Consider the following 57,671-nt stretch of genomic DNA (forward strand, 5'->3'; position numbering starts at 1 on the left):
GGTCATCGGCTGCCGCAAAGCGGCAATACAGCAGGTAATGAGCACCGGCGGCACGGGCTTCGGTCATGGCCTGTTCAAGACCTTCCGGCTGGCGGGCGCGACGCACCATGGGGAAATATTCGACGAAGCCATTGAAGGCTTCCTCGGCCACCACATTGGGCCGCGGGTAGGCGCTGCCCGGCGGCACGAAGGCGCCTTGGGCGATAAACACAAAGGAGTCCGGCTGTATGCGCACCGAGGCAGTACGGCGCGTATCGCTGTGATCGAGCAGTCCGGCATCGCTCATCTGATAGCGGGTGCCTTCGGCCATATCACTGACGGTCATGCAACCACCCAGGGCCAATGACGCCAGCAGCAAAACCAGACTACGCATCCTAATCCTCCAGAGGCCGGTGACAGGAAACCGGCGAATGGGGCGTGGGATGCAGAATCCGCGCCAGTCAGCTGCGCTACAAATCAAATGTGTGAACCCGCAATATCTACCTTAGCCACCAATGATCTTCATGATCGTGGCACCGCCGGAGAACGCCACTTCCTGCTTGTCGGCCAAGGCTTTCATCAACAAGCCCTGCAACGCTGGCAACGCTTGATGGCGCGGCTGATCGAGCAAGTCACCGACATAATGGCGATTGCTGGACGACAGGCAGCCATGCAGCCAACCAGTAGAGGACAACCGCAATCGCGAACAGGTGCGGCAGAACGGTACGCTCTCGTTGGCGATCACACCGAAGAAGCCCTTGCCCGGCACTTCGTAGCGTACCGCCGTCGCATCGACGGGTGCGTTGGCTTGCAGGTATTCGTGTTGCTCGCCGATCAAGCTGAGCAGCTGTTGCAAGCTGACAAACTGTTGCAGGAACGCGTTGGAGTCTTTGGCCAGGTGCCCCATGCGCATCAGTTCGATAAAGCGCAGCTCGTAGCCTCGCGCCAGGCAGTAATCGAGCAGCGGCATCACCTGGTCAAGGTTCTGGCCGCGCAACGGCACCATATTGACCTTGATCTTGATCCCGGCAGCACTGGCCTGGTCCATGCCATCGAGCACGGTGGCCAGGTCGCCGCCACGGGCGATGCTGCGGAAAGCGTCGGCATCCAGCGTGTCGAGGGAGACATTGATGCGTCGGATACCAGCGGCCACCAGCAACGGCAGTTTACGCGCCAGCAGTTGGCCATTGGTGGTCAGACTGATGTCGCTCAGGCCCATCTGCCCTACCGCCCCCATGAAGGCTTCCAACTTGGGGCTGACCAACGGCTCACCGCCGGTAATGCGCAAGCGCTCGATACCCGCCGCTTCTATCAGGTAAGCCACGCCTCGGGCCATGGCCTCGGCCGACAGTTCATCCTGGGCAGCCACCAGCCGCTTGCCGTCAGGCACGCAATAGGTACACGCATAATTGCAGGCTGAAGTCAGGCTGATCCGCAAATTGCGAAAACGCCTGCCTTGACGATCAACGATCATGGATCACTCCGGCAGAGGATAATTCGGGCGCGCTAAAAGCTGACTCATAAATCAGCTTTTAGCAAGGTCCTTGCCTGAGTATATTCCTGGGTTACTGCGCCTGGCAGTAAATCATTGCGCCATCACTGTGGCGAATGACTTAGGTGGCAGGGGTTTCGCCGCTCTTTTCGGCGCCCGGCAGTTCAGGGCTGTGCTTGCGCTTGTTGCCCATGCGCACGCCGATGTCCATCAGGAACTGGAAGAAACCTTCCTGGTCTTCCAGCACATTGCTCCAGAACGGCGAGTGGTACAGCGCCACAGCGCCATGCACCAAGGCCCAGGCGGCGCAGTAGTGGAAATACGGTGGCACGTCTTCAAGCTTGCCTTCGCTGATACGCCCCTTGATCAGCAGGGTCAGGCGTTCGAAGTTCGAGGCGCGGATCTTGTGCAGCTCCTCGACCATCTCCGGCACCTGGTGACCTTTGACCACCTTCTCTTCCAGGCGATCGAACAGGCGGTAACGCTGCGGGTCACGCATGCGGAACTCGAAGTAAGCGCGGGACAGGGCTTCCTTGTCTTTGTCGACATCCGCCGAGTGCAGCAACTCGTTCAAATCACGCTCGTAGTCGAGCATCAGGCGCAGGTAGATTTCGGCCTTGGATTTGAAGTGTTTGTAGATCGTGCCTTTGCCGATACCCACGGCATCCGCAATCATCTCGACGGTGACGCTGTCTTCACCTTGTTCGAGGAACAGCTTGAGCGCGGTGTCGAGAATTTCCTGCTCACGGCGGCGAAATTCACGGACCTTACGGGGTTCTTTGTGCATGAGGAAGAGTCTGCAAAGGTCGGAAATAGGGAGGGTTGCGCAGGGCCATGGATACGTGGCGATACGATTTACCCGGTGCGAGGGATTATCCCGACTGAACGGTCGTTGGGCAATGTCTATGTGAACCCGTCAGGCACATAACTTTCAATGCGCCAACGATTTCGCCGTTATCAGTCAGAAATAATACGCAACACCTGAACCTGCCCATCAGCGCAATGAGAACTCAAGCGAAGGCCGCGTATTCCAAATCTGTTTAAAAAACGATCAGTCACGACTGGACTGAATAGGATAGTGGTCAATACTTCAACTGTCGGCGCGACATCTCCCCCAAGTGACGCGTCGACCTGGGTACCGACGGACTGCGTGCCCTTGTTTTACTCCTAATGGTCTTAGCCCGGATTCACCCCCCAGAACCCGGGTTTTTTTTGCCTGGAATTCGGCCGCTCTAACCGGCTAGGTGGGCCAGCGGGAACAGGCGCTTGAAGTTCTCGGTAGTCTGCTCGGCAAAGCGTTCGTACGACTCGCCGCGCAGCATCGCCAGGTAATCAGCCACATCACGTACATATTCGGGCAAGTTCGGTTTGCCGCGATGGGGGATGGGCGCCAGGTACGGCGAGTCGGTTTCCACCAGCAGGCGGTCGGCAGGCACCTGGCGGGCCACATCGCGCAGCGCGTCGGCATTGCGGAAGGTGACGATACCCGACAGGGAAATATAGAACCCCAGGTCCAGGGCCGCCTTTGCCATGTCCCAGTCTTCGGTAAAGCAATGCAACACGCCAGCCTGCGGCAACGCGGCTTCACGTAGCAAGGCCAGGGTATCGGCACGGGCACCTCGGGTGTGGACGATCACCGGCTTGCCCGTCTGCTGGGCGGCTTGCAGGTGCAAGCGGAACGAGGCCTGCTGCAACTCGGCAGCTTCAGGCTCGTAGTGATAGTCCAGGCCGGTTTCGCCAATGGCCACCACCCGCGGGTGGTTGAGTTCGCCCAGTAGCCAGTCCAGAGCCGGCGCTTCGCCAGGCTTGAGGTCCAACGGGTGAATACCCACCGAGCAGTCTACGTCGGCATAGCGATCAGCCAGGGCTTTGACGTCGGCGGCGTTGTCGGCGCTGACGCCAATGCACAGGAAGTGCCCTACCCCACGATGGCGGGCAGCTTCAAGGGCGGCGTCGAGGGAGCCACCGTGCTGGGCAAGGTCGAGGCGATCAAGGTGGCAATGAGAATCTACGAGCATAGGAATCAGGGCTTAAGTCACAAAAGAGGTAGAGCCAACGATACACCCGTCAGCCACGGAATTTAACGGCGCCCGAGCAGGCCGACCCACTGCACCAACAATGCCTCGAGCAACAGCACGCGGTTGAGGTTGGCCTTGCCGAGGACTTTCTGGCGCTGGGCGAGGATCCAGTCCTGGATGTTCAGCACTTTGTCCTGGGCACTTTTTTGCGCCAGGTATTGCACGACCTTGCGCATATCCGCCAGGCCCAGGCCTTGCTCATCCTGGGTAAGCTGGTAGCGCAGGATCAGGCTGGACCAGTCGCAAAACCAGTCGAACAGCAGCAATAGCGGAATGTCCTTCCAGGCGCTTTCGGCCAGTTGCGTGGCCGACAGTTCCTGCTTGAGCAGCTTCTTCACACCATCCACGACCAGTGCACGCTGTTCGCGCACGCCCTGGGCCTGCAGCTTCACTGCCGCCAAAGGCGAACCGGCCGCCAAGGTCAGCAACTCGCCTCGTTCTTCTGCGCTGCATTCCGGCAACGCCTGCGCCAGCCATTGCAGGCTCATGTCCTCGCTGGGCAACGGGCAAGCCTGCTGCACGCAACGGCTGCGAATGGTCGGCAACAAGCGGCTGGACTGGTGGCTCACCAGCAACAGCACGGTATCGCCGGACGGCTCTTCAAGGCTTTTGAGCAAGGCGTTGGCCGCGTTGATGTTCATCGCCTCGACCGGCTCGATCAGCACCACTTTGCGCCCGCCCATTTGCGCAGTCTGCACCACGAAACTCACCAGGTCGCGCACCTGGTCGACCTTGATGGCCTTGTCCGCTTCCTCGGGTTCCAGCACATAATTGTCCGGGTGACTGCCAGCCTTGAGCAACAGGCAGGACTTGCACTCGCCACACGCCTCCAAGTTGACTGGGCGTTGGCACAACAGGCTGCCCATCAGGCGTTCGGCGAGGTGGCGTTTACCGATGCCCACCGGCCCATGCAGCAGATAGGCGTGGGCGTGCTGGGCGCGCCCTGCCAGTTGCTGCCAGAGGCCGTCCTGCCACGGGTAGGACTCAGCCACGGCTACGCTCCAACAGAGTGGGCAGCAGCGCGTCGATAGCCTGTTGCACCTGACTCAGCGGCTGGGCGGCGTCCAATAGGTAATAACGTGTGGGCTCAGCCTTGGCGCGCTGCAGGAAAGCACTGCGCACCGCATCAAAGAAGGCTTGGCCTTCCAACTCGAAGCGATCCAGGCGACCTCGCGCACTGGCGCGGGCCATGCCCACTTCCACCGGCAGGTCGAACAACAGGGTCAGGTCGGGGCGCAGATCGCCTTGCACGAAGGTTTCCAGGGTGGCGATGCGCTCCAGGGACAAACCCCGCCCCCCACCCTGGTAGGCGTAGGTGGAATCGGTAAACCGGTCGCAGATCACCACCGCACCCCGCGCCAGGGCCGGGCGAATCACTTCGGCCAGGTGCTGGGCACGGGCAGCAAACACCAGGAGCAACTCGGTGTCCGGGTTCATCGGCTCGTCACCCGGGGCCAGCAGGACTTCACGGATGCGCTCAGCCAAAGGCGTACCGCCCGGCTCACGGGTCAGCACCACCTCGATGCCCTGCGCACGCAGGCGCTCGGCCAAGTAGTCACGGTTAGTGCTTTTGCCGGCACCTTCCGGGCCTTCCAGGGTAATAAACAAGCCAGTCACAGGCAGTCCTTAGTCAGAGTCATTGCGGGCTTTGCGGCGCGGTAGTGTCCGGCGCGGGCTCGATCGGTGCGTCGGGGGTGGGTGCATCACTGGCAGGTGCCGAATCTTCCAGCGGTTTCACCACAGGCGTCGGACTGGAACGGTAATCGGCACGGCGCTTGAGCTGGAACTCACGCACGGCGGCATTATGCGCATCCAGGTCATCCGAGAATATATGGCTGCCATCACCACGGGCGACGAAATACAGGCTGCTGCCCGGTACCGGGTTCAGCGCTGCATGGATTGCCTCGCGCCCGACCATTGCGATGGGCGTGGGCGGCAGGCCGGCGACCATATAGGTGTTGTAGGGGTTGGCTTCCTTGAGATGGGCACGGGTCAATTTACCGTTGTAGCGCTCACCCAGGCCGTAGATCACGGTGGGGTCGGTCTGCAGCAGCATACCGATCTTCAGGCGACGCACAAACACACCGGCAATCTGCCCGCGCTCCTGAGGCACACCGGTCTCCTTTTCTACCAGCGACGCCATGATCAGCGCTTGGTAAGGGTCGGTATAGGGCGCGTCGGCAGCCCGCTTGCTCCACTCCTGGGCGAGTACATCGTCCAGGCGGTTGTAGGCTTTTTTCAGGAATTCGACATCGGTCATGCCGCGGACAAAACGGTAGGTGTCGGGGAAGAACCGCCCTTCAGGAAACACACCTGGGTGGCCGAGCTTATCCATCACTTCGCTGTCAGTCAGGCCCGCGAGGGTCTGCACGATCTTTTCATGCTTGGCCAGGGCGGTGCGCACCTGACGGAAATTCCAGCCCTCCACCAAGGTCAGGCTGTACTGCACCACTTCGCCGCGCTGCCACAGGCCGATCAAACCCTCGGCGGTAAGGCCCGGGCTCATGCGGTACTCGCCGCTGTGCAATGGCTGGCCTTCGAGGTTGAAGCGCCAGTACAGACGCAACCAGAATGCATCGTCGAGCACGCCGTCGGCTTCCAGACGGTTGAAGGTGCCCGTCGGCGTAGCGCCAGCAGGTACGTCGAGCAACTGCTCCTGAGGCAGCTTCAGGGGCTGCTTGAGGGCAGAGTCGAGTTTCCAGGCCGAAAAGCCCACGAGCAAAGCCGCCGAGACCAGGCTGATCTGCAGCAGTAACACCAGTTTTCGTATCAACTCAAATATCCAATAGCGCGCGAACAATGCCTTGCAGTTTACGGGTGAGCGGCCCAACCGGCCAGCTCATCGCAGCGCAACCACGCACCGGCCAAATGCCATATACGCTGTTGCAGACGAAGACTTCATCGGCCTGTTGCAACTGCTCAACACTGATGTCGGCCACGGCCACCGGGACGCCCAGCGCTTGTGCCTGGGCCAGCACTTCGGCGCGCATTACGCCGGCAACGCCACAACGGCTCAGATCAGCGGTTAGTAACAAGCCGTTGCGTACCAGGAAAAGGTTGCTGAATATGCCTTCGATCACCCGACCAGACATGTCCAGCATCAGGCCTTCGGCATGTTCGGTATCTTGCCATTCGGCACGCGCGATCACCTGCTCCAGCCGATTGAGGTGCTTGATACCGGCCAGCAGCGGCTGCTGCGCCAAGCGCGTGGCACACGCAAACAGGCGGACGCCGTCGACTTCGTGGGCAAGGGGGTAAGCAGCGGGCGCACTGCCCTGCAAAATACGGCGCACCGGGGCGCCAGGGTTGATGCCATAACCGCGCAAGCTGTCGCCACGGGTGAGGATCAATTTGAGAATACCGTCGCCAAGGGCGGCGGCGAAGCTCAGCACTTCGTGGCGAATCAACCCGTGATCCACCACCAATGCCAAACGCCTGCAACCCTCTTCCAGGCGTTGCAGGTGACGGTCGAGCAGCAACGGCTGCCCGGCCTTGACGGCGATGGTCTCGAACACCCCATCGCCATAGGCCAGGCCGCGATCTTTCAGGGGCACGCTGTCCGCTGGCTGACCGTCGACCCAGCTGTGCATCACTCGGCGAACCGGCGGAACACCAGGGAGCCGTTGGTACCACCAAACCCGAACGAGTTGGAGATCACCACGTCGATTGGCATCGGTTGCGCTTCGTGCGGCACGAAGTTCAAGTCGCAGCCTTCGTCCGGCTCATCAAGGTTGATAGTTGGCGGAGCAACCTGGTCCTTGATGGCCATCACACTGAAGATCGCCTCGACCGCGCCCGCCGCACCCAGCAGGTGGCCGGTCATGGACTTGGTGGAGCTGACCGCCAGCTTGTAGGCATGCTCACCGAACACCGACTTGATGGCCTCGGCTTCCGCCAAGTCGCCAGTCGGGGTCGAAGTGCCATGGGCGTTGATGTACTGCACCTGGTCGGGGTTGACCTTCGCATCGCGCAGGGCATTGGTGATGCAACGCGCAGCACCCGCTCCGTCGGACGGCGGTGAAGTCATGTGGTACGCGTCACCGCTCATGCCGAACCCGATCAGCTCGGCGTAGATGGTGGCGCCACGCGCCTTGGCGTGCTCCAACTCTTCAAGCACCAGCGCACCGGCACCGTCGGACAGCACGAAGCCGTCACGGCCTTTGTCCCACGGACGGCTGGCACGGGTCGGCTCGTCATTGCGGGTCGACAGCGCACGGGACGCGCCGAAGCCGCCCATGCCCAGGCCGCACGCGGCCATTTCGGCGCCGCCGGCGATCATCACATCGGCTTCGTCGTAGGCAATGTTGCGCGCCGCCATACCGATGCAGTGGGTGCCTGTGGTGCACGCCGTTGAAATCGCGTAGTTAGGCCCCTGTGCCCCCAGATGGATGGACAGGAAGCCGGAAATCATATTGATGATCGAGCCCGGTACGAAGAACGGTGAAATTCGACGTGGGCCAGTCTCATGCAGCGTGCGGCTGGTTTCTTCGATATTGGTCAGACCGCCAATACCCGAACCCATGGCCACACCGATGCGGTCACGGTTGGCGTCGGTGACTTCCAGGCCGGCGTTACGCACTGCCTGAAAACCGGCAGCCAGGCCGTACTGAATGAACAGGTCGAGCTTGCGGGACTCTTTGATCGAGAGATATTCCTCGACATTGAAGCCCTTTACCGAGCCGCCAAAACGGGTGGAATAGGCAGAAAGGTCCGTATGTTCGATCAGACCAATACCACTGCGGCCAGCCAGAATGCCCTGCCAACTGCTTGGCACATCCGTGCCCAGTGGCGACAACATACCCATACCGGTGACTACGACGCGTCTACGCGACACAGCACTCTCCTTTTTCTAATGACGACACTTTTCATCGCCGCTAAAGAAAAAACCGCACGCCGTTACAGCAGTGCGGTTTTTCCCTGACAGCAAGCGACGACTACAAACTATTACGCCTGGTGGCTAGTAACGTAGTCGATGGCAGCTTGAACAGTAGTGATTTTTTCAGCTTCTTCGTCCGGGATTTCGGTCTCGAATTCCTCTTCCAGAGCCATCACCAGCTCAACGGTGTCAAGGGAATCGGCACCCAGGTCTTCTACGAAGGAAGCAGTGTTGACCACTTCTTCTTCCTTAACGCCCAGTTGCTCGGCGACGATTTTCTTGACGCGCTCTTCGATGGTGCTCATACCTTGTTTAACTCCTAATGGACAAATTCAGGCAGCTGGCCAGTGGGTAAGTGTATAGAAAGCCATTTCAGCTTTTCAACTGAAAGCTTCACCCTGTACCCGGTCGGCCACCTGCCTATAAATTAAGTTGCAGCTTTATAACGGATTTTAGACAGCTCGTATGACATTTTTTTGAAGCGATCCGTCACAATTTAACTCATGTACATCCCGCCGTTAACCGGGATTGTAGCCCCAGTCACGTATGCCGCACCGTCGGATGCCAGGAAAGTGACCACATTCGCAATCTCTTGAGCCTGGCCCAGACGGCCCAGCGGAATCTGCGTCAGCAACGCTTCACGCTGTGCTTCCGGCAGTTCACGGGTCATATCGGTGTCGATGAACCCTGGGGCCACCGAGTTGACCGTAATCGACCGCGAACCGACTTCACGTGCCAGTGCACGGCTGAAACCTTCCAGACCGGCCTTGGCGGAAGCGTAGTTTACTTGGCCTGCGTTGCCCATGGCACCCACTACGGAGCCAATATTGATAATTCGCCCCCAACGCGCCTTGGTCATGCCGCGCAAAACGCCCTTGGACAGGCGAAACAGACTGTTCAGGTTGGTATCGACCACGTCGTACCACTCGTCGTCTTTCATGCGCATCATCAGGTTGTCACGCGTGATCCCGGCGTTGTTCACCAGAATTGCCGGCGCGCCGAACTGTGCAGTGATCTCGGCCAATACGGCAGCTACGGACTCATCGCTGGTTACATTCAGTTCCAGGCCGGTGCCCTGCACGCCGTTTTCCTTCAAGGTCGCGGCGATACGCTCGGCGCCCGAGGCAGAGGTGGCGGTGCCAATCACAACGGCGCCCTGACGGCCCAGCTCCAGGGCGATCGCTTGGCCAATGCCACGGCTTGCGCCGGTAACCAGTGCAACTTTACCTTGCAGACTCATGCAGGCTTCTCCTAAGTACGGGATTCAGGCCAGTGCCGCGCGAGCGGCAGCGAAGGCTTCTGGGGTATTGAGGTTGGCGGTCGACACACCGTCGGCGCAGCGCTTGTTCAAGCCGGCCAGGACTTTGCCCGGGCCGCACTCGACCAGCTCGGTGGCACCGTTGGCGGCCAGGGTCTGGACCGATTCAACCCAGCGCACTGGCTTGTACAGTTGCTCCAGCAGGTCGCGCTTGAGGGTGTCGAGGTCGGCGGCCACGGCCGCACTGACGTTCTGCACCAGCGGGATCTGCGGCGCTTGCCAGTTGATGGCAGCGATAGACTCGGCAAACCGCTCTGCCGCCGGGCGCATCAGCTCACAATGGGACGGTACGCTCACCGGCAATGGCAGGGCACGCTTGGCGCCACGGGCCTTGCAACCCTCGATGGCACGCTCGACAGCTGCCTTGGCGCCGGCGATCACCACCTGGCCTGGGGAGTTGAAGTTCACCGCACTGACCACTTCGCCTTGCGCCGCTTCGGCGCAGGCCTCGATCACCACCACGTCGTCCAGGCCCAGGATAGCGGCCATGCCGCCCTGCCCGGCCGGAACGGCTTCTTGCATCAGTTGACCACGACGCTCGACCAGCTTGACCGCTTCAGCCAAGGTCAGGCTGCCCGCGGCCACCAGGGCGCTGTATTCGCCCAGGCTGTGACCCGCGACGAATGCAGGGCGCGCGCCGCCTTCTGCCAACCACAAGCGCCACAGGGCGATCGAGGCGGTCAGGATGGCCGGCTGGGTTTTATCGGTTTGGTTGAGCAGCGCTTCCGGCCCTTGCTGGGTCAGTGCCCACAGGTCGTAACCCAGGGCGTCAGAAGCTTCCTTGAAGGTGTCCAGGATCAGCGGGTATTGCGCGCCCAGCTCGGCCAACATGCCGAGGGACTGCGAACCCTGCCCTGGAAAGACGAATGCGAGGGATGTAGACATGTAACAAGCCCCTAATGATCTGGTCGTCAAAAATGCTCGCGCCTACGGTGGGAGCGAACGAAACTGACAGATTGGATGGTCAATTGAACTGGCCGGTCACATTTAAGCACTCCCGGGCCAATTCGCCTAAGGCAACAGATCCTCGAGACGGCCGTGCAAGCGTTGCGGCAGGTTCTCTTGAATCTCGATCAAGGCCCGTGCAATTGCACTTTGAAAGCCCAGCACCCCGGCCGAACCGTGGCTTTTCACCACAATACCCTGCAAGCCAAGAAAGCTTGCACCGTTGTGCCGTGCGGGCGCCAGGTCGGCCTGCAAGCGTCGCATCAGGGGCAGCGCCAAGGCCCCCACTATACGTGACGCCAGGTTGCGCTTGAACAAAGCTTCGATACGCGTGGCGATCATGGTCGCCAGGCCTTCGCTGGACTTGAGCAGAATATTGCCGACAAAGCCGTCGCACACCACCACGTCAGCTTCGCCACGGTACAAACCATCACCTTCAACAAAGCCGATGTAGTTCAAACCCCGCGCGCTTTGTAGCAAGGTAGCGGCAAGCTTGACTTGCTGGTTGCCCTTGATGTCCTCAGTGCCGATATTCAGCAGGGCAACCCGGGGTCGGGGCACGCCCAGCGCCTCGGCGGCCACCGAGCCCATTACGGCAAATTGCAACAGGTGCTCGGCACTGCAATCGACATTGGCGCCCAGGTCCAGCAACTGGCAATAGCCCTTCTGCGTCGGGATCGCCGCCACCATCGCCGGCCGATCAATACCTGGCAAGGTTTTGAGCACATGCCGTGACAAGGCCATCAACGCGCCCGTGTTGCCGGCGCTGACACAGGCTTGCACCTTGCCATCACGCAACAACTCAAGGGCCACCCGCATAGAAGAATCGGGTTTGCCACGCAGGGCAACCGCCGGCTTTTCGTCCATGCTGATGGTTTCGCTGGCTGGCGTAATCGTCAGGCGCGCGCGATCCACCGCCGGATGGCTGGCAATCAGTTCTTCAAGTAGGGAGGGTTGACCGACGAGGGTCAGGTGCAGCGAGGGCGTTGCAGACAGGCTGGCAATGCAAGCCTGAACAATGCTGCGGGGACCGAAGTCCCCGCCCATTGCGTCAATCGCGATGACTTGAGCAGACAAGTGATTACTCGTCAGCGCCCTTGTCGATCACTTTACGGCCACGGTATACGCCTTCTGGCGATACGTGGTGACGCAGGTGAACTTCACCAGTGGTCTTTTCCACGGACAGGGTGCTAGCCTCGAGAGCGTCGTGCGAACGGCGCATGTCACGGGCGGAGCGGGATTTTTTGTTCTGCTGAACAGCCATAATTGATTAACTCCTAAACGTTTGGGTCACGCTTTAACTGCGCCAATACACTGAACGGGTTGGACCGCGTTACCTCGTCCTCGCTCGGCTCGGCCTCGTCATCGAGACCCTCCGGCTGCTGGCATTCTTCCGGATGATGAGCAGGCACAATGGGCAAGGCGAGCAAAAGCTCCTCCTCGATCAGTGCATGCAGATCCAATGGATCTTCGCCCAGTTCCAGCACGTCATAACCTTTCGGCAACGACTGGGTATTCGCACCCTCTTTCACCACAGCATAACTGCATTCGCTGTGGATCGGCAGGGTGACCAGCTCAAGACAACGCTGGCAAACCATTTTGACTTCGGTGTCGATAACGCTGTGGATTACCACAGATTTACGTTCATCTCGTTCAAAAACGAATTTCGCCTGCACCGTACCGACAGTGTCGGAAAGCGGGTCGCAGAGTCTCTCCAAATCGGCCAGCAGCACTTCACCTTGAAGGGTGGTGCCACGATCAGCCAATTTGCGCGGGTCAACGTGAGGTGGAATCGGGTCATTCAACATAGGCGCAGCATTATAGGGATGCACCCGGCCATGTCAAAGGAAATTCAGCCCTGTGCGTCAGCCGGTCACGTCGATAGAATCGGCGACTGCCTTGAGGAGACGTATATGCTGCCTTTATTACTCGCGTCCAGCTCGGTTTATCGCCGGGAATTACTGAGTCGCCTGCACCTGCCGTTCACCTGCAGCTCGCCGGATATCGACGAAAGCCACCGCCCGGATGAACCCGCCATCGAACTGGTCAAGCGCCTGGCCGAACAAAAGGCCCGCGCCCTCGCCGCCAGCCATCCTGGCCATTTAATCATTGGCTCGGATCAGGTCGCCGTACTGGAAGGCCGGATCATCGGCAAGCCGCACACCTTCGAAAATGCTCGCGAGCAACTGCTGGCTGCCAGCGGCAAGCGTGTGAGCTTCCTCACGGGCCTGGCACTGCTCAACAGCGAAACCGGGCACTACCAGGTCGACTGCGTGACGTTTACCGTACACATGCGCGAACTGGATGCAGAACGTATCGAGCGCTATCTGCGGATCGAGCAGCCTTATGACTGTGCGGGCAGCTTCAAAGCAGAAGGGCTCGGTGTGAGCTTGTTCCGGAGCACCGAGGGACCGGATGCGACCAGCCTGGTTGGGCTGCCACTGATTCGACTGGTGGACATGCTGCTGACCGAAGGCGTACAGATCCCTTGAAACCTTCGTAAAGCAATGTGGGAGCTGGCTTGCCTGCGATAGCGATGTACCAGGCGACACTAATATCGACTGATCCATCGCTATCGCGGGCAAGCCCGCTCCCACAGTTGATCTACACCTAGCTTGGAATTTCAGCGCAGGGACGGCCCCTGGAAGCCCATGTACAGCGCCAATTTCTCCGCCACACTGGCACCGAGTTTCTTGGAGAAGCGATCAAACGGCGATTCCTCGACCGTAAAATCCACCAACTCCTTCTCGCCAATCACATCCCGCGCCACCGAGCTGGCACTGCCCAAGCCGTCAATCAGGCCCAGCGGCAATGCCTGCTCGCCCGACCAGACCAGGCCGGAGAACAGTTCCGGATGCTCTTTATCTTTCAAACGATCCCCACGCCCCTGCTTGACGCTGGCAATGAACTGACGATGGGTAGTGTCGAGCACGCCTTGCCAGAACGCGGTTTCATCCGCCTTCTGCGGCTGGAAAGGATCGAGGAACGACTTATGCTCGCCCGAGGTGTAGGTGCGACGCTCCACCCCCAGCTTCTCCATGGCACCCACAAAACCGTAACCGGCCGCTGTGACACCAATAGAGCCCACCAGGCTGGCCTTGTCGGCATAGATCTGGTCTGCGGCGCTGGCAATGTAATAGGCGCCCGAGGCACCCAGGTCGGAGATCACGGCATAGAGCTTGGTATCCGGATGCAAGGTGCGCAGACGACGAATTTCGTCATACACATAACCCGACTGCACCGGGCTACCGCCTGGGCTATTGATGCGCAGGACCACGCCTTTGACCTTGGGGTCCTCAAACGCCGCGCGCAGGCTGGTGACGATATTGTCGGCACTGGCGGGCTCCTTGTCGGCAATCACGCCGCGCACCTCGATCAAGGCAGTGTAATGACTGCCACGGGCGGCGCTCTTTTCCATGTCCATCAGCGGACTGAACAGCGCCAGCATCCCAAGCAGGTATACAAAGGTCAACAGCTTGAAGAAAATCCCCCAGCGCCGCGAACGTCGCTGCTCCTGGACGCTGGCCAGGAGGGTCTTCTCCAAAAGCTTCCAGCTTTTATCATCACTGCTCTGTGCCTTTTCAGGCGCCTTCCACTCGTCACTCATGCCATTAACCCCAGCAAAGACTTACAGCGCCCGGCTGAGCCAGGCCTGCAGTTCAGAAAAATGATCAATCGTCAGCCTCGGCTCGTATTGCTGCAACGCCTCGGCAGACTGGGCGCCATAGCTGACAGCGACGCTGTCCATGCCCGCGTTGCGTGCCATCATCAGGTCGAAAGACGCATCACCCACCATCAATGCCTCGCGTGGCGTTACGCCACAGTGCGCAAGGATCTGCTCCAGCATCAAGGGATGAGGCTTGCTGGCGGTTTCATCCGCAGCGCGGGTGATATCAAAGTAATCCTCCCAGCCATGGGCCTTGAGTACACGGTCCAGGCCGCGACGAGCCTTGCCGGTGGCGACCGCCAGGTGATAACCCTGGGCACGAAACGCTTCCAGCGATTGCACCACGCCTTCAAACAGCGGCGAAGGCGTAGCTTCCAGCGCAATGTAGTGGTCGGCATAGTGCTCGCGAAACGCCACCAGCTCGGCGTCGCTGATGTCGGGGTACAGGGTGCGAATGGCTTCAGGCAAACCCAGGCCGATAATGCCCTTCACCGCCAGGTCCGTGCACAATTCAAAGCCCGAGCGGGTCGACGCCATGTGCATGGACTCGACGATGCGGCCAATGGAATTGGCCAGCGTCCCGTCCCAATCGAAGATCAGCAGCTTGTAGTCAAGGTGCGACACTCAAACGCTCCACGGTCTTGGCCCACATCTCATCGACCGGCGCCTGCAACTTCAGCTCGCCACCATCGGGCAGCGGCACGGTGAGCATGTAGGCGTGCAGGAACAGGCGCTTGCCGCCCAGATCGCGAATTTCCTTGGAGAAATCCTCGTCGCCGTACTTGGTGTCACCCGCAATGCAGTGGCCCGCATGCAGGGTGTGCACACGAATCTGGTGAGTGCGACCAGTGACCGGCTTGGCCTCGACCATGGTGGCGAAGTCACCGAAGCGACGCAGCACCTTGAACAGGGTCAGGGCCTCTTTGCCCTCCTCGTCCACTTCGACCATGCGCTCGCCGGAGCGCAGGTTGCTCTTCTGCAACGGCGCACGCACGCTTTTGATCGAGCTGGCCCAGTTGCCGCGCACCAGCGCCATGTAGCGCTTATCCACGCCATCGCCACGCAGGGCGGTGTGCAAGTGGCGCAACATGCTGCGTTTCTTGGCGATCATCAACAGGCCAGACGTGTCGCGGTCCAGGCGATGAACCAACTCCAGCTCCTTGCAATCGGGGCGCAACTGACGAAAGGCTTCGATCACGCCGAAGTTCAAGCCACTGCCGCCGTGAACCGCAATGCCACAGGGCTTGTTGATCACGATCAGCTTGTTGTCTTCGAACACGATCGACGCTTCCAGGCGCTGCAACAAGCCTTGGGCCAGCGGCACCGGCTCGTCGCGCTCAGGCACGCGCACCGGCGGCACACGGACGATATCGCCCGCCTGCAGCTTGTACTCAGGCTTGATGCGCCCCTTGTTCACGCGCACTTCGCCTTTACGCAAAATGCGGTAAATCAAGGTCTTGGGCACGCCTTTGAGCCTGGCCAGGAGAAAATTGTCGATGCGTTGGCCGGCATATTCCGGCGAGACCTCAAGCAGCTGGACGCTGGGGGTCGGGGGGGTGGTAGTCGTCATGGCGGCGATGATAACAATTTTTTATGGAATTGAAGCACTTAATCATTACTGCTATAGTCGCGAACGCCGCCAAAAGCGGCCTGGACAGAGGACATGCGGCAAACTGCCGGCCCTGACCATCGCAATTCATCAGGACGCGAGGCCGTCCTACGGGGCTTTCGCCACCCAGGAAGGCTCAAGATTGTAACAAGCGCAGGTGACATGAGGCCTGAAGCGAGTGCAGAAAGCAGAGTGAATACTCGCATTTTGCGCCGATATTTACGGCCAGTTCACAAAGTGCAGTCAGTTTTGAGCCAGACCATGGCGAATGCTTCGGAAACAACGCCTGTTAAGAGCTGAGTGAGAGCGCAACCGCCCACACCTAGTCTTGTTTAGCCATGAGCGTGTTCTCCCCATTGGAGAACACGGTAAATGCCAACCCGCTGCGGATTCTGCGCGCGGCAGCACCCGAATTATCAGGGATACGTGTAGGGTGGAGATGCACAACCGTCGGACTGTGTAGCACTAGGCTTGTTTTAGACGCTTCATCTCGTCCACAGTCGCCGGTTGATTCCTCCTCCTGACCTTAGCTTTTGTTGAAGTGGTGCCTTTGTCACCACCGCTAACGAGCAGGACGCGTCCGTCGCGATACCGGCCCAATTGGCCGATTTTGCTGGACACTGGAGTGGCCAACCACTCTTGACGCACCTGACACCGACCGTGAGAAGTCGTGTGTGCCGAACGCCGTTTCCGGCAGCCCGGAAACCGACGGTACAACATGAAAAGAATGCTGATTAACGCAACTCAACCCGAAGAGTTGCGTGTTGCACTGGTAGATGGCCAACGCCTCTATGACCTGGACATCGAATCCGGTGCACGCGAGCAGAAAAAGGCCAACATCTATAAAGGCCGTATCACTCGCATCGAACCAAGCCTTGAGGCTGCCTTTGTCGATTTCGGCTCCGAGCGCCACGGCTTCCTGCCCCTCAAAGAAATCTCCCGCGAATACTTCAAGAAAGCCCCTGAAGGCCGCGTGAACATCAAGGACGTCCTGAGCGAAGGCCAGGAAGTCATCGTCCAGGTCGAAAAAGAAGAACGTGGCAACAAGGGCGCAGCCCTGACCACCTTCATCAGCCTCGCCGGTCGTTACCTGGTGCTGATGCCGAACAACCCACGTGCCGGCGGTATTTCCCGTCGCATCGAAGGCGAAGAGCGTAACGAACTGCGTGAAGCGCTGAACGGCCTGATCGCACCGGCCGACATGGGCCTGATCGTGCGCACTGCCGGCCTTGGCCGCAGCAGCGAAGAAATGCAGTGGGACCTCGACTACCTGCTGCAACTGTGGACCGCTATCAAAGAAGCGTCCCTGGATCGTTCCGCGCCGTTCCTGATCTACCAGGAAAGCAACGTGATCATCCGCGCCATCCGCGACTACCTACGCCAGGACATCGGCGAAGTGCTGATCGACAGCGTTGAAGCCCAGGACGAAGCCCTGACCTTCATCCGCCAGGTGATGCCGCAGTACGCCAGCAAGATCAAGCTGTACGAAGACAGCGTGCCGCTGTTCAACCGTTTCCAGATCGAAAGCCAGATCGAGACCGCCTTCCAGCGCGTGGTCGAACTGCCTTCCGGCGGCTCCATCGTGATCGACCCGACCGAAGCCCTGGTGTCCATCGACATCAACTCGGCACGTGCGACCAAAGGCAGCGACATCGAAGAAACCGCCCTGCAGACCAACCTGGAAGCGGCTGAAGAAATCGCCCGCCAGCTGCGCCTGCGTGACATCGGCGGCCTGATCGTGATCGACTTCATCGACATGACCCCTGCCAAGAACCAGCGCGCCGTGGAAGAGAAAGTCCGCGAGTGCCTGGAAGCTGACCGCGCTCGCGTGCAAGTCGGCCGCATCTCGCGCTTTGGCCTGCTGGAAATGTCCCGTCAGCGCCTGCGTCCATCCCTGGGCGAGAGCAGCGGCATCGTCTGCCCGCGTTGCAACGGCACCGGCATCATCCGTGACGTTGAATCGCTGTCCCTGGCGATCCTGCGCCTGATCGAAGAAGAAGCCCTGAAAGACCGTACCGCCGAAGTTCGCGCCCAAGTGCCGATTCCGGTTGCCGCCTTCCTGCTCAATGAAAAACGCAACTCGATCACCAAGATCGAACTGCGCACCCGTGCCCGTATCGTCATCCTGCCGAACGATCACCTCGAAACGCCGCACTTCGAAGTACAGCGCCTGCGTGACGACAGCCCGGAAGCCCATAGCGGGCAGTCCAGCTATGAAATCGCCGCGGCTGCCGCCGAAGTCGAAGAAGTCCAGCCAGCCGCTGCGACCCGCACCCTGGTTCGCCAGGAAGCCGCGGTGAAGACTGCACCGGCCCGTGCCAACGCACCGGTACCGACCGAAGCTGCCGCCCCGGTTGCCGCGCCGGTCGCCCTGCCTGAGCCAAGCCTGTTCAAGGGCCTGGTGAAGTCGCTGGTCAGCCTGTTCGCCACCAAGGAAGAGCCTGCTGCCCCGGTTGTGGTTGAAAAACCTGCCACCGAGCGCCCGGCGCGCAACGAAGAACGTCGCAACGGTCGCCAGCAGAGCCGTAACCGCAACGGCCGCCGTGACGAAGAGCGCAAGCCTCGCGAAGAACGTGCCCCGCGTGAAGAACGCGCACCACGTGAAGAGCGTGCGCCTCGCGAAGCCCGTGAAGACACCCCGACCGTCGCCCGTGAAGAACGTGCACCGCGTGAAGAGCGCGCCCCACGTACCCCACGCGCTCCACGTGAAGACCGCAAGCCACGTGGCGAGCGTGAAGAACGCGTGCGTGAACTGCGCGAGCCTCTGGACGCGGCACCTGCCGTTGCCGCTGCCGCAGCCGTTAGCACCGAAGATCGCCCGGCCCGCCAGCCGCGTGAAGAACGCGCACCACGCGAAGAGCGCCAACCGCGCCCGCCACGTGAAGAGCGTCAACCACGCGCCGAGCAAGCCGCTGCTGCCACCGAAGAAGAAGTACTGACCGGCGAAGAGCAGTTGCAGGAAGACGGCCAGGACAACGCCGAAGGCGATCGTCCACGCCGCCGCTCCCGCGGCCAGCGTCGTCGCAGCAACCGTCGTGAGCGTCAGCGTGATGCCAACGGCAACGTAATCGAAGGTTCGGAAGAAACCGGCGAGAACGCAGAAGCTGCCAACAACGAGCCAACAGGCGCCGAACTGGCTGCCGGCTTGGCCGTTACCGCTGCCGTTGCCAGTTCGGTCATCAGCGCCCCTGCTGAAGCCCAGGCTCACGAGCAAGCCGAACGTGCTACCGCTGCCGTCGAAGACACTGTTGCCGTAGAAGCGCCAGCCGCCGAAACCCCAGCGGTTGAAGCGCCGGTTGTTGAAGCGCCAGTCGTTGAAGCCACAACCCCTGTCGAAGCCCCAGTGGTTCCGGAAGTGGAAGTTGCCCCGGTTCGCGACGCACAGCCAGAAACTGAAGCGGTTGCCGTTGAACCGGCTCCAGTGGTTGAGCCTCAGCCAGTAGTCGAAGCGGCTGTAGAAGCTCCGGCGGTCGAAGAAGCTGCCCCGGCTGTGCGTGAAGTTCGCGAAGAACAGACCGCCTTCCAGTGGACTGCCGAACCGGCTGCACCGGTTGAAGCGCCAACGCCTGCCCCAGTGGTAGAAGAAGCACCGGCACCGGTTGCTGAAGTCGTCGCCGAGCCAGCCCCAGTGGTTGAGCCGACGCCGGTTGTGGAGCCTGCGGCCGTGGTTGAAGTTGAAGCCCCGGTGGTTGCCGAAGTGGCCGCCCCTGTGGTTGAAGCTGCGCCTGCAAGCGCCCTCACCGAAAACGGCCGTGCGCCGAATGACCCACGTGAAGTGCGTCGCCGCCGCAAGGAAGCCGAAGCTGCTGCTGCCGCTGCCCAGGCGGTAGAGCACAAGGCCCAGGAAGCAGAGCACGAGCCTAAACCCCTCGTCTGATTCCATAAGCCACTAAAAAGCCCCGCCTGAGTGATCAGGCGGGGCTTTTTTATGACGATCAACTTGAGCCTTGTGGCGCCCCAAATGTGGGAGCGGGCTTGCTCGCGAATACGGAGTGTCAGTCAGTGAATAGGGCGACTGATGTATTGCATTCGCGAGCAAGCCCGCTCCCACATTCAGCCTGCGTTGAAACTTAATAGCCGGGGTGTATCTACATCCCACAAGACTCCAGGATCAAGTACAGGCACCTCCCTCAAGGCGGCATCCGCAAACAACGATCTGGCCCCACGGTCGCCGACCAAAGCCAGCAAACCTGGGCCAAACGCACGGTCAAACGCCACAGGATGTCCATATTCCCCCGCCTGTACGGGGACGCTGATGGCCCCCTCCTCCAGCGCATCAATCACCCGTTCGATACTCGATGACTGAATAAACGGCATATCCCCCAACACCACCAGCCACCCATCCGCTGCACCGCTGGCCTTGACCGCCGCCGCAATGCTGTCGCCCATACAGCTCGAATCCAGCAGTACCACCTGACAGCCATAAGCCTCTGCCAGGCGGATAACCTCCCCGCGCTCCGGCGACGTCACTAGCCAGCGCGTTACAACACGCTCAGGCAAGTTGAGCAACACCTGCTCGATGACCGGCCGGCTAACACCATCCAGCCCCACACACGCGGCGAGCAATTTGTCGTGATCAGCTCCAGCTTCAGCACGAAAACGACTGCCCTGCCCCGCCGCCAGCACAATCGCCGTCACCGTCACTCGGCCACCACTGCCATCGGTTTTTTCTGCATCGGTGCCACACCGTTCTTGATCGCAACAATTTCCGCCATCAGCGATAGCGCAATTTCCGCCGGCGTATGGCTGCCGATGTGCAGGCCGATCGGCCCGTGCAAGCGCGCAATGGCCTCCGCCGACAGGCCTAGCGCGGCCAGGTTCTCCCGACGCTTCTGGGTATTGACCCGCGAACCCAGGGCGCCAATATAGAACGCCGTGGAGTTCAGCGCCGTCAGCAACGCCATGTCATCCAGACGTGGATCGTGGGTCAGGCACACAATAGCCGTGCGTTCATCGGTATGAATATTCAACACCGCCTCGTCGGGCATGCCCGGCACAAAGCGGCCATGCTGGTCTTCCCAGCCGTAGACGAACTCTTCGCGGGGGTCGCAGATCAGCACTTCGAAATCCAGCAGGCGTGCCATTTCCGCTACGTAGCGCGACAGCTGCCCGGCGCCGATCAACAGCAGGCGCCAGCGCGGGCCATAGATGGCGCGCAAGCGTTCGCCGTCGAAGCTCACCACGTCGGTCTTGCTGGCGGCGCTCAAGATCACTTCGCCGGTGGCCAGGTTCAGCTCGCGAGCGACAATCTGGTGATCTTCACAACGCGCCAGCAGCGCTTGGACCCAACCCCACTCCTCCACGCGCTCCTCGGTGAGCCTCAGGGTGCCGCCGCAGGGCAGGCCAAAACGCGCCGCCTCGTCGCGAGTGACGCCGTAGGTCACCAACTGCACGGGCGGGCCGTCAGCAGGCAAGCGGCCGTCTTGCAGGCGCGCGATCAAGTCATCCTCGATGCAACCGCCCGACACCGAGCCAATCACCACACCATCACCGCGCAGGGCCAGCATTGCGCCTGGCGGGCGCGGCGCGCTGCCCCAGGTTTGCACCACGCTGTACAACATCACGCGCTGCCCGGCGCGGCGCCATTGCAGCACGCTGCGCAGGACGTTCAGATCCACACTGTCCATCAGGCCTCCGGTAAGTACTGTCGCGCTCACTGTAAACCAAAAATATCCGTTGCATCCCGCCAGAAATGCAAACGCCCCGAACCAGTCGGGGCGTTTGCGGATAGCGTTGGCGTCAGTTCACGCCAGCAGCCACTTACTTGACGACAGGCGCCGGGCCTTCTGCCACGCCCAGGTCATCGAGCTCGCGGGTTTCGGAAATACCGGTACCGCCAGACGCCAGTTCGCTTTGCAGCTTGTCGGTGTCCAGTTCCTTGACCCACTTGGCCACAACGATGGTGGCAACTGCGTTACCCACCAGGTTGGTCAGGGCACGGGCTTCGGACATGAAGCGGTCGATACCCAGGATCAGCGCCAGGCCGGCAACCGGCAAGTGGCCGACAGCCGACAGGGTGGCGGCCAGTACGATGAAGCCCGAACCGGTCACGCCAGCCGCGCCTTTGGACGACAGCAGCAACACCAGCAGCAGAGTGATCTGGTGGGTGATGTCCATGTGGGTGTCGGTCGCCTGGGCGATGAACACGGCCGCCATGGTCAGGTAGATCGAAGTACCGTCGAGGTTGAAGGAGTAACCGGTTGGAATCACCAGGCCGACCACGGACTTCTTCGCGCCCAGGCGTTCCATCTTGATCAGCATACGCGGCAGTGCGGATTCCGACGACGAGGTGCCCAGTACGATCAGCAGTTCTTCACGGATGTAGCGGATCAGCTTCAACACGCTGAAACCGTGAGCGCGGCAGATAGCGCCCAGCACCAGCACCACGAACAGGATGCAGGTGATGTAGAAGCAGATCATCAACTGGCCCAACTGCACCAGGGAACCGACACCGTAGGCGCCAATGGTGAATGCCATCGCACCCAGGGCACCGATTGGCGCGAGCTTCATGATCATGTTGATGATGTTGAACATCACATGGGCGAAGCGATCGATGAAGTCCAGCACGGGCTTGCCGTAGGCACCCAGGCGATGCAGGGCGAAACCGAAAATCACCGAGAACATCAGCACTTGCAGGATGTCGCCGTTGGCGAAGGCGCCGACGATGGTGTTCGGGATGACGTTGAGGATAAAGCCGACGATGCTCTGGTCTTTACCAGCGGTGACGTAGGCCGCCACTTTGGAAGCATCCAGGGTCGCGACGTCGATGTGCATGCCGGCGCCCGGCTGCACCACGTTGACCACGACCAGGCCAATCAGCAGGGCGATGGTGGAAACAATTTCGAAGTACAGCAGCGCGTAGCCGCCGGTCTTGCCCACCGACTTCATGCTTTGCATGCCGGCGATGCCGCTGACCACGGTACAGAAAATGATCGGGGCGATGACCATTTTGATCAGCTTGATAAAGCCGTCACCCAGTGGCTTGAGGGCCACGCCGGTCTGTGGGTAGAAGTGGCCGAGCAAGATACCGATAACGATTGCAACGATCACCTGGAAATACAGGGATTTGTAGATTGGCTGACGAGTCGTCATTGCAAAGTTCCTCAATCGTCCCGTGTGGCAAATATCCGCCATTGCCCACGGCACTTGAATTGCGAACCCTCCTGCACTGGAGGGATTTGTTGTTTGCGAAGCCTGTAGGAGCAAGCCTGCGCTGTAATCCTTATCGCAAACAGCGTGCCACTTTGCTTAAACGCGCTGAAGGCCTTTAGACATCAGGGCTTGGGGTTCACGGGCGACTCCGGAGAATGCAACAGGGTGGCGGATTTCCGCCCACTCATCCTGTCTCGTCCTACAATTTGGCGGATATCCGCCTTGTCGCCCCGCCGGGTGATGGCTACCATCCGCCCCTCCATGGATGAGGCCCTTGCATGCGTGAACGTACCATCGCCAGCCATTACGCCCGAGCGGCCCTCGGCGGTGCGCGCCGGGCCGGTTTTGACTACTCGGGGGTGTTGCAGCAGGTGGGCATCACCCCGGAACTGCTGACCGAACCCCGCGCACGCATCGCTCCAGAGCAATTTACCCGCTTGCTGCAAATGCTCTGGCTGGGGTTGGATGACGAATACCTGGGGTTTGCAGAAGGGCCGAGCAAACGTGGCACTTTCGCCATGATGTGCCATGCGCTGATTCATTGCCGCACGCTGGAGAAGGCGCTGGAGCGCGGCTTATTGTTTTATAGCCTGTTCCCCCAAGGCCCACGCTGGCAACTGACCAAAGAAGGCGACATGGCGCGTCTGAGCCTGGACGACTCACAGCTATGGGACCCGGACCACTTCCTCAGTGAATGCCTGCTGGTGATCTGGCATCGCCTGGGCAGTTGGTTGATCGGCCAGCGTATCCGGCTGCAGCAGGCCACCTTCAGTTACCCGATGCCGGCCCATGCCGGTGAATACGACCTGCTGTTCCCCTGCCCCCAGGTGTTCGGCGCGCCGACCAGCAGCCTGGTGTTTCCCAGCCGCTACCTGAGCCTGCCGCTGTTGCAGGACGAACGCACCCTCAAGCACTTCTTGCAGCGCTCCCCTGCCGACTTGCTGTCGCGGCCGGATGAAGGCGACAGCCTGAGCAGCCAGTTGCGTCGCTTGCTGAGCCGCGACCGCACGCCCTGGCCAGACCTGGAAGCCGTTGCCCAGCACCTGCACATCAGCCCACAGACCCTGCGCCGCCACCTGCGCGAAGAAGGCACGAGTTTTCAGGCATTGAAGGATGAGCTACGCCGGGATATCGCCATTTACCACCTGGGGCGGGCGGATTTGTCTTTGCAGGAGATCGCCGAGCAGTTGGGGTTTTCCGAACCGTCGGCGTTTCATCGGGCGTTCAAGAAGTGGACGGGGCTGACGCCGGGGGCCTACAGAGCGCAGGAGAGTTAGAGGTGTATTGGCTGGGAGGGCCTCATCGCAGGCAAGCCAGCTCCCACACTTGAATGTATTCACACATCAAAATTTGTAAACCCGATCAACTGTGGGAGCTGGCTTGCCTGCGATGAGGCCAGTGCAGATCACAAGGCAGGAAAGTGAATCCTGAACGCCGCCCCACCCAGCGCTGAATCCCCCAACGTCAACCGCGCGTGATAGCTTTCGATGATGTCCTTGACCACCGCCAGCCCGATCCCCTGCCCCGGGTGCTGACGGTCGAGCCGTTCGCCGCGCTGCAGGATCCGTGCACGCTGGTCCGGTGGTACGCCGGGGCCGTCGTCTTCGATACACAGCTCAATGCCATCGAGGTTTTCCACCAGGCTGATACGCACTTGCTTGAGGCACAGGCGGTAGGCGTTTTCCAGCAGGTTGCCGAGCATTTCGAGCAACGCGCCCTTTTCGATGGGTACCTCGCAGGCCTGCGGCAAATCAAAGGTCACGGTGACCCGCTTGTCGCGATAAACCTTTTCCAATGTATCGCACAGGCTTTGCACCACCGGTTCCAGGCGGACCTGGTGGCGCACCAGGCCACTTTTACGCAGGCTGGCACGCTGCAACTGGTATCCGATCTGCTGGCTCATGCGTTCGATCTGCGATTGCAGCACCCACGCCTGGCTACGTTCTTCGGGGCGCTGGGCCATGTCTTCGCTCACGCCCTGCAACACCGCCAGTGGCGTTTTCAGGCTGTGAGCCAAGTCATCGAGGGAGTCGCGGTAGCGCGCACGCTGTTCGCGCTCGCTGTGCAGCAAGCGGTTCAGGGAGCCGGTCAGGCGCAGCAGTTCGCGGGGGTGTTCTTCGCTGAGGCTTTCGCGGGTGCCGCCTTCGATCTGGTCGAGTTCATGGCTCAGGCGTCGCAGGGCTTGCAGGCCCCAGGTCAGGCCCAGCCACAACAGCGTCAACAACACCAGCAAGGCCGCGCCGAACCCGAGGTAGAGGTTCTCGCGCAGGCCTTCGAGGGTCAGTTGGTATTCGCGTACCGGCTGCAGGGCGACAATGCTGAACGCCGCGCTCTTGCCTCCCAGCAGCCGGACCTCGACGTCATACACGAAGAATTCCTGGCCATTGGCCTCGCGAATGCGCGCAAACTCGTTGCCGCGCCCGTCGTAGCGCGGTTTGTAGTTGATGTTTTCTTCCTGGGTCGCCCGCGAGCGCCATACCAGATGGCCTTCACGGTCGTAGATATAGCCCAACAGCCGACTGTCGGTGAGGTTGAAACGCTCATCGGGCAACTGCGCCGGCATCAGCAGGCGGTTATTGTCGACCCGCGCCGCGGAAATCAGGGTGGTCACATCCGACGCCAGGCGCTGTTCGATGGAATCCTGCAGCGCCAGGCTGAACGCGCCTTGCATGGCCGGCAACAAGCCGAGCATAAACAGCACGGCCAGGGTGGCGGCCGCCAGCATCAGGCGCACACGTAGCGAACGAATCAACGGCAGCGCTCATTGAACAGGTAGCCCAGGCCACGCACGGTATCGATTGGCTTGAACCCGGCCGGGCCTTCCAGCTTGCGGCGCAGGCGGCCGACCAGCACTTCGATCACGTTTGGATCGCGCTCGTCGTCATCCGGGTACAGTTGCTCCATCAAACGGTCTTTGGCGACCACTTGCTGATGATGACGCATCAAGTATTCGAGGATCCGATACTCGTAGGCGGTCAGCGCCAGGGGTTGCTCGTCCAGGGAGGCTTGCTTGCGGTTGAGGTCTAGCAGCAGCGGCCCGGCAACGATAGTCGACTGGGTAAAACCGCTGGAGCGACGCAGCAAGGCGTTCATGCGCGCCTCCAGCTCTTCGAACTGGAACGGCTTGACCACGTAGTCGTCGGCCCCGGCCGCCAAGCCTTCAACCTTGTCCTGCCAGTTGCCGCGGGCGGTGAGGATCAGGATCGGGAAGGTCTTGGTCTGGGTGCGCAACTGGCGAATCAGGTCCAGGCCGCCCATGCCGGGCAGGCCAAGGTCGATGATCGCCAGGTCATGGTTGAATTGGCCGGTCTGGTACAGGGCTTCTTCGGCATTGGCCACGGCTTCGACCACATGCCCGCTGTCGGTCAGGCGGGTAAACAGGTGATGACGCAGCAGCGCCTCATCTTCCACCACCAGCAATTTCATAAGGTTCTCCACTGCAATTCAACTAGCCGACAGGGGGATATCATAGCGGCCCTGCAGCTCTTGGGGGCGCAGTTTTATGCCATTGTAGTGGCCGGTCAGGTGCGCGTAGCCGCTGCGATAGTCGGGTTGCGCAGGGGTAGCGCCCAGGGCCTGGCCCCACGGCGCAGCCTGAGTGCCAGCGTCTTCGAAGCTGACACGATGGATCAGGTTGCTGGATTTCTTGGTTTTCTCGCTGCCAAAGGCCGCAAAGGTGCCATCGGACGCCTGCACGCCGGCAGTGGCGCCAAGCATGGTCAAGGCCAACATCAGCTTTTTGATCGCAGTCATGGTGGTTACCTCATACGCGTTTGGGCTGTGGGGTCCAGACTACGCAGGCGCCCCTGAACTCCCCCTGAACAGGCTCTGAACCGCAGCTGAACCGCACCGGGCTATCCACTGGCCCGCCAACTCGGCAAAATACCGCGCATGACGCCCCTACCCGCTTGCTGCACCCCACTTGATGATCATTGGCCGTTGCCGGTTTCTTTGCCGGGCACGGTGTTTTTGAGCACGCGATTCGACCCGGCTTTATTGAGCCCGGGCGATTTCCAGCGCTGCGATGTGCCACCGCCGGCTAGCATCCAGCGCTCGGTCGCCAAGCGCCAGGCGGAATTTCTCGCCGGCCGCCTGTGCGCGCGCGAAGCGCTGCAACGACTCGATCATCTGCGCTGCGTCCCGGCCATCGGCGAAGACCGCGCCCCGGTCTGGCCAGGGCATATCAGTGGCTCCATCACCCACAGCACCGGGCACGCTGCGGCGATTGTCGGGCACAAGGCGCAATGGCGCGGGCTGGGCATGGACCTGGAGCATCTGCTGTCACTGGAGCGGGCCGAACGCCTGGCCGGGGAAATCCTGACGGCCGATGAATTACAGCGCATGGCCACCCTGCCCCGTGAGCAACTCGCCTTGCTGGTGACGCTGACGTTTTCGGTCAAGGAAAGCCTGTTCAAGGCGCTCTATCCGATCGTGCACAAGCGCTTTTATTTCGAGCATGCCGAGGTGCTGGAGTGGTCAGCGGCTGGGAGGGTGCGGTTGCGGTTGCTGACCGATCTTTCGCAAGAGTGGGGCCATGGCAAAGAGCTGGAAGGGCAGTTTGTGGTGCAAGGGGAGCAGTTGTTGAGCCTGGTGGCTATCAGCGCCTGGTAGACCACCATCGCGGGCACGCCCGGCTCCCACATTGGGAATGCATTCGCCTGTGGGAACTGGCTTGCCTGCGACAGCGGTGTCAGGGCTTATCCTGATCCCTGGGCCAGCTCAGGCTGAAGCACGCCCCGCCCAGGTTGTTGCTCTTGCTGATCAACGCCCGCCCGCCGTGCCAATAGATAATCCGCCGCACGATCGACAAACCCAGGCCATGCCCGCCAGAGGCGCGGGTACGGCTGTCATCCAGGCGCAGGAACGGCGTGAAGATCCGCTCCCAGGCGCTTTCCGGCACGCCGGGGCCGTCGTCTTCCACATCGATGCGGCAGCGTACCTGCCCCACCTGATAACTGATCAACACTTGGCCTTTGGCGTGGCGCATGGCATTGCTCACCAGGTTTTGCAGGGCGCGGTGCAGGTAGCGCGGTTCAGCGTCGACCCAGGCGTCATCCCAATGCGCCGATGACAGGCAAATACCCCGGGTGACGGTGACCTGGGGGCGCAATGGCGATAATTCGCCAATCACCTGGTCGAGCAACGCATCAAGGTCCACGCGCTGGAAATTCAGTTCCGGCGCACCCTGTTCCAAGCGGGCATAAGTGAGCATCTCATCCACCAGGCCATCAAGGTCCTGGATATCGCCATCCATACCCTCCAGGTACTTGCGCCGCGCTTCGGGCGTGGCGGCGTCACCGATCATCTCCAGGCCAAAACGCAGGCGCGCGACGGGTGTGCGCAGCTCGTGGGAGACCGCGCGCACCAGTTCGCGCTGAATCGCCAGCAATTGCTGCAAGTGCTCGGCCATACCATTGAAGGCTGCCGCCAGGCGCCCGACCGAGTCCGCGCCGCGAGCGGGTACGCGCACTTCCAGGTTGCCCTTGGCGATACGCGTGGCCGCCGCCTCCAGGCCTTTGAGCCGACGCTCAAGTTGTCGCACCAGCAGATAGACGATCAAGCCGATCAGGGTCAGGCCAATCAAGGTGATCAGGATCAGCCATTGCGCCGGGTATGGGTTCATCTGGTACAGCGGGCCGATCTCCAGTACCCACGGGGTGCCGACCATGCCGGCAAACACGCGAATCGAATCGCCGCCCTTGCCCAGCGCCATCACCGTATCGCCCTCCGCCACGCGACGACGCTGGTCCTCGTCCATGTCGGCCTGGTCAAGGGCCGTCAAGTGCATTTCAAAACCAAAACCCTTGGCGTGTTTGATGTCGGCCAGGCGCTGGGGCTGTTCGGCCACCGGGAAGCGCACCAGTTCGTCGGCCAGCAGGTAAATGGTTGCGCGGGCCAATTGCTCGCTGATCTGCTGCACTTCGCCGGTAAGCACCAATTGCTCTTGCTCGCTGACCAACCGCAGCACCCGCGCCGCATGAGGCCCGGTCTGTTCCACCAGGACCTGGCCGCGTTGCAGGCGGTTGCGCTGGCCAAGGTCCAATTGCGCATCGGTGAACGTGCGCAGTTCCAGCGGAATACCGAGCAAACGCTCCCACACCGCCAAGGCGCGCTGTCGTTCAATGGCGCTCATGGGCTGCAGGTTATCGCCCATCAACGCAAAAGTGCCGTGGGCCAGGCGCTCACGGTACTGGCCGCTGCGCACGTCATTAAGCAGGTGCAGTGCCAGGGCGCCGAGCAACGCCACCAGGATCAGCGCCGCGCACATGCCGCCGTAGATGCGCAGGAAGATCGAGTTCACAGCGGCATATCGGCAGCAGCTTCGGGGACGAACAGGTAGCCTTTGCTGCGAATGGTCTTGATCAGGCGTGGGTGGATCGGATCGTCGCCGATCTTTGGCCGAATGCGCGAGATACGCACATCAATGGAGCGATCCTGGCCGTCATAACCAATACCGCGCAGAGCTATGAAGATTTCTTCGCGGGACAGAATGCGTCCGGCGTTTGCAACCAGCAGCCACAACAGGTCGAATTCAGCGCTGGTCAGTTCGATGCTGCCCTCATGCAACCAGGCTTCGCGCAAGGCATTGTCCACCACCAACGGACCAAACTGGAGGCGGCGCTGGTTTTCCACTGCAACGGGCAACACCGGTTCGCTGCGGCGCAGCAGCGCCTGGATACGTGCCAGCAACAAACGCGGGCGCACGGGCTTGCACACATAGTCGTCGGCGCCCATGTCCAAGCCCTGCACCTGGTCCATGTCGTCGGTGCGCGCGGTGAGCATCAGGATCACGCCGTCATAACGCTCGCGCACCTTGCGGCAGATGGTCAGGCCGTCTTCGCCGGGCAGCATCAGGTCGAGGATCACCAGGTCGGGCTGTTCGGCGATGATGCGCGCCGTGGCCTTGGCACCATCGCTTTCCACCGACACACGCAGGCCGTTGCTTTCCAGGTACTCACGGGTCAACTCGGCGAGTCGCTCGTCGTCCTCGACGATCAGTATCTGCCAGGCTTCTTGCTCCATGCATTGTCCTCGTTTTTATAAGAAGTTCTTCTGGCCGACACAATCGAATGTGAAATACGGTCGGTGTGGAGCTGGCTTGCCTGCGATGAGGGTGGGTCAGCGCGCCTGTTGGTGGCCGATACACCGCCATCGCAGGCAAGCCAGCTCCCACCTATTGATCTTCCGCAGGCATAGCCTGTTTGTCATGTTTTGAAGGCATAACAAAGGCCGATTGTAGCCATGCAACGGCCCTTGAACACAAGCCGCGAAATCCATTCGGTCATGGCGATTTTTTGTGGTAGGGTTCGCGCCCTCAAAATTCCCGCCGGCAGTTTCTAGCCGGGAATATTCGGTGACAAACGGTGTAATCCAGTAGTAATGCGGCCTACACGGGTGTTCCATGATTCATACACATTTTACCCACAGCGTTATCCACAGGTAGTGCGTTGCTAAGCCCCCGAAAACGCATTATCTTGTACCTCGGCGCTAAAAAAACCCTACATGTAGGGTTTTCAGCGAAAAGACCAAACACAGATCAGACAAGAAACTCAAGCGCTTTCTTGCTCGTGCTTGGTTGAACCAAAGCATTTTTTGAAAGCCCAAACCGCGCACGCGGATGGCAACCGTTTTCCAGCCCGATTGGCAGAAAACGGTACGGGTGTTGCAGGGCTTGAATGGGGCCACTGTCACCCACCAGGAATACGGCTAAGGGCTCCCCGGCCCCGAACCAAAGACTTCGGCATGGAAGCGGCGCGATGAGCTCCCTTCCTCCTGTCCCGAAGTTGTTATGCCAGGCCCAGGCCTGCTGTAAGTGCTTCAGGACGGAACGGTGGGCACCGTGATGGTGCCCAAATAAATATAGAATGTGGAGACACCCCCTCATGCAAACCGACACAACTCGCGAGAACCCGCAGGGCTCCGTGCCGCAGGCCGCTGATTCGAATCTGGATCTGTCCGCCACTGCACCTGGCCAACTGCGTGTGATCAAGCGTAACGGCACTGTCGTTCCTTATACCGATGACAAAATCACCGTCGCCATCACCAAAGCGTTTCTTGCAGTTGAAGGCGGCACCGCTGCCGCTTCGTCGCGCATCCACGACACCGTTGCCCGTCTGACCGAACAGGTCACCGCGACTTTCAAGCGTCGCATGCCATCGGGCGGCACTATCCACATCGAAGAAATCCAGGACCAGGTCGAACTGGCCCTGATGCGTGCCGGCGAGCAGAAAGTGGCCCGCGACTACGTGATCTACCGTGATTCGCGCGCCAAGGAACGTGCCGTACGTTCCCCGGCCGAAGAAGCCGCCGTACAAGCGCACCCGTCGATCCGCATCACCCTGGCTGACGGCAGCTTTGCCCCGTTGGACCTGGGCCGCCTGAACACCATCATCACCGAGGCCTGCGAAGGCCTGGAAGAAGTCGACGGTGACCTGATCCAGCGCGAAACCCTGAAGAACCTGTACGACGGCGTCGCCCTGACCGACGTCAACACCGCCCTGGTGATGACCGCCCGTACCCTGGTCGAGCGTGAGCCGAACTACTCGTTCGTGACCGCCCGCCTGTTGATGGACACCCTGCGTGCCGAAGGCCTGGGCTTCCTGAAAGTCGCCGACAGCGCCACTCACCACGAGATGGCCGACCTGTACGCCAAGGCCCTGCCGGCCTATATCGCCAAAGGTATCGAATTCGAATTGCTGAACCCGATACTGGCCACCTTCGACCTGGAAAAACTCGGCAAGGCAATCAACCACGAGCGTGACCAGCAGTTCACCTACCTGGGCCTGCAAACCCTGTACGACCGTTACTTCATCCACAAGGACGGCATCCGCTTCGAACTGCCGCAAGTGTTCTTCATGCGCGTGGCCATGGGCCTGGCGATCGAAGAGAAGAACAAGGAAGACCGCGCGATCGAGTTCTACAACCTGCTGTCGTCCTTCGACTACATGTCGTCGACTCCGACCCTGTTCAACGCCGGTACCCTGCGTCCTCAGCTGTCGAGCTGCTACCTGACCACCGTGCCGGATGACCTGTCGGGCATCTACCACGCGATCCACGACAACGCCATGTTGTCCAAATTCGCCGGCGGCCTGGGCAACGACTGGACACCGGTGCGCGCACTGGGTTCGTACATCAAGGGCACCAACGGCAAGTCCCAGGGCGTCGTACCGTTCCTGAAAGTGGTGAACGACACCGCCGTCGCCGTGAACCAGGGTGGCAAGCGCAAAGGCGCTGTATGTGCCTACCTGGAAACCTGGCACATGGACATTGAAGAGTTCATCGAGCTGCGCAAGAACACCGGTGATGACCGTCGTCGTACCCACGACATGAACACCGCCAACTGGATCCCTGACCTGTTCATGAAGCGCGTCTTCGATGACGGCAAGTGGACACTGTTCTCGCCATCCGAAGTGCCGGACCTGCACGACCTGACCGGCAAAGCCTTCGAAGAGCGCTACGAGTACTACGAAGCCCTCACCGAGTACCCAGGCAAGGTCAAGCTGTTCAAGACCATCCAGGCCAAAGACCTGTGGCGCAAAATGCTGTCCATGCTGTTCGAAACCGGCCACCCATGGTTGACCTTCAAGGACCCATGCAACCTGCGCAGCCCGCAGCAGCACGTGGGCGTGGTCCACAGCTCGAACCTGTGCACCGAGATCACCTTGAACACCAACAAGGACGAGATCGCCGTTTGCAACCTGGGCTCGATCAACCTGCCGAACCACATCGTCAACGGCAAGCTGGACACCGTAAAGCTTGCACGCACCGTCAACACCGCCGTACGCATGCTCGATAACGTGATCGACATCAACTACTACTCGGTGCCACAGGCGCAGAACTCCAACTTCAAGCACCGTCCGGTTGGCCTGGGGATCATGGGCTTCCAGGACGCGCTGTACCTGCAGCACATCCCTTACGGTTCCGATGCAGCAGTCGAGTTCGCCGACAAGTCCATGGAAGCGGTCAGCTACTACGCGATCCAGGCTTCCTGCGACCTGGCCGACGAGCGTGGCGCCTACGAGACGTTCCAGGGTTCGCTGTGGTCCAAGGGCATCCTGCCGCTGGATTCGCAACAGATCCTGATCGAAGCCCGTGGCCAGAAGTACATCGACGTTGACCTGAACGAAACCCTGGACTGGGCGCCGGTACGTGCCCGTGTGCAGAAAGGTATTCGTAACTCCAACATCATGGCCATCGCACCGACCGCCACCATCGCCAACATCACTGGCGTGTCGCAGTCGATCGAACCGACCTACCAGAACCTGTATGTGAAATCGAACCTGTCGGGCGAATTCACCGTGATCAACCCGTACCTGGTTCGCGACCTGAAGGCCCGTGGCCTGTGGGACTCGGTCATGATCAACGACCTGAAGTACTACGACGGTTCCGTGCAGCAGATCGAACGCATCCCGCAAGAACTCAAAGAGCTCTACGCGACCGCTTTCGAAGTGGACACCAAGTGGATCGTTGACGCCGCCAGCCGTCGTCAGAAGTGGATCGACCAGGCCCAGTCCCTGAACCTGTACATCGCCGGCGCCTCGGGCAAGAAGCTGGACGTGACCTACCGCATGGCGTGGTACCGTGGCCTGAAAACCACTTACTATCTCCGTGCCCTGGCTGCGACCAGCACCGAGAAGTCGACCATCAACACCGGCAAGCTGAACGCAGTGTCCAGCGGCAACCACGGTGATGACTCGGTACTCGCAGCACCCGCCGGCCCAGCACCGGTGCCAAAAGCCTGCGCGATTGACGAGCCGGATTGCGAAGCTTGCCAATAAGCTGAGCCAGTCCAGGGATATTGTCCCCCTGGATTGAAAAAGCCCGATAGACCCCGACTGCATAGGGTTTATCGGGCTTTTTGCTGACTGCCTTAGAGAAACGCGTACGCAATACCCTGCTTTGGCGCGCCACCTCGGCGCCCCCACAACTCCACGCGCCCGTCGATGACCACCATCGAATGGCGATCGTAGGCCACGACGCCGAGCTTGCCGCTCGCCAGCTCACTGCTTGAGGACTGCCTGTAAAGCCCTTTCAAACCCAGACGACCCAATGCTTCGCGGGGCATTTCGCCGTTGTTCAAACTTTGCATCGCATGGGCGAAGCTTCTTTTTGATTGGCTAGGGTTGTCGTCCAAGCCATTCCCTTCCATCTGTGCCCGCTTGGCGCTCGCTGCAAACATGAAGTTGGCATCGGTCAGCATGCCCGGATTGTCACCCTTGAACTGCGCATACCTGGCCGCCTGCTTTAATTCATCCTTGGATAGATTAAGTTCGAAGCCGTCGCGCATCTTCACGTGATAACCGTCTGCCGTCTCTTTTACCTCCTTGAACACGTCAGTGGGTTTCTGACCAAACTTCATCATTGCGCCCTTTATCGCTGAAACCGTGACGCAATTGCCATCGGGGCCCTGGCTGAATCCACTCCAGATGTTGTCCGGTTTTTTTCCTGGGTTACTTTGATCAGGCTTGTAGTTGAAGTGCTTGGAGCCTTCCGTAATCGGCAGATTACTCATGGGCTCGCTGGGCCCAAAATTACCGGGGCTTGGCCTGCCACCACCGCCCCCACCGCCACCACCTGGCGACGGGCCAGGAGAAGGCGGCGAAGGTGTGGGTGATGTATCGTCCGTTTCCGGAAACCAGTCTTTCATCAGGCGCCGCAGCATCTCCAGCCAGGAGACGTCTGCCTTCTCCATCAACTCCTGCATGATCTCCTTGAACTTTTCATCACCCAGTTCTTCGCGCTTCTCGTTCAACTTGTCACGAAGGTCCTGGACGGTTTGGCTCTTGGATGTTTTCTCGGCATCTCTCAACTCATTGAGCAGTTGCCTCACTGATTCAGCATCAGAGGACTTGCCTCCCCCGGGTTCATCCGACTGACTTTTGCGTCTGTATAGACCGGCGCTGTAGTTATTCAGAACAAACCAATGGCTGCCTGCTGGCATCCCTTCCCACTGCTTGTAGATCGCCATGCCGCTCTCCCGATGGTCCATGGGCGACATGCGCCCGTGTCCCGTGCGTGGCGCAAGGGGCGTTGGGCGTTCCAGCAGCAAGGCGAGATGAAACAGGCGGTAAACTAGCAACGCGCGCGCACAAAAAAGCCCCTCGATTGAGGGGCCTTTTTGTGTGCAGGTATTTTTTGAGCAGGGGTATCAGGTCATCTGAATGATGGTCTGCATGATGGTGCTTTGGGTGGAGATGGTCTTGGCGTTCGCCTGGTAGTTGCTCTGGGCCTTGATCAGGTCCACCAGTTCGTTGGTCAGGTTGACGTTGGAGTTCTCCAGGGAGTTGGCCACGATCGAACCCAGGGTTCCGGCTTGCGGGTTGTCATAACCCGGCTGGCCCGAGGCGAAGGTCTCTTTCCAGGTGGTCGCACCGGCTGGCTGCAGGCCCTGCTCGTTGTTGAAGCTGGCCAGGGAGATCTGGCCGATGGCCTTGCTCTGCTGGTTGCTGAAGGTGGCGAACAGGACGCCGCTGCCGTCGATTTTCAGGCCGGTGATCTGGCCGGTGGCATAGCCGTCGGTGACCGGAGGGTTACGGTAGGTAGCCGAGTTGTACTGGGTAATGTTGGCCATGTTGATGGCGATGCCGCCCGGGTTGGCATCCGCACCGTTAGCCTTCCACACGCCGTCAGTCACCTTGCCTGGAACCCACCCGGCAACGGTCAGGGTCTTGTCGGACACACCATTGGTGACGACAGTAGTCAGATTGCCAGCGCCATCGAAGGTCAATGTCGACGGCACGGGTGGCGTCGAAGGGGTGCCAGTCGGGGCCGAACCATCAGGGTTGCGACCGTCAATCAGGGTATAGGCATTCCACTTGTTGCCGTCGGTTTTCACCAGGTACTGCACCATCGGGTGCGCGTTCCCCTGAGAGTCGTACAAGGTGGTGCTGTATTGGGTGGTGAAGGTCTCGGTCTTGGTCGGGTCAAACGGCTTGGCCGCCTGGTCAATCACCGGCTCCGAGGAATTCAGGTTACTGGTGGAGTCGACCTTGGTGGATGCCTTGGGCGGCAGATTCGCCAGGTTCAGTTGCAGATCGACCAAGCCGCCCTTGCTGATCTTGCCATTATCGTCCGCGGCATATCCTTGCAGGCGCGAAGTGCCGGTGTTGTTGGTGATGTAGCCGTCCTTGTCCGCACGGAACGCACCACTACGGGTGTACTCCAGCGAACCGTCGCTGCCCTTCTGCACGAAGAAGCCACCGCCCTGGATCGCCATGTCGAGGATGCCGCCGCTACCGTTGACATCGCCCTGGGTGAACTGCTGGGACACCGCCGCCAGGTTCACACCGTTGCCGATGCTGTTCTGGCCGGTGCCCAGCTTGGAAGCCGCGTAGATATCGGCGAATTCCGCACGGGATGACTTGAAGCCAGTGGTCGCGACGTTGGCGATGTTGTTGCCGGTCACGTCCAGTTGTTTGTTGGCCGCATAGAGGCCGCTAAGGCCGATATTAAAAGACATGTTTCTCTCCTTCTGCCGTATTTAGCCGGCTCTATGTACCGATAGTCTGAATTTGCGACAGCTTGACGCTGCCCATGCCGCCTGCAAGGTTGAGCAGCATTTCGCCGCCAGTCTTGCTCAGGGTCACACTGGTGACCGTGGCGGGCAGCGAAGTGGCCAAGGCCACTGCGTCGCCTTTGTCGTTCTTGGTGGTGGCGTTGAAGGTGTAGGTGCCAGCTGGGGCGACCTCGCCCTTGTCGTTCTTGCCGTCCCAGATAAAGCTTTGGGTGCCGGCACTCTGGGCGCCCATGTCAACGGTGCGCACCACATTGCCGTCTTTGTCGGTGATCTTGACGGAGACATTGCCCACCGCCGAGGTCACTGCCACCGAACCGGTCATGCTCTTGCTGGTATCCACCATGGCCTTGTCGGTCTGGATGATGATCGAGCGCCCCACCAGCGACGAAGCCTGCAGCGCCTGCGAGGAGCTGAAGTTGCTGGAGATGTTGTTCACCGAGTCATTCAGAGTGTTGATGCCTTCCAGGCTGCTGAACTGGGCAAGCTGCGCGACGAACGCGCCGTTGTCCTGAGGCGACAGCGGGTTCTGGTTTTTCAGTTGAGTGACGAGCAGTTGCAGGAAAGCATCCTTGCCCAGCGACTGGTTGCCCGTCGCCGTCTTGGAAGCGTCACTGACGCTGCTGTTATTCGTCGCGGTCTTGACCTTGGAATTGAAAAGGTCCTGAACCGCCGTGTTGTTAGACGTATCAACGATGGCCATTATTTGGCGCCCCTTATCACTGACCCAGGGTCAGAACCTTCTGCATCATGGTTTTGGCGGTGTTCATCATTTCCGCGTTGGTCTGGAACGAGCGACTGGCGGAGATCATGTCAGCCATTTCCTCGACCACGTTGACGTTGGGGTAGTAGACGTAACCCTTTTCGTTCGCGGCCGGATGATTGGGCTCGTAACGGGCCTCCAGGTTGCTCTGGTCTTCGACCACGCCCAACACCTGCACGCCTGAGCCGGCGGCGTCCTGGTTCTGGAACAACGAATCGCTGCCGTTTGCCTGACCACCCTGGAACATGGTGGCAAACACCGGATGGCGGGCGCGATACGTCTGGTCAATGCTCGACGAGACAGTCTCGGCGTTGGCGATGTTACTGGCGACGGTGTTCAAACGCGTGGTCTGCGCGCTCATGCCACTGCCGGCAATATTGAAAACACTGGACAGAGACATGGCTTACTCTCCACGCAGGGCTGACATCAGCCCTTTGAATTTGCTGTTGAGCAGGGTGAAGCTGGCCTGGAAGTTCACCGAGTTTTCGGCGTAGTTCGATTGCTCCAGCTGGGCGTCGACGGTGTTCTGGTCGATCGACGGCTGCATCGGCGTGCGATACAGCAGTGACTCGTCACCCTTGCTCAGGCCTTGCGCTTCGATATGACGGCTGTTGGTCATGTTCAAGGCGAAGGTGCCGTTCTTGGTCTTGTCCTGCTGTGCGGCGAGCACGGCGGAGAAGTCCAGGTCCCGAGCCTTGTAGTTCGGGGTGTCGGCGTTGGCAATATTGTTGGCCAGGACTTCGGCACGCTGGGCGCGGAAGCCCAGGGCTTGTTCGTGGATACCGAGCGCTTTATCGAAGCTGATGCTCATGGCGGAAACCTTTAGGCTGACCTGCTGTTCGTTAGCAGGGTTATAGCAAGGTGCATGCCAATCTTGCGGGAGCCCCTATATCAAGGGTTTGGAGGGGAGTCGACGGCGGCTATGCCAGAAAAGCGGCAAGCGATTTCCGCGTAGCGCCATTAAAGCGGCAATGGGCAGTTGCCGCTTTACGCCAGCTTGCCGAGAAAAAAAATGTGGGAGCTGGCTTGCCTGCGATGGCGGAGTACCTGCCGACCAATTCATCGACTGACACAACGCCATCGCGGGCAAGCCCGGCTCCCACAGTTTTATTGCATACCCCAGGCTACTTGGCCTGGTAGATGATCCCCGGGCTGCATTGCACCATCTGGAAGTGATCCGGCAGCCCATTGAGCGCCTCGGAAGCACCGAGGAACAGATAACCTCCGCGCTTGAGCGTGCCGTGGATGCGCAACAGGATGTCTTTCTTCACTTCAGCCGAGAAATAGATCAGCACGTTGCGGCAGAACACCATGTCGAACTTGCCTAGGCTGGCGTAGCTGTCGAGCAGGTTGAAAGAGCGAAATTCGACGCGGTTCTTGATCGGCGCTTTGATCGCCCAACGCCCTGCCCCTTTGGGGTCGAAGTAGCGTTGCAGGCGTTCCTGGGACAAACCTCGGCCCAGGGCCAGGCTGTCGTACTCACCGGTCTTGCAGTTGGTGAGCATGGTGCCGGACAAGTCCGTGGCCACAATTTGCGCACCGGCTTTCAACTGGCCCATGTTGGTCCGCTCGAACTCATCGATGGACATCGAGATCGAGTACGGCTCCTGCCCCGAAGAACAGGCCGCCGACCAGATACGCAGGCGCTGGCCCGGGCTGGCCTTGATGGCTTCGGGCAACACTTTGTTCTTGAGCACTTCAAAGGGATAGGTATCGCGAAACCATAAGGTTTCGTTGGTGGTCATGGCATCGACCACCATTTCCTTGAGCCCACTGCGCGGCTGCCCCTGGATCCGCTGGACCAACTCACCCAGGGACTTGATGCCCTGCTGTTCCATCAGCTTGTTGAGACGGCTGGATACCAGGTACTGCTTGTTTTCACCGAGCAATATGCCACAGGCTTTTTCCAGGAAGACCCGGAACTGTTCGAAATCCAAATTACCCGTAGACAATGATGCCGCCTCTTAAATCGTGTGACCGCCGGGGGACATCCCCTAGCCGTGATCTGCTGCCTTGATCCGGTCGACTACCCGGGATGCGAGGTCATCAGGACGGAATTTGGCCAGAAAGTCATCCGCACCGACCTTCTTGACCATTGCCTGATTGAATACCCCCGACAACGAAGTATGCAGGATGATATGCAATTTTTGCATGCGTGGATCGTTACGTATCTCGGCCGTGAGCGTATAGCCATCCATTTCCGGCATCTCGATGTCAGAGATCATCATCAAGAATTCTTCTTCGGGCTTCTTGCCTTCGTCCGCCAGCTTGCGCAGGTAATCCAGGGCTTGGCGCCCGTCATTTAGGGCCACCACCTCCACCCCGACGGTTTGCAGGCAACGCGTGACCTGCTTGCGCGCCACGGAAGAGTCGTCCACGGTCAACACGCGCAGCGAAACCGCCTTGTGTGCCGTTTCGGCATCCACCACCCCGACGGAGATGGTTTCCGAGGTGGGGGCCACTTCGGCGAGGATCTTCTCCACGTCGATGATTTCCACCAACTGGTTATCGACCCGCGTCACCGCCGTCAGGTAGTGATCGCGCCCCGTGCCCTTGGGCGGCGGATGGATCTCTTCCCAGTTCATATTGACGATGCGCTCCACCGAGCGCACCAGGAAACCCTGGGTCTTGGTGTTGTACTCGGTGATGATCACGAAAGGGTTCTGGCGGTCTTGCAAACCCGCTGCCCCCGTGGCCATGGCCAGGTCAAGAATCGGAATGGTCGCGCCCCGGATGTTGGCCACGCCACACACCACCGGACTGGACTTGGGCATGATCGTCAACTTGGGACATTGCAGCACTTCACGCACTTTAAACACGTTGATGCCATACAACTGATTGCCATCCAGGCGGAAAAGCAACAACTCCAGGCGATTCTGCCCTACCAGCTGTGTGCGCTGGTTTACTGAATCCATTACACCTGCCATGCCCAGACTCCTAAATCCTAGGGGTACGACGCGTACCCAACACTAAACGGCACGAGCTTTGCTATTTACTGAGTATGGATATTAAAACGACAGTTTCCCGACACCCTGGCCGCTCACGCTACCGCAGACTGCTCTGCGCCGCGATGGCGCTGCTTGTCTCGGGCCTGGGCGTCACGGCCCGCGCCGACAACGTTACCCTGCCTGATCTACTTATCGGCGTCACCCAAGGCTTTCTTGAGTTCACTGTAGAAGATTATCTGGCGACCACCCAGACGCCGGGGCGTTATGAAATTCAGGTCAACCAGTTGGACCCACGTTTGCGCATGCCAATGTGCGACAAGGAATTGACAGCCACCCTGGAAAGCCCCGCCCAGCCTATCGGCCGTGTGACCGTGAAGGTGCGCTGTGAGGGCGCCTCGCCCTGGACGGTATTTGTGCCGGCGCAGGTCAAGCTGTTTCGCGACGTAGTGGTAGTGGCGCGGCCATTGAAGCGCACCGGCATCATCGGCTACGACGATGTGGCGCTGCGCGAGAGGGACATCAGCTTGATCAACCAGGGCTACCTGACGTCACTGGACCAGGCCGTCGGGCAAAAACTCACCCGCCCCGTGGTCACTGACCAAGTCCTCACACTGGTTCATCTGGAACAGGCGGAGGTGATTCGCAAGGGTGACCAAGTGGTGATTTCCGCCAGCAGTGGCGGCCTGAACGTCAGGATGCCGGGCGAGGCGTTGTCCAACGGCGGCATGAGCGAACAGATCCGTGTCAAGAACCTCAACTCCAATCGCGTGATCAAGGCGCGGGTCACGGCGCCAGGCCAAGTCGAGGTGGCGCTATAGATGACTGGAATCAAATGCCAGCTTTTCCTACACTGTGTGCTGGATATTGAGCCGAACAGGTTTATTGTCAATCGAGCCTAAAGTTTGCCCGGGTATGGCCGAAAACATGGCAAGCGTCCAAATACCCAGAGGTTTTTCAACATGGTCATTGATTTCAGTCGTTTGAATAACACCCCGGCCTTGCCCGGCAATACGCGCACCGGCGGTGCCAAGGACAGCGTAGAAGCCAAGCCGCAGCCCTTGCCTGCCAAAGCAGAGCAGGCCGCCGCCAGCCAGAGTGGGGAATCGGTACACCTGAGCAATGAGGCTCAACAGTTGCAAAAGGTCACTGACTCGCTGCGCGATCAACCCGTCGTCAATAAAGCCCGCGTGGCCGAGTTGAAACAGGCTATCGCCGATGGCAGCTATAAAGTCGACAGCAACCGTGTAGCCAGCAAGCTGCTCAACTTCGAAGCCGAGCGCTAGGCAAAGGCCTGCGCGGGGCTTTTGGACGCTTAAAACCCAAGGCCAGCCATGCACCACGACGAACATTTGCTCCAACTGATCATTGATGATCTGGCGCCGACGCAACAATTGCTCGAGCTGCTCAAGGAAGAATCCCTGGCCTTGTACGGCCGGGATATGCCCTTGCTGGAAGAAATCCTGGCGCGCAAACAGTCGCTGATTGTCTTGCTCGAACAGCACGGAAAGAAGCGCAGCGAGATTCTGATCAGCCTGGGCCTGCCTGCCGACCACGATGGCCTGGCACAACTGGCCAGCCACTCTTCAGTCGGCGATCAACTGCTGGCACAGAGCAAAGAACTCAATCATTTGCTCGCACAGTGCCAGGAAGCCAACCTGCTCAACGGTCAGTCGATCCAGCTTCAGCAAGCCACGACCGCCAATCAGCTGCGCATACTGCACGGCGGAGAGCCTCCGGCCCTGTATAACGCCCAAGGCTCCACCTCACGCCTGGTCAAGCCAAGCACCCGCAGCCAAGCCTGACACCGGTTTACAGCGCGACCTATCCAAGGCGCGCTACATACTGGCAAAATGCCGGTTCTTGCGTGTAGTCGTATTTTGCCTGGAGATGGAAGAACCGTGTTCAACGCCCTTAATGCGGAAGATGCACCGCAGCCACCCAAGGTGCTCACCACGCCTCTGGAAATCGCCAGCACGTTGCGGATGCTGCAAGAAAGCCATGACCCGCTGATCATCACTTTCCACGAACGCAGCCAGCGGTTCCAGAGCTACCTGGTGGACATTGACCGCGACAGCAAGACGCTGGTACTGGACGAAATGATTCCCCGTGACGGTGAACGCTATCTTGAGAATGGCGAAGCCTTCCGTATCGAAGGTTTCCATGAGGGCGTGCGGGTTGCCTGGGAAAGCAACGGCACCTTGACCATCAGCGAAAAAGGCGGCCACCGCATCTATAGCGGCAGCCTGCCCGGCGAAGTGGTTTACCATCAACGACGCAATGCCTTCCGCGCCGCACTCAAGCTTGCGCAGCTGGTGGACATTCAGTTGGGTGGCGAGAAGCTCAAGGCACCTATCAGCGGTAAGCTGCTGGACATCTCGGCAACCGGCTGCAAATTGCGCTTTGAAGGCGATATCTCCGAACGTCTGCAGTTGGGCCAGGTCTATGATCGCTTTATTGCTGCCCTGCCCTTCGGCAGCATGACCACTTCCGTGGAACTGCGCTACCTGCACTTCGAAGACAAGATCAACACCACCTTTGCCGGCGTGCGCTTTCACAACATGAGTGGTTTGGTGCAGCGACAAGTGGAACGCTTTGTCTACCAATTGCAGCGAGAAGCTCGGCGCTTCGATAAAGACGACGATCTTTAAGCGTTAGACGCTGAGATAAAAAAACGGGCAGATCCTGATGGGATCTGCCCGTTTTTTCGTTCAGGGGCGCGCCCTGCTTAAGTCATGGGGATGTTCGTCCGGGTCTGGTGGCTCGTGCGGTTCTTCGCTCGTTGGCTCCTCGGTATCAGGGACGGGCTCTGGGTCAGGAACAGTGACTTGCATCTGCTCCTGCACCACCTGCTCATCCACCCGCGGGTCAAGGGCAGCCACCAAAGGCGAACTGGACATGCTGTCGGGCATCGCCACGTGATGCAGTGGTGCGTCGTCGACCTGATGCAGGTTGGTTACCGCCTTGGGTCGAATGCGCCACACCAGGATCAGCGCACACAGGCTGAAAAACGCGTAGAGCATCTGGCTGCCGAATAGCTTCATCACCACACCGGCCAACAGCGGCCCAACGCTGGCGCCGATCCCGTAAGTAACGAGCAACATGGCCGTCAGTGACACCCGGCGATCGCCTTCCACATGGTCGTTGGAAAAGGCCACCGCCAAGGGGTAAAGGCAGAACTGCACCAGCGAACAGAAGAAGCCCGCCACGAACAACACCTCCAACGGTACCTGCGTCATGATGGCCAACGGTAAGGCCGTTATCGCCAGGCACAAGGCAAAGCAGCGAATCAGCAGCGCGCGGTCATAGCGGTCCGACAACCAGCCCAGTGGCCACTGCACGACCAATCCAGCAAAAATGCAGCTACCCATGAACAAGCCGACTTGCTCAGTCGTCAGGCCCTGCTGAGAGGCGTAGAGCGGCGCCAAGCCGTAGAACGAACCGACGATCAACCCAGCGCCCAACACGGTGCTGAGCGATTGCGGCACGCGCTTGATAAAGAAGCGCGGCTCCATCGGAGCCGGGTGCAGTGGGGCCGGGTGAATGCGTCGGGTCATCGCCACAGGGACCAGGCACAGCGCAAAGCACAGCGCTACGAGCATCAACAGTTCAAGCCCGAGATGGGGGTGCATGACCAGGATCAATTGGCCCAGCACCAACCCAAGGTAGGACGCAATCATGTAGCCGCTGAACACTACGCCGCGCTGCTTGGCGTCTGCCTGCTCATTGAGCCAACTCTCGATGACCATGTACTGGCACATCATCCCCAGGCCCACGATCATCCGCAGCACAATCCAGGCTGGCAGCCAATCAATCAAACCGTGACCCAGCACTGCTGCGCCGACGATCCCGGCGCAGGTAGCGTAGGCACGAATATGCCCGACCCGGGCAATCAAGCGGTGCCCGAGCTTGCCGCCCAGCACCAAGCCAAAATAGTTGGCAGCCATCAGCGCACCCACCCACAGGCTGTCGACGTTGTCTGCTGCCAGACGCAAAGCCAGATAAGTACTAAGCAGGCCGGAGCCGATCAGCATCATCAAAGAGGCGAAATAAAGGGCTCGAAAAGATTTCCAGATCTGGCGCATCGGCGTTCCGAGCGGCTCCTTGCGGTGAGGGGTAGGGCTATCAGCATGATAGTCCGGGGCGGTTGAGTCCGGACAGACGGTAGGGTCTGTTTCCGGGGATTATTTTGTTTCACAGCTCAGACGATACGTGGGTGTCTGTGAGGTACATAACCGTGGAGATAAATACACGGCGCACCACCTGTGAACCTTGATAACACGCAAGGTTCGACTGGTATTGGGGTATCTGTACAAAAGGCGTCAATGGAACGCTGTGCAGGCTTTGGAAGTTGGCGTTCTTTTCGAGCGCTCAAAACAAAACCCCAACTGCTTTCGCAATTGGGGTTTCGGAATTTAATCTTGACGATGACCTACTCTCACATGGGGAAACCCCACACTACCATCGGCGATGCATCGTTTCACTGCTGAGTTCGGGATGGGATCAGGTGGTTCCAATGCTCTATGGTCGTCAAGAAATTCGGGTACTGAGTCGTGGCCAGTTGGCCTCGCTTCAGCAAATTGGGTATGTGATAGATCGTGGTGTTTTGTGAGCGTCGAACTTTCGGTTCATCTTCGTCTTCACACACCGCAATCTGGTCTCTCTCGAGTTCGCAAATTGCTTGGGTGTTATATGGTCAAGCCTCACGGGCAATTAGTATTGGTTAGCTCAACGCCTCACAGCGCTTACACACCCAACCTATCAACGTCGTAGTCTTCGACGGCCCTTCAGGGAACTCAAGGTTCCAGTGAGATCTCATCTTGAGGCTAGTTTCCCGCTTAGATGCTTTCAGCGGTTATCTATTCCGAACATAGCTACCCGGCAATGCCACTGGCGTGACAACCGGAACACCAGAGGTTCGTCCACTCCGGTCCTCTCGTACTAGGAGCAGCCCCTCTCAAATCTCAAACGTCCACGGCAGATAGGGACCGAACTGTCTCACGACGTTCTAAACCCAGCTCGCGTACCACTTTAAATGGCGAACAGCCATACCCTTGGGACCGGCTTCAGCCCCAGGATGTGATGAGCCGACATCGAGGTGCCAAACACCGCCGTCGATATGAACTCTTGGGCGGTATCAGCCTGTTATCCCCGGAGTACCTTTTATCCGTTGAGCGATGGCCCTTCCATACAGAACCACCGGATCACTAAGACCTACTTTCGTACCTGCTCGACGTGTCTGTCTCGCAGTCAAGCGCGCTTTTGCCTTTATACTCTACGACCGATTTCCGACCGGTCTGAGCGCACCTTCGTACTCCTCCGTTACTCTTTAGGAGGAGACCGCCCCAGTCAAACTACCCACCATACACTGTCCTCGATCCGGATAACGGACCTGAGTTAGAACCTCAAAGTTGCCAGGGTGGTATTTCAAGGATGGCTCCACGCAGACTGGCGTCCACGCTTCAAAGCCTCCCACCTATCCTACACAAGCAAATTCAAAGTCCAGTGCAAAGCTATAGTAAAGGTTCACGGGGTCTTTCCGTCTAGCCGCGGATACACTGCATCTTCACAGCGATTTCAATTTCACTGAGTCTCGGGTGGAGACAGCGCCGCCATCGTTACGCCATTCGTGCAGGTCGGAACTTACCCGACAAGGAATTTCGCTACCTTAGGACCGTTATAGTTACGGCCGCCGTTTACCGGGGCTTCGATCAAGAGCTTCGCGTTAGCTAACCCCATCAATTAACCTTCCGGCACCGGGCAGGCGTCACACCCTATACGTCCACTTTCGTGTTTGCAGAGTGCTGTGTTTTTAATAAACAGTCGCAGCGGCCTGGTATCTTCGACCGGCATGAGCTTACGGAGCAAGTCCTTCACCCTCACCGGCGCACCTTCTCCCGAAGTTACGGTGCCATTTTGCCTAGTTCCTTCACCCGAGTTCTCTCAAGCGCCTTGGTATTCTCTACCCAACCACCTGTGTCGGTTTGGGGTACGGTTCCTGGTTACCTGAAGCTTAGAAGCTTTTCTTGGAAGCATGGCATCAACCACTTCGTTAACTAAAAGTTAACTCGTCATCAGCTCTCGGCCTTAGAATCCCGGATTTACCTAAGATTCCAGCCTACCACCTTAAACTTGGACAACCAACGCCAAGCTGGCCTAGCCTTCTCCGTCCCTCCATCGCAATAACCAGAAGTACAGGAATATTAACCTGTTTTCCATCGACTACGCTTTTCAGCCTCGCCTTAGGGACCGACTAACCCTGCGTCGATTAACGTTGCGCAGGAAACCTTGGTCTTTCGGCGTGGGTGTTTTTCACACCCATTATCGTTACTCATGTCAGCATTCGCACTTCTGATACCTCCAGCAAGCTTCTCAACTCACCTTCACAGGCTTACAGAACGCTCCTCTACCGCATCACTTACGTGATACCCGTAGCTTCGGTGTATGGTTTGAGCCCCGTTACATCTTCCGCGCAGGCCGACTCGACTAGTGAGCTATTACGCTTTCTTTAAAGGGTGGCTGCTTCTAAGCCAACCTCCTAGCTGTCTAAGCCTTCCCACATCGTTTCCCACTTAACCATAACTTTGGGACCTTAGCTGACGGTCTGGGTTGTTTCCCTTTTCACGACGGACGTTAGCACCCGCCGTGTGTCTCCCATGCTCGGCACTTGTAGGTATTCGGAGTTTGCATCGGTTTGGTAAGTCGGGATGACCCCCTAGCCGAAACAGTGCTCTACCCCCTACAGTGATACATGAGGCGCTACCTAAATAGCTTTCGAGGAGAACCAGCTATCTCCGAGCTTGATTAGCCTTTCACTCCGATCCACAGGTCATCCGCTAACTTTTCAACGGTAGTCGGTTCGGTCCTCCAGTTAGTGTTACCCAACCTTCAACCTGCCCATGGATAGATCGCCCGGTTTCGGGTCTATTCCCAGCGACTAGACGCCCTATTAAGACTCGCTTTCGCTACGCCTCCCCTATTCGGTTAAGCTCGCCACTGAAAATAAGTCGCTGACCCATTATACAAAAGGTACGCAGTCACCCAACAAAGTGGGCTCCCACTGCTTGTACGCATACGGTTTCAGGATCTATTTCACTCCCCTCTCCGGGGTTCTTTTCGCCTTTCCCTCACGGTACTAGTTCACTATCGGTCAGTCAGTAGTATTTAGCCTTGGAGGATGGTCCCCCCATATTCAGACAAAGTTTCTCGTGCTCCGTCCTACTCGATTTCATGACTAAGAGATTTTCGCGTACAGGGCTATCACCCACTATGGCCGCACTTTCCAGAGCGTTCCGCTAATCTCAAAGCCACTTAAGGGCTAGTCCCCGTTCGCTCGCCACTACTAAGGGAATCTCGGTTGATTTCTTTTCCTCAGGGTACTTAGATGTTTCAGTTCCCCTGGTTCGCTTCTTGCACCTATGTATTCAGTACAAGATAACCATCTTATGATGGCTGGGTTCCCCCATTCAGACATCTCCGGATCAAAGTCTGTTTGCCGACTCCCCGAAGCTTTTCGCAGGCTACCACGTCTTTCATCGCCTCTGACTGCCAAGGCATCCACCGTATGCGCTTCTTCACTTGACCATATAACCCCAAGCAATCTGGTTATACTGTGAAGACGACATTCGCCGAAAATTCGAATTTCTCAATTAAGAGAACTCACAAATTTTACCTTAGCCTGATCCGTTACCAGTGAAAGTAACGTTCAGTCTATCTTTCTATCACATACCCAAATTTTTAAAGAACGAACTAGTCAAAGACTAGAAATCAACATTCACCATCACAACGATGGAATGCTCATTTCTAAGCTTTATACAAACAGAAGCAGTAGTGGTGGAGCCAAACGGGATCGAACCGTTGACCTCCTGCGTGCAAGGCAGGCGCTCTCCCAGCTGAGCTATGGCCCCGTATTTCTACAGGCGTTTCCCACACAAAATTGGTGGGTCTGGGCAGATTCGAACTGCCGACCTCACCCTTATCAGGGGTGCGCTCTAACCAACTGAGCTACAGACCCAATTTCGGGCTGCTTCTTTCGTCTTCTTCAATGAATCAAGCAATTCGTGTGGGAACTTATGGAGCAGCTGATGTCGTCGATTAAGGAGGTGATCCAGCCGCAGGTTCCCCTACGGCTACCTTGTTACGACTTCACCCCAGTCATGAATCACACCGTGGTAACCGTCCTCCCGAAGGTTAGACTAGCTACTTCTGGTGCAACCCACTCCCATGGTGTGACGGGCGGTGTGTACAAGGCCCGGGAACGTATTCACCGCGACATTCTGATTCGCGATTACTAGCGATTCCGACTTCACGCAGTCGAGTTGCAGACTGCGATCCGGACTACGATCGGTTTTATGGGATTAGCTCCACCTCGCGGCTTGGCAACCCTCTGTACCGACCATTGTAGCACGTGTGTAGCCCAGGCCGTAAGGGCCATGATGACTTGACGTCATCCCCACCTTCCTCCGGTTTGTCACCGGCAGTCTCCTTAGAGTGCCCACCATAACGTGCTGGTAACTAAGGACAAGGGTTGCGCTCGTTACGGGACTTAACCCAACATCTCACGACACGAGCTGACGACAGCCATGCAGCACCTGTCTCAATGTTCCCGAAGGCACCAATCTATCTCTAGAAAGTTCATTGGATGTCAAGGCCTGGTAAGGTTCTTCGCGTTGCTTCGAATTAAACCACATGCTCCACCGCTTGTGCGGGCCCCCGTCAATTCATTTGAGTTTTAACCTTGCGGCCGTACTCCCCAGGCGGTCAACTTAATGCGTTAGCTGCGCCACTAAAAGCTCAAGGCTTCCAACGGCTAGTTGACATCGTTTACGGCGTGGACTACCAGGGTATCTAATCCTGTTTGCTCCCCACGCTTTCGCACCTCAGTGTCAGTATTAGTCCAGGTGGTCGCCTTCGCCACTGGTGTTCCTTCCTATATCTACGCATTTCACCGCTACACAGGAAATTCCACCACCCTCTACCATACTCTAGTCAGTCAGTTTTGAATGCAGTTCCCAGGTTGAGCCCGGGGATTTCACATCCAACTTAACAAACCACCTACGCGCGCTTTACGCCCAGTAATTCCGATTAACGCTTGCACCCTCTGTATTACCGCGGCTGCTGGCACAGAGTTAGCCGGTGCTTATTCTGTCGGTAACGTCAAAATTGCAGAGTATTAATCTACAACCCTTCCTCCCAACTTAAAGTGCTTTACAATCCGAAGACCTTCTTCACACACGCGGCATGGCTGGATCAGGCTTTCGCCCATTGTCCAATATTCCCCACTGCTGCCTCCCGTAGGAGTCTGGACCGTGTCTCAGTTCCAGTGTGACTGATCATCCTCTCAGACCAGTTACGGATCGTCGCCTTGGTGAGCCATTACCTCACCAACTAGCTAATCCGACCTAGGCTCATCTGATAGCGCAAGGCCCGAAGGTCCCCTGCTTTCTCCCGTAGGACGTATGCGGTATTAGCGTCCGTTTCCGAACGTTATCCCCCACTACCAGGCAGATTCCTAGGCATTACTCACCCGTCCGCCGCTCTCAAGAGAAGCAAGCTTCTCTCTACCGCTCGACTTGCATGTGTTAGGCCTGCCGCCAGCGTTCAATCTGAGCCATGATCAAACTCTTCAGTTCAAACATCTTTGGGTTTTTAAGAAACCCTAAACTTGGCTCAGCAATCGTTGGTTACATCTTTGATTTCTCGCGGAGTAACTTGTGATGCTGATAATCTTGTTGACTATCAGTCTGACTCCACAAGCACCCACACGAATTGCTTGATTCAGTTGTTAAAGAGCGGCTGGTTAAGATCTTTCGTCTCAACCGAGGCGCGCATTCTACAGCAGCCTCATTTGCTGTCAAGTGGTTATTTTCAGAAGCTTTCGAAGATTTCTTCAACAACTTCAACCACTTGCGCTTGCGATCTCTCGTAAGCGGGAGGCGAATTCTACAGGGATCGCCATGAACGTCAACCCCCTTATCTTAAAAAAAGCGAAACACTTACTCGCCTATAAAAACCAGGGTGCCCCACCGCCTCTTCTATATAGAAGGAGCGCACAACCTAGGGACGTGAATTATTCCCACCCACACAAATGCATCTGGATCTCAACCGAAAGAAGCGCGGCTGGATCCCGCACAGGCGAGGAACGAGGATGACTGTTGTTGAGACCGACGAATACCAGGAGGGGAAAGCTTTACAGAGATGGTGTCCCAGGGCCGGTTCGAACGGCCAACCTTCCCCTTAGGAGGGGGATGCTCTATCCAATTGAGCTACTGGGACAAATGCCACGCTTACCCTGAAGGGCTAGCGACAGACGGCGTGCATCTTAACGGCCGAGGCTGGTTTTGTCATGTCGTCCGTTGGCATTTTGACTGTAGGCCAATCCTTGCGCGTACGTTCATAGCCTCATTCAGCATGCCAAGACTTTCACCCTCATCGTGCAAATTGCACTACGCCAATATGCCATCATTGCAAACTGCAACCCAGCGCCCTCAAAAAACAATCTTAACTCCTTGTTTTTATTGGAATAATAGATTGGCACGACATCTGCAAAGCCATAAACACAAAACCAATCGTTCCAGGCACCGTGGAGACTATGATGATGAACAGCGCCCTTCTACTAGCACTGAACGCTGTGGCACTGGCTACGGTGGTGACGTTTCATTTTCAGCCGACCAGTACTGAAGACGGCGCGCAAATCAGCCAAGCCATTCCCCACCATCTGCAACAGCGACCTCAGTTGGCACTGATGACTGCAAACCCCCAGTCTCCCATCCGCCTGACCCAAGATACACAATCAGCGCCAGCGGCCGAGCATTGGGTTTTCTGAGAACACTATTCATGTCGAAATCTGCCTGGTTGTTTCTGTGCTTGACGCTCCTATCTGTTGCGCTAGGCCTGGGAGCTACATCACAACAAACTCAAACCCTAGCCTTCGTCGCCAGCGCCGTGCTGGGCAGCCTACTGGTACTGACGCTAATCAAGGGTCGCCGAATCAAATTCGATCCGCTCCTGCGCTAACCCCCTTCCCCCATCTCCCTCCCCTACCTTATGTCGCCTGACACTCGTAAATAGGCGAACAGCTACTAACCTTAAGCTTGAGGGCAAAAGGCCATATCGCTATAGGACGGGCGCCCTTCAACCCGGATGCCGTGCAGGCTTGGGCGAAGATTGACGAGCTTCGCTGCAGTCGCAGGATTTTTTCTAACCAGTCCGCAAAAACGTAAATCAGTACTGGCATAAAGCCTGTAGGCGGTTCAATATTTGTCACAGAATTGACGCCAATGAAATGTCAAATCTGAGGCATGATGCGGCCTCTTTGCAATTCGGGTTGAACTTTGGTCGTGAGCCTTGTCTTAACACTCATCTTGCGGCCAATTCCAGAAACCGCTCCCCTGAACTAACCGGTTAAATATATGCGCCCATTGAAACAGGCAATTTATTCCAGCCGTACGGCTGACAAATTCGTCGTACGTCTGCCAGACGGAATGCGGGAACGCATTGCCGAGGTGGCTCGCAATCATCACCGCAGCATGAACTCCGAAATCATCGCACGCCTGGAACAAAGCCTTATTCAGGAAGGTGCCTTGGGTGAAGAGTTGAGCATGCGCCTGGACAGCCCCGAGCTGTCACTGCACGAACGCGAACTGCTGCAGCGTTTTCGTCAGCTCTCCCACCGCCAGCAAAATGCTCTCGTCTCGCTTATCGCGCATGACGTGGAGGCGGCCGCAGAAGCCAATTGATTGACACCTGAAAGCCGAAGCCAGCCATGTGCTGGCTTTTTTTTGCCTGGAGTTTGGGAATAAGAAGCAAAGCGAGGGCAGATTTGCCCCCGCTGGAAGGGTCAGAGCAGGAAGATCGTTGCCAGGCCCAGGAAGATGAAGAAACCACCACTGTCAGTCATGGCCGTGATCATCACACTGGCACCCATGGCAGGATCGCGACCTAGACGCGCCAGGGTCATGGGAATCAACACCCCCATCAAGGCCGCCAGCAACAGGTTAAGGGTCATGGCCGCAGTCATTACCACGCCCAGGGACCAACTGCCGTAGAGCAAGTAAGCCACCACGCCAATCACACCGCCCCACACCAATCCGTTTATGAGGCCTACCGCCAGTTCCTTACGCAGCAGCCGTGAGGAATTGGCAGTACTGACCTGATCCAGCGCCATGGCGCGCACGATCATGGTGATGGTCTGGTTCCCGGAGTTACCGCCAATACCCGCCACAATCGGCATCAACGCCGCCAAGGCCACCAGCTTCTCGATGGAGCCTTCAAACAACCCGATCACGCGAGAAGCGATAAACGCGGTAATCAGATTGATAGCCAGCCAGGCCCAGCGGTTATGCAGTGAACGCCAGACCGACGCGAAAATATCCTCCTCTTCACGCAAACCCGCCATGTTGAGGACTTCGGTTTCACTTTCTTCACGGATCAAGTCGACGATTTCATCGATGGTCAGACGACCGATCAACTTGCCGTTCTTATCCACCACCGGAGCCGAGATCAAGTCGTAACGCTCGAATGCCTGGGCCGCGTCGTAGGCATCTTCGTCCGGATGGAAGCTCACGGTATCGCTGGCCATCAGGTCAGCAACTTTCTTCTCCGGATCATTGACCAGCAGGCGCTTGATCGGCAAAACGCCTTTGAGGATCCCCTCATAGTCGACCACAAACAATTTGTCGGTGTGGCCGGGCAATTCTTTTAGACGGCGCAGGTAACGCAACACCACTTCCAGGCTGACGTCTTCGCGAATGGTGACCATCTCGAAGTCCATCAGGGCGCCGACCTGATCCTCGTCGTACGACAGCGCGGAACGCACACGCTCACGCTGCTGCGTATCGAGCGCCTCCATCAACTCATGGACAACATCACGGGGCAGCTCAGGTGCCAGGTCAGCAAGCTCGTCCGCATCCATCTCCTTGGCGGCAGCCAGGAGCTCGTGGTCATCCATGTCGGCGATGAGCGTTTCACGCACCGAGTCCGATACTTCCAGAAGGATGTCACCGTCACGATCAGCCTTCACCAACTGCCACAGGGTCAGTCGGTCATCCAACGGCAAGGCTTCAAGAATATAGGCGACGTCGGCGGAGTGCAGGTCATCGAGCTTGCGTTGTAGCTCGACGAGGTTTTGCCGGTGAACCAGGTTTTCGACGCGGTCGTGGTTCGGACCTTCCTGGCGGTGCGTGAGGTCTTCGACCACGCGCTGGCGCTGCAGCAGCTCGATAACTTGAGCCAGACGATCCTGCAGGCTTTCTTGTGTCTTCTTTACTTCTACTTCGGTCATAGGCGAACTCCACTCCCAGCAGCGGGGCACGCCGGAAGGATCAATCAGTCAATTCATGATTGGTAAAGCGGGGCACTGAGTAACTACTGGGTAAGTCCATGGAGGTATTCCACAAGCCCCGGCGGGGCTGACGGGCGCATGATACACCGCCCGGACGTTTTAAACGTTAAAAAACTGGAAAGAACAAGCGCTTGCACGCCAAAGCTCAGTATTGGCTGCATCTATGAACTGCGACGACGCAGGCGCATGGGAAAACACATGAAGAGGGAGAAAAAGGAGGACGCCGGATAAAACCCACACAAACCCGAGACGGCAAAAAGCCCGCACTAGGCGGGCTTTTTGTTTGTATGGTGCACTCGACAGGATTCGAACCTGTGACCGCTCGGTTCGTAGCCGAGTACTCTATCCAGCTGAGCTACGAGTGCAGATTGTGTTTTTAGACCAGATCACAACTGGTTGAAGCCAAGCTACCTGCATCACTGCAACTAACTCTTAAATGGTGCACTCGACAGGATTCGAACCTGTGACCGCTCGGTTCGTAGCCGAGTACTCTATCCAGCTGAGCTACGAGTGCATTTGTTGCCGCGCATTATAGGCCGTTCAATCTCTATGTAAAGCTATTTTTTCGAGTATTTTCAACAACTTACCGAAAAAACCAGATTGCAACGTACTAAGCAAATAATGGCGGAGAACGGGGGATTCGAACCCCCGACACCCTTTTGAGGTGTACTCCCTTAGCAGGGGAGCGCCTTCGGCCACTCGGCCAGCTCTCCGCAACACGGGGCGTATATTAACCACGTTCCTCCCCGTTTGCAAACATAAAAAACGATAAAAATTAAAGGCTTGGTTCTTCGTCCTTCTCTTTCTTGATCCGCAGGTAGATTTCCTCGCGGTGGACCGCCACCTCTTTCGGAGCATTAACCCCAATACGTACTTGATTGCCTTTAACGCCGAGCACCGTCACGGTGATTTCGCCATCACCGATAATCAGGCTTTCTGCGCAACGACGAGTCAGAATCAGCATACCTTTCACCTCACGCATTTCAGTTCAGGAACAACAGTCTGCAAAAAAAAAGCATTCGACCTACAACCAAAAGGTCGTAGCCCTACTCGCTAAGTATTGTCGAGCCCATGCAAAAGACCATGTACCCCACAAAAAAATGAAAGGCGCGGTAAACCGCGCCTTCCTGGCAACGCATCACTCGCCCTGTCGGGCCGGAGCATCCAACTCAAAAGCCGTATGCAGCGCGCGTACAGCCAGTTCCAGGTACTTCTCTTCGAGCACTACCGAGACTTTGATTTCCGAGGTGGAAATCATCTGGATGTTGATACCTTCTTTGGCCAGGGCCCCGAACATACGGCTGGCAACGCCAGCATGGGAACGCATGCCCACCCCTACGATCGACACCTTGGCAATCTTGGTATCGCCGACCACTTCACGGGCGCCAATCTCGCTCGCTGTGTTCTGCAGGATTTTCAATGCTGCATCGTATTCGTTGCGGTGCACGGTGAAGGTGAAATCGGTGGTGTTATCGTGCGAAACGTTCTGCACGATCATGTCGACTTCAACATTCGCATCGCTGACAGGACCCAGAATCTTGAAAGCCACGCCCGGGGTGTCTGGCACGCCACGGATCGTCAGCTTGGCTTCATCGCGATTGAAAGCGATGCCGGAAATGATCGGCTGTTCCATGGATTCCTCTTCATCAATAGTAATGAGGGTGCCCGGACCCTCCTTGAAGCTGTGCAATACGCGCAGCGGAACGTTGTACTTGCCGGCGAACTCCACCGCACGAATCTGCAACACCTTGGAACCAAGGCTGGCCATTTCCAGCATTTCTTCAAAGGTGATCTTGTCCAGCCGCTGGGCCACGGGCACGACGCGTGGGTCAGTGGTGTAGACGCCATCCACATCGGTATAGATCTGGCATTCGTCCGCCTTGAGCGCTGCCGCCAGGGCCACACCGGTGGTGTCCGAACCGCCACGACCCAGCGTGGTGATGTTGCCGTGCTCATCCACACCCTGGAAACCCGCTACAACTACCACGCGCCCTGCTTTCAGATCAGTACGAATTTTCTGATCATCAATTTGCAGGATCCGCGCCTTGGTATGTGCGCTGTCTGTAAGAATGCGCACTTGGCTACCAGTGTAGGACACCGCTGGCACGCCACGCTTGTTCAGCGCCATGGCCAACAGCGCAATGGTCACCTGCTCGCCCGTGGAGACGATCACATCCAGCTCACGCGGCAGCGGCTGTTGATCACCGCTGATGGCTTTGGCCAGATCGATCAGGCGATTGGTCTCGCCACTCATGGCCGACAGCACCACTACCAGGTCATCACCAGCATCGCGGAACTTCTTAACCTTGTCGGCGACCTGCTCGATTCTTTCGACAGAACCAACCGAGGTGCCTCCAAATTTCTGTACGATCAAAGCCATTTCCAAGCCGCCTCAGCCCGTAAAGGGGCGCCTAATATCCAATCCACCTGCACTGAACAAGCCCGTGACTAGACCACGGGCCGGTTAACAGTGCTTTAAATACCTGCCTCGACAAATGGCACGGTCAAGGCCAGGGCCGCGTCCAGCGCTGCGGCATCGACACCACCGCCTTGCGCCATGTCCGGACGACCACCGCCCTTGCCGCCCACTGTCGCAGCGGCTTGCTTCATCAAATCACCGGCTTTGAGTTGGCCAGTCAGGTCCTTGGTTACACCCGCAACCAGAACGACCTTATCCTCATGGACACTGCCGAGCAGGATCACTGCGCGGCCGAGCTTGTTCTTCAACTGATCGACCAAGGCCAACAGCGCCTTGCCATCCTGGCCGTCCAGGCGCGCCGCCAGGACTTTTACGTCCTTGACGTCAACCGCCGCGGCCGACAGGTCATCGCCCGCAGCGCTCGCCGCTTTGGCCTGCAACTGCTCCAGCTGTTTTTCCAGCGCACGGTTGCGCTCCAGAACGGCGGACAGCTTGTCGATCAGGTTGTCGCGGCTGCCCTTGACCAGGCCGGCCGCTTCCTTGAGTTGTTCTTCGGCTGCATTGAGATAAGCCAGGGCCGCAGCACCAGTCACCGCCTCAATACGACGTACGCCCGAGGCCACACCACCTTCGCTGATGATCTTCAGCAGGCCGATATCGCCGGTGCGGTTGGCGTGGATGCCACCACAGAGTTCTACCGAGAAGCTGCCGCCCATACTCAGTACGCGAACTTCGTCGCCGTACTTCTCGCCAAACAGCGCCATGGCGCCTTTGTTCCTGGCGGTCTCGATATCGGTTTCTTCAGTTTCAACCGGGGTGTTCTTGCGAATCTCGGCGTTCACGATGTCTTCCAGGGCCTTGATCTGCTCAGGCTTGATCGCTTCAAAGTGGCTGAAGTCAAAACGCAGGCGCTGGCTGTCCACCAACGAACCTTTTTGCTGCACGTGCTCGCCCAGGACCTGGCGCAGCGCGGCGTGCAGCAAGTGCGTGGCCGAGTGGTTCAACGCCGTGGCATGCCTTACATCGGCATCGACCTGGGTGTCTACCGGTGCGCCCACAGTCAAGTTGCCCAGCACCAGCACACCGTGATGCAGGAACGCACCGCCGGTCTTGGTGGTGTCGCGCACGTCAAAACGACCGGATGTCGAGCTCAGGAAACCGCAATCGCCAATCTGGCCACCCGACTCGGCATAAAACGGCGTCTGGTCCAGCACCACAACCGCCTCTTCACCCTCGCTCAACACGTCGACCGACTTACCGTCTTTATAGATGGCGACGATCTTGGCCGAGCCCGCAGTCGCCTTGTAGCCGGTGAACTCGGTCGGTACGTCAACCTTGACCAGGGTGTTGTAGTCCAGGCCAAAGGAGCTGGCCGAACGTGCGCGCACGCGCTGGGCTTCCATCTCACGCTCGAAACCGGCTTCGTCGACGGTCAACTCACGCTCGCGGGCGATGTCGGCAGTCAGGTCCATCGGGAAACCATAGGTGTCGTACAGCTTGAACACCACATCACCCGGCACCACGGTGCCTTTGAGTTCAGCCAGGTCCTGTTCCAGAATTTTCAGGCCGTGCT

General features: G+C 58.6%; 50 protein-coding genes, 6 tRNA genes and 3 rRNA genes (2 of these 59 running past the window's edge). 12 read left to right on the forward strand and 47 right to left on the reverse strand.

Translation table 11 applies throughout. From position 1 onward, the window contains the following. The 15 genes from AB4P90_RS21770 to AB4P90_RS21840 all read right to left on the reverse strand — a co-directional run. Window positions 1-373 carry the 5' portion of a DUF4823 domain-containing protein gene (locus tag AB4P90_RS21770; protein WP_395605371.1) on the reverse strand. Its footprint begins 233 nt before the window's first position, so the window shows 373 of its 606 coding nt (coding positions 1-373); the start codon lies at window positions 371-373; the stop codon falls past the left edge of the window. Between the two features lie 111 nt (window positions 374-484). Then, complete coding sequence (locus tag AB4P90_RS21775; RefSeq protein ID WP_019817203.1) at window positions 485-1,453, reverse strand: GTP 3',8-cyclase MoaA; 969 nt, start codon at window positions 1,451-1,453, stop codon at window positions 485-487. Between the two features lie 139 nt (window positions 1,454-1,592). Further along, window positions 1,593-2,258, reverse strand: coding sequence for a TetR/AcrR family transcriptional regulator (locus tag AB4P90_RS21780; RefSeq protein WP_003189287.1), 666 nt, complete (start codon window positions 2,256-2,258; stop codon window positions 1,593-1,595). 445 nt (window positions 2,259-2,703) lie between these two features. Continuing rightward, the gene (locus tag AB4P90_RS21785) at window positions 2,704-3,489 is read right to left on the reverse strand and encodes a TatD family hydrolase (RefSeq protein ID WP_168224579.1); all 786 of its coding nucleotides are present in this window, start codon (window positions 3,487-3,489) and stop codon (window positions 2,704-2,706) included. 62 nt (window positions 3,490-3,551) lie between these two features. Then, window positions 3,552-4,541 carry a DNA polymerase III subunit delta' gene (locus AB4P90_RS21790; protein ID WP_014719558.1) on the reverse strand — a complete coding sequence of 330 codons (990 nt, stop codon included), beginning with the start codon at window positions 4,539-4,541 and terminating at the stop codon, window positions 3,552-3,554. Then, entirely contained in the window at window positions 4,534-5,166 is a 633-nt protein-coding gene (gene tmk / locus AB4P90_RS21795) for a dTMP kinase (RefSeq protein ID WP_014719559.1), read from the reverse strand. Before tmk ends, AB4P90_RS21790 begins: the two co-directional genes overlap by 8 nt. A gap of 19 nt (window positions 5,167-5,185) precedes the next feature. Beyond that, window positions 5,186-6,322, reverse strand: coding sequence for an endolytic transglycosylase MltG (mltG, locus tag AB4P90_RS21800; RefSeq protein WP_014719560.1), 1,137 nt, complete (start codon window positions 6,320-6,322; stop codon window positions 5,186-5,188). Between the two features lies 1 nt (window position 6,323). Continuing rightward, window positions 6,324-7,139, reverse strand: coding sequence for an aminodeoxychorismate lyase (pabC, locus tag AB4P90_RS21805; protein WP_014719561.1), 816 nt, complete (start codon window positions 7,137-7,139; stop codon window positions 6,324-6,326). Then, the gene (gene fabF, locus AB4P90_RS21810) at window positions 7,139-8,383 is read right to left on the reverse strand and encodes a beta-ketoacyl-ACP synthase II (RefSeq protein WP_014719562.1); all 1,245 of its coding nucleotides are present in this window, start codon (window positions 8,381-8,383) and stop codon (window positions 7,139-7,141) included. The genes pabC and fabF overlap by 1 nt, the downstream gene beginning before the upstream one ends. Window positions 8,384-8,493: 110 nt before the next feature. Continuing rightward, window positions 8,494-8,730, reverse strand: a complete 237-nt coding sequence (gene acpP / locus AB4P90_RS21815) for an acyl carrier protein (protein ID WP_003175607.1) — start codon at window positions 8,728-8,730, stop codon at window positions 8,494-8,496. A gap of 191 nt (window positions 8,731-8,921) precedes the next feature. After that, entirely contained in the window at window positions 8,922-9,665 is a 744-nt protein-coding gene (gene fabG / locus AB4P90_RS21820; protein ID WP_005790544.1) for a 3-oxoacyl-ACP reductase FabG, read from the reverse strand. A 24-nt stretch (window positions 9,666-9,689) separates the two neighbouring features. Then, a complete protein-coding gene (gene fabD, locus AB4P90_RS21825) occupies window positions 9,690-10,628 on the reverse strand; it encodes an ACP S-malonyltransferase (protein WP_168224578.1) in 939 nt (312 codons plus the stop codon). 126 nt (window positions 10,629-10,754) lie between these two features. Next, window positions 10,755-11,765, reverse strand: a complete 1,011-nt coding sequence (gene plsX / locus AB4P90_RS21830; RefSeq protein ID WP_073454171.1) for a phosphate acyltransferase PlsX — start codon at window positions 11,763-11,765, stop codon at window positions 10,755-10,757. Between the two features lie 4 nt (window positions 11,766-11,769). Then, the gene (gene rpmF / locus AB4P90_RS21835) at window positions 11,770-11,952 is read right to left on the reverse strand and encodes a 50S ribosomal protein L32 (RefSeq protein WP_003179396.1); all 183 of its coding nucleotides are present in this window, start codon (window positions 11,950-11,952) and stop codon (window positions 11,770-11,772) included. A gap of 13 nt (window positions 11,953-11,965) precedes the next feature. Next, the gene (locus tag AB4P90_RS21840) at window positions 11,966-12,496 is read right to left on the reverse strand and encodes a YceD family protein (RefSeq protein ID WP_003175611.1); all 531 of its coding nucleotides are present in this window, start codon (window positions 12,494-12,496) and stop codon (window positions 11,966-11,968) included. 105 nt (window positions 12,497-12,601) lie between these two features. Here AB4P90_RS21840 and AB4P90_RS21845 point away from each other — a divergent pair, with 105 nt between their 5' ends. Beyond that, window positions 12,602-13,180 carry a nucleoside triphosphate pyrophosphatase gene (locus AB4P90_RS21845; protein WP_032901910.1) on the forward strand — a complete coding sequence of 193 codons (579 nt, stop codon included), beginning with the start codon at window positions 12,602-12,604 and terminating at the stop codon, window positions 13,178-13,180. A 131-nt stretch (window positions 13,181-13,311) separates the two neighbouring features. On the opposite strand, the gene AB4P90_RS21850 is transcribed toward AB4P90_RS21845, so the two are convergent. The 3 genes from AB4P90_RS21850 to rluC are packed head-to-tail and all read right to left on the reverse strand — an operon-like array spanning window position 13,312 to window position 15,925. Beyond that, on the reverse strand, window positions 13,312-14,295 hold the full coding sequence (locus AB4P90_RS21850; RefSeq protein ID WP_014719566.1) for a S49 family peptidase: 984 nt from the start codon (window positions 14,293-14,295) through the stop codon (window positions 13,312-13,314). A gap of 21 nt (window positions 14,296-14,316) precedes the next feature. After that, window positions 14,317-14,979 (reverse strand): HAD-IA family hydrolase, encoded by a 663-nt coding sequence (locus AB4P90_RS21855; RefSeq protein WP_014719567.1) that lies wholly within the window; start codon window positions 14,977-14,979, stop codon window positions 14,317-14,319. Beyond that, window positions 14,966-15,925, reverse strand: a complete 960-nt coding sequence (gene rluC / locus AB4P90_RS21860) for a 23S rRNA pseudouridine(955/2504/2580) synthase RluC (RefSeq protein ID WP_014719568.1) — start codon at window positions 15,923-15,925, stop codon at window positions 14,966-14,968. The genes AB4P90_RS21855 and rluC overlap by 14 nt, the downstream gene beginning before the upstream one ends. A gap of 766 nt (window positions 15,926-16,691) precedes the next feature. On the opposite strand from rluC, the gene rne reads away from it, so the two are divergent. After that, a complete protein-coding gene (rne, locus tag AB4P90_RS21865; RefSeq protein ID WP_395605372.1) occupies window positions 16,692-19,841 on the forward strand; it encodes a ribonuclease E in 3,150 nt (1,049 codons plus the stop codon). Between the two features lie 176 nt (window positions 19,842-20,017). Here the strand turns inward: rne and AB4P90_RS21870 are convergent, their stop codons facing one another. The 3 genes from AB4P90_RS21870 to AB4P90_RS21880 form a co-directional block, all read right to left on the reverse strand. Beyond that, the gene (locus tag AB4P90_RS21870; protein WP_395605373.1) at window positions 20,018-20,608 is read right to left on the reverse strand and encodes an NTP transferase domain-containing protein; all 591 of its coding nucleotides are present in this window, start codon (window positions 20,606-20,608) and stop codon (window positions 20,018-20,020) included. Further along, complete coding sequence (locus AB4P90_RS21875; protein WP_014719571.1) at window positions 20,605-21,591, reverse strand: XdhC family protein; 987 nt, start codon at window positions 21,589-21,591, stop codon at window positions 20,605-20,607. The genes AB4P90_RS21870 and AB4P90_RS21875 overlap by 4 nt, the downstream gene beginning before the upstream one ends. Before the next feature lie 133 nt (window positions 21,592-21,724). Continuing rightward, window positions 21,725-23,056, reverse strand: coding sequence for a dicarboxylate/amino acid:cation symporter (locus tag AB4P90_RS21880; RefSeq protein WP_003189258.1), 1,332 nt, complete (start codon window positions 23,054-23,056; stop codon window positions 21,725-21,727). Window positions 23,057-23,394: 338 nt separating this feature from the next. Here AB4P90_RS21880 and AB4P90_RS21885 point away from each other — a divergent pair, with 338 nt between their 5' ends. Then, window positions 23,395-24,393: an AraC family transcriptional regulator gene (locus AB4P90_RS21885; RefSeq protein WP_014719572.1), complete on the forward strand. Its 999-nt coding sequence runs from the start codon at window positions 23,395-23,397 to the stop codon at window positions 24,391-24,393. A gap of 128 nt (window positions 24,394-24,521) precedes the next feature. On the opposite strand, the gene AB4P90_RS21890 is transcribed toward AB4P90_RS21885, so the two are convergent. From AB4P90_RS21890 to AB4P90_RS21900, 3 genes are read right to left on the reverse strand one after another with little or no spacing between them, the layout of a single operon-like run. Continuing rightward, window positions 24,522-25,868: an ATP-binding protein gene (locus tag AB4P90_RS21890; protein ID WP_019817208.1), complete on the reverse strand. Its 1,347-nt coding sequence runs from the start codon at window positions 25,866-25,868 to the stop codon at window positions 24,522-24,524. After that, the gene (locus tag AB4P90_RS21895; RefSeq protein WP_003193559.1) at window positions 25,865-26,542 is read right to left on the reverse strand and encodes a response regulator; all 678 of its coding nucleotides are present in this window, start codon (window positions 26,540-26,542) and stop codon (window positions 25,865-25,867) included. The genes AB4P90_RS21890 and AB4P90_RS21895 overlap by 4 nt, the downstream gene beginning before the upstream one ends. 18 nt (window positions 26,543-26,560) lie before the next feature. Continuing rightward, window positions 26,561-26,869, reverse strand: a complete 309-nt coding sequence (locus AB4P90_RS21900) for a hypothetical protein (protein WP_020301727.1) — start codon at window positions 26,867-26,869, stop codon at window positions 26,561-26,563. 138 nt (window positions 26,870-27,007) lie between these two features. Between AB4P90_RS21900 and AB4P90_RS21905 the strand changes: the two genes are divergently transcribed. Beyond that, entirely contained in the window at window positions 27,008-27,727 is a 720-nt protein-coding gene (locus AB4P90_RS21905) for a 4'-phosphopantetheinyl transferase (protein ID WP_032872446.1), read from the forward strand. A gap of 79 nt (window positions 27,728-27,806) precedes the next feature. Here AB4P90_RS21905 and AB4P90_RS21910 read toward each other — a convergent pair whose 3' ends face one another. Together AB4P90_RS21910 and AB4P90_RS21915 are read right to left on the reverse strand one after the other, a co-directional pair. Beyond that, entirely contained in the window at window positions 27,807-29,417 is a 1,611-nt protein-coding gene (locus AB4P90_RS21910) for an ATP-binding protein (RefSeq protein ID WP_020301728.1), read from the reverse strand. Continuing rightward, window positions 29,414-30,139 (reverse strand): response regulator, encoded by a 726-nt coding sequence (locus AB4P90_RS21915; protein WP_014719576.1) that lies wholly within the window; start codon window positions 30,137-30,139, stop codon window positions 29,414-29,416. Before AB4P90_RS21915 ends, AB4P90_RS21910 begins: the two co-directional genes overlap by 4 nt. Window positions 30,140-30,999: 860 nt before the next feature. On the opposite strand from AB4P90_RS21915, the gene AB4P90_RS21920 reads away from it, so the two are divergent. Further along, window positions 31,000-33,894: a ribonucleoside-diphosphate reductase subunit alpha gene (locus tag AB4P90_RS21920; protein ID WP_003193565.1), complete on the forward strand. Its 2,895-nt coding sequence runs from the start codon at window positions 31,000-31,002 to the stop codon at window positions 33,892-33,894. A 92-nt stretch (window positions 33,895-33,986) separates the two neighbouring features. On the opposite strand, the gene AB4P90_RS21925 is transcribed toward AB4P90_RS21920, so the two are convergent. The 7 genes from AB4P90_RS21925 to AB4P90_RS21955 form a co-directional block, all read right to left on the reverse strand. After that, the gene (locus AB4P90_RS21925; RefSeq protein ID WP_395605374.1) at window positions 33,987-35,084 is read right to left on the reverse strand and encodes a hypothetical protein; all 1,098 of its coding nucleotides are present in this window, start codon (window positions 35,082-35,084) and stop codon (window positions 33,987-33,989) included. A 180-nt stretch (window positions 35,085-35,264) separates the two neighbouring features. Then, the gene (gene flgE / locus AB4P90_RS21930; RefSeq protein ID WP_032901920.1) at window positions 35,265-36,575 is read right to left on the reverse strand and encodes a flagellar hook protein FlgE; all 1,311 of its coding nucleotides are present in this window, start codon (window positions 36,573-36,575) and stop codon (window positions 35,265-35,267) included. Between the two features lie 31 nt (window positions 36,576-36,606). Continuing rightward, window positions 36,607-37,332: a flagellar hook assembly protein FlgD gene (gene flgD / locus AB4P90_RS21935; RefSeq protein ID WP_014719579.1), complete on the reverse strand. Its 726-nt coding sequence runs from the start codon at window positions 37,330-37,332 to the stop codon at window positions 36,607-36,609. Window positions 37,333-37,348: 16 nt separating this feature from the next. After that, window positions 37,349-37,792, reverse strand: a complete 444-nt coding sequence (flgC, locus tag AB4P90_RS21940; RefSeq protein ID WP_014719580.1) for a flagellar basal body rod protein FlgC — start codon at window positions 37,790-37,792, stop codon at window positions 37,349-37,351. 3 nt (window positions 37,793-37,795) lie between these two features. Next, window positions 37,796-38,203, reverse strand: coding sequence for a flagellar basal body rod protein FlgB (gene flgB, locus AB4P90_RS21945; RefSeq protein WP_003193573.1), 408 nt, complete (start codon window positions 38,201-38,203; stop codon window positions 37,796-37,798). A 313-nt stretch (window positions 38,204-38,516) separates the two neighbouring features. Continuing rightward, window positions 38,517-39,344, reverse strand: coding sequence for a protein-glutamate O-methyltransferase CheR (gene cheR, locus AB4P90_RS21950; RefSeq protein WP_014719581.1), 828 nt, complete (start codon window positions 39,342-39,344; stop codon window positions 38,517-38,519). Window positions 39,345-39,386: 42 nt separating this feature from the next. Continuing rightward, window positions 39,387-40,319, reverse strand: a complete 933-nt coding sequence (locus tag AB4P90_RS21955; protein ID WP_003193578.1) for a chemotaxis protein CheV — start codon at window positions 40,317-40,319, stop codon at window positions 39,387-39,389. Between the two features lie 74 nt (window positions 40,320-40,393). Here AB4P90_RS21955 and flgA point away from each other — a divergent pair, with 74 nt between their 5' ends. From flgA to AB4P90_RS21975, 4 genes are all read left to right on the forward strand, one after another. Continuing rightward, window positions 40,394-41,158: a flagellar basal body P-ring formation chaperone FlgA gene (gene flgA / locus AB4P90_RS21960; protein ID WP_014719582.1), complete on the forward strand. Its 765-nt coding sequence runs from the start codon at window positions 40,394-40,396 to the stop codon at window positions 41,156-41,158. Between the two features lie 141 nt (window positions 41,159-41,299). Next, complete coding sequence (gene flgM, locus AB4P90_RS21965; protein WP_019817214.1) at window positions 41,300-41,623, forward strand: flagellar biosynthesis anti-sigma factor FlgM; 324 nt, start codon at window positions 41,300-41,302, stop codon at window positions 41,621-41,623. A gap of 48 nt (window positions 41,624-41,671) precedes the next feature. Then, entirely contained in the window at window positions 41,672-42,142 is a 471-nt protein-coding gene (locus AB4P90_RS21970; protein WP_014719584.1) for a flagella synthesis protein FlgN, read from the forward strand. 96 nt (window positions 42,143-42,238) lie between these two features. Beyond that, window positions 42,239-42,988 carry a flagellar brake protein gene (locus AB4P90_RS21975; RefSeq protein ID WP_014719585.1) on the forward strand — a complete coding sequence of 250 codons (750 nt, stop codon included), beginning with the start codon at window positions 42,239-42,241 and terminating at the stop codon, window positions 42,986-42,988. A 60-nt stretch (window positions 42,989-43,048) separates the two neighbouring features. Here the strand turns inward: AB4P90_RS21975 and AB4P90_RS21980 are convergent, their stop codons facing one another. The 7 genes from AB4P90_RS21980 to AB4P90_RS22010 form a co-directional block, all read right to left on the reverse strand. Further along, entirely contained in the window at window positions 43,049-44,422 is a 1,374-nt protein-coding gene (locus AB4P90_RS21980) for an MFS transporter (protein WP_014719586.1), read from the reverse strand. A gap of 334 nt (window positions 44,423-44,756) precedes the next feature. Then, window positions 44,757-44,872, reverse strand: a 5S ribosomal RNA gene (gene rrf / locus AB4P90_RS21985). A gap of 157 nt (window positions 44,873-45,029) precedes the next feature. Further along, a 23S ribosomal RNA gene (locus AB4P90_RS21990) occupies window positions 45,030-47,921 on the reverse strand. A 247-nt stretch (window positions 47,922-48,168) separates the two neighbouring features. Continuing rightward, window positions 48,169-48,244 (reverse strand) — tRNA-Ala (locus AB4P90_RS21995). A gap of 30 nt (window positions 48,245-48,274) precedes the next feature. Continuing rightward, window positions 48,275-48,351: transfer RNA gene (locus AB4P90_RS22000), tRNA-Ile, on the reverse strand. 81 nt (window positions 48,352-48,432) lie between these two features. Next, window positions 48,433-49,969, reverse strand: a 16S ribosomal RNA gene (locus AB4P90_RS22005). The 16S, 23S and 5S rRNA genes sit together here with 2 tRNA genes alongside, the layout of an rRNA operon. 566 nt (window positions 49,970-50,535) lie before the next feature. Next, window positions 50,536-50,612, reverse strand: a tRNA-Arg gene (locus AB4P90_RS22010). A gap of 322 nt (window positions 50,613-50,934) precedes the next feature. On the opposite strand from AB4P90_RS22010, the gene AB4P90_RS22015 reads away from it, so the two are divergent. The 3 genes from AB4P90_RS22015 (at window position 50,935) to AB4P90_RS22025 (ending at window position 52,075) form a co-directional block, all read left to right on the forward strand. Further along, window positions 50,935-51,162 carry a hypothetical protein gene (locus AB4P90_RS22015; RefSeq protein ID WP_014719587.1) on the forward strand — a complete coding sequence of 76 codons (228 nt, stop codon included), beginning with the start codon at window positions 50,935-50,937 and terminating at the stop codon, window positions 51,160-51,162. Window positions 51,163-51,173: 11 nt separating this feature from the next. Beyond that, on the forward strand, window positions 51,174-51,353 hold the full coding sequence (locus AB4P90_RS22020; protein ID WP_003193590.1) for a PA3371 family protein: 180 nt from the start codon (window positions 51,174-51,176) through the stop codon (window positions 51,351-51,353). Window positions 51,354-51,748: 395 nt separating this feature from the next. Beyond that, complete coding sequence (locus tag AB4P90_RS22025; protein WP_003193592.1) at window positions 51,749-52,075, forward strand: Arc family DNA-binding protein; 327 nt, start codon at window positions 51,749-51,751, stop codon at window positions 52,073-52,075. 101 nt (window positions 52,076-52,176) lie between these two features. On the opposite strand, the gene mgtE is transcribed toward AB4P90_RS22025, so the two are convergent. From mgtE to alaS, 7 genes are all read right to left on the reverse strand, one after another. Continuing rightward, complete coding sequence (gene mgtE, locus AB4P90_RS22030) at window positions 52,177-53,619, reverse strand: magnesium transporter (protein ID WP_003193593.1); 1,443 nt, start codon at window positions 53,617-53,619, stop codon at window positions 52,177-52,179. A gap of 348 nt (window positions 53,620-53,967) precedes the next feature. Beyond that, window positions 53,968-54,044, reverse strand: a tRNA-Arg gene (locus tag AB4P90_RS22035). 72 nt (window positions 54,045-54,116) lie between these two features. Next, a tRNA-Arg gene (locus tag AB4P90_RS22040) sits at window positions 54,117-54,193 on the reverse strand. 108 nt (window positions 54,194-54,301) lie between these two features. After that, window positions 54,302-54,392: transfer RNA gene (locus AB4P90_RS22045), tRNA-Ser, on the reverse strand. Between the two features lie 62 nt (window positions 54,393-54,454). Continuing rightward, complete coding sequence (gene csrA, locus AB4P90_RS22050) at window positions 54,455-54,643, reverse strand: carbon storage regulator CsrA (protein WP_003175645.1); 189 nt, start codon at window positions 54,641-54,643, stop codon at window positions 54,455-54,457. Between the two features lie 174 nt (window positions 54,644-54,817). After that, window positions 54,818-56,059, reverse strand: coding sequence for an aspartate kinase (locus AB4P90_RS22055; protein ID WP_003193595.1), 1,242 nt, complete (start codon window positions 56,057-56,059; stop codon window positions 54,818-54,820). A gap of 95 nt (window positions 56,060-56,154) precedes the next feature. Next, window positions 56,155-57,671: the 3' portion of an alanine--tRNA ligase gene (gene alaS, locus AB4P90_RS22060; protein ID WP_014719590.1), read on the reverse strand. The gene runs 1,102 nt beyond the window's last position; the window shows 1,517 of its 2,619 coding nt (coding positions 1,103-2,619); the start codon falls outside the window, past its right edge — the gene reads right to left on this strand; it ends in the stop codon at window positions 56,155-56,157.

Source organism: Pseudomonas sp. B16120 (assembly GCF_044218845.1).
GTDB lineage: Bacteria > Pseudomonadota > Gammaproteobacteria > Pseudomonadales > Pseudomonadaceae > Aquipseudomonas > Aquipseudomonas paracarnis.

Excerpts from the sequence above, each read along its gene's own strand:
- AB4P90_RS21885 (WP_014719572.1), top strand. The coding sequence starts at position 23,395 with ATGCGTGAACGTACCATCGCCAGCCATTACGCCCGAGCGGCCCTCGGC.
- flgE (WP_032901920.1), bottom strand. The coding sequence starts at position 36,575 with ATGTCTTTTAATATCGGCCTTAGCGGCCTCTATGCGGCCAACAAACAA.
- fabG (WP_005790544.1), bottom strand. The coding sequence starts at position 9,665 with ATGAGTCTGCAAGGTAAAGTTGCACTGGTTACCGGCGCAAGCCGTGGC.
- AB4P90_RS21845 (WP_032901910.1), top strand. The coding sequence starts at position 12,602 with ATGCTGCCTTTATTACTCGCGTCCAGCTCGGTTTATCGCCGGGAATTA.
- flgB (WP_003193573.1), bottom strand. The coding sequence starts at position 38,203 with ATGAGCATCAGCTTCGATAAAGCGCTCGGTATCCACGAACAAGCCCTG.
- AB4P90_RS21900 (WP_020301727.1), bottom strand. The coding sequence starts at position 26,869 with ATGACTGCGATCAAAAAGCTGATGTTGGCCTTGACCATGCTTGGCGCC.
- AB4P90_RS21840 (WP_003175611.1), bottom strand. The coding sequence starts at position 12,496 with ATGTTGAATGACCCGATTCCACCTCACGTTGACCCGCGCAAATTGGCT.
- AB4P90_RS21775 (WP_019817203.1), bottom strand. The coding sequence starts at position 1,453 with ATGATCGTTGATCGTCAAGGCAGGCGTTTTCGCAATTTGCGGATCAGC.
- rluC (WP_014719568.1), bottom strand. The coding sequence starts at position 15,925 with ATGACGACTACCACCCCCCCGACCCCCAGCGTCCAGCTGCTTGAGGTC.
- csrA (WP_003175645.1), bottom strand. The coding sequence starts at position 54,643 with ATGCTGATTCTGACTCGTCGTTGCGCAGAAAGCCTGATTATCGGTGAT.
- AB4P90_RS22015 (WP_014719587.1), top strand. The coding sequence starts at position 50,935 with ATGAACAGCGCCCTTCTACTAGCACTGAACGCTGTGGCACTGGCTACG.
- AB4P90_RS21980 (WP_014719586.1), bottom strand. The coding sequence starts at position 44,422 with ATGCGCCAGATCTGGAAATCTTTTCGAGCCCTTTATTTCGCCTCTTTG.
- AB4P90_RS21955 (WP_003193578.1), bottom strand. The coding sequence starts at position 40,319 with ATGGCAGGTGTAATGGATTCAGTAAACCAGCGCACACAGCTGGTAGGG.
- AB4P90_RS22055 (WP_003193595.1), bottom strand. The coding sequence starts at position 56,059 with ATGGCTTTGATCGTACAGAAATTTGGAGGCACCTCGGTTGGTTCTGTC.
- AB4P90_RS21915 (WP_014719576.1), bottom strand. The coding sequence starts at position 30,139 with ATGGAGCAAGAAGCCTGGCAGATACTGATCGTCGAGGACGACGAGCGA.
- AB4P90_RS21920 (WP_003193565.1), top strand. The coding sequence starts at position 31,000 with ATGCAAACCGACACAACTCGCGAGAACCCGCAGGGCTCCGTGCCGCAG.
- pabC (WP_014719561.1), bottom strand. The coding sequence starts at position 7,139 with ATGCACAGCTGGGTCGACGGTCAGCCAGCGGACAGCGTGCCCCTGAAA.
- AB4P90_RS22025 (WP_003193592.1), top strand. The coding sequence starts at position 51,749 with ATGCGCCCATTGAAACAGGCAATTTATTCCAGCCGTACGGCTGACAAA.
- AB4P90_RS21925 (WP_395605374.1), bottom strand. The coding sequence starts at position 35,084 with ATGGCGATCTACAAGCAGTGGGAAGGGATGCCAGCAGGCAGCCATTGG.
- AB4P90_RS21780 (WP_003189287.1), bottom strand. The coding sequence starts at position 2,258 with ATGCACAAAGAACCCCGTAAGGTCCGTGAATTTCGCCGCCGTGAGCAG.
- fabD (WP_168224578.1), bottom strand. The coding sequence starts at position 10,628 with ATGTCTACATCCCTCGCATTCGTCTTTCCAGGGCAGGGTTCGCAGTCC.
- mgtE (WP_003193593.1), bottom strand. The coding sequence starts at position 53,619 with ATGACCGAAGTAGAAGTAAAGAAGACACAAGAAAGCCTGCAGGATCGT.
- AB4P90_RS21875 (WP_014719571.1), bottom strand. The coding sequence starts at position 21,591 with ATGGACAGTGTGGATCTGAACGTCCTGCGCAGCGTGCTGCAATGGCGC.
- AB4P90_RS22020 (WP_003193590.1), top strand. The coding sequence starts at position 51,174 with ATGTCGAAATCTGCCTGGTTGTTTCTGTGCTTGACGCTCCTATCTGTT.
- rne (WP_395605372.1), top strand. The coding sequence starts at position 16,692 with ATGCTGATTAACGCAACTCAACCCGAAGAGTTGCGTGTTGCACTGGTA.
- AB4P90_RS21970 (WP_014719584.1), top strand. The coding sequence starts at position 41,672 with ATGCACCACGACGAACATTTGCTCCAACTGATCATTGATGATCTGGCG.
- AB4P90_RS21850 (WP_014719566.1), bottom strand. The coding sequence starts at position 14,295 with ATGAGTGACGAGTGGAAGGCGCCTGAAAAGGCACAGAGCAGTGATGAT.
- acpP (WP_003175607.1), bottom strand. The coding sequence starts at position 8,730 with ATGAGCACCATCGAAGAGCGCGTCAAGAAAATCGTCGCCGAGCAACTG.
- flgM (WP_019817214.1), top strand. The coding sequence starts at position 41,300 with ATGGTCATTGATTTCAGTCGTTTGAATAACACCCCGGCCTTGCCCGGC.
- AB4P90_RS21880 (WP_003189258.1), bottom strand. The coding sequence starts at position 23,056 with ATGACGACTCGTCAGCCAATCTACAAATCCCTGTATTTCCAGGTGATC.
- AB4P90_RS21895 (WP_003193559.1), bottom strand. The coding sequence starts at position 26,542 with ATGAAATTGCTGGTGGTGGAAGATGAGGCGCTGCTGCGTCATCACCTG.
- AB4P90_RS21905 (WP_032872446.1), top strand. The coding sequence starts at position 27,008 with ATGACGCCCCTACCCGCTTGCTGCACCCCACTTGATGATCATTGGCCG.
- flgC (WP_014719580.1), bottom strand. The coding sequence starts at position 37,792 with ATGTCTCTGTCCAGTGTTTTCAATATTGCCGGCAGTGGCATGAGCGCG.
- flgA (WP_014719582.1), top strand. The coding sequence starts at position 40,394 with ATGGATATTAAAACGACAGTTTCCCGACACCCTGGCCGCTCACGCTAC.
- AB4P90_RS21785 (WP_168224579.1), bottom strand. The coding sequence starts at position 3,489 with ATGCTCGTAGATTCTCATTGCCACCTTGATCGCCTCGACCTTGCCCAG.
- flgD (WP_014719579.1), bottom strand. The coding sequence starts at position 37,332 with ATGGCCATCGTTGATACGTCTAACAACACGGCGGTTCAGGACCTTTTC.
- rpmF (WP_003179396.1), bottom strand. The coding sequence starts at position 11,952 with ATGGCTGTTCAGCAGAACAAAAAATCCCGCTCCGCCCGTGACATGCGC.